General features: G+C 64.4%; 51 protein-coding genes and 1 pseudogene (2 of these 52 cut by a window edge). 23 read left to right on the top strand and 29 right to left on the bottom strand.

The window, feature by feature from the left end; genetic code table 11:
• The 4 genes from A3AS_RS0104655 to A3AS_RS0104640 form a co-directional block, all read right to left on the bottom strand.
• On the bottom strand, positions 1-556 hold the beginning of the coding sequence (locus A3AS_RS0104655) for an FAD-dependent monooxygenase (protein ID WP_018316433.1). 584 nt of this gene lie to the left of the window's left edge; only the first 556 of its 1,140 coding nucleotides appear in the window; the start codon lies at positions 554-556; the stop codon falls past the left edge of the window.
• A gap of 191 nt (positions 557-747) precedes the next feature.
• Positions 748-963 carry a hypothetical protein gene (locus A3AS_RS0104650; protein WP_018316432.1) on the bottom strand — a complete coding sequence of 72 codons (216 nt, stop codon included), beginning with the start codon at positions 961-963 and terminating at the stop codon, positions 748-750.
• 120 nt (positions 964-1,083) lie between these two features.
• Positions 1,084-1,929: a cysteine rich repeat-containing protein gene (locus A3AS_RS0104645; protein ID WP_026201671.1), complete on the bottom strand. Its 846-nt coding sequence runs from the start codon at positions 1,927-1,929 to the stop codon at positions 1,084-1,086.
• A 144-nt stretch (positions 1,930-2,073) separates the two neighbouring features.
• On the bottom strand, positions 2,074-3,075 hold the full coding sequence (locus A3AS_RS0104640) for an NADP-dependent oxidoreductase (RefSeq protein ID WP_018316430.1): 1,002 nt from the start codon (positions 3,073-3,075) through the stop codon (positions 2,074-2,076).
• Between the two features lie 212 nt (positions 3,076-3,287).
• Here A3AS_RS0104640 and A3AS_RS0104635 point away from each other — a divergent pair, with 212 nt between their 5' ends.
• Positions 3,288-4,586, top strand: a complete 1,299-nt coding sequence (locus A3AS_RS0104635; protein ID WP_018316429.1) for a dicarboxylate/amino acid:cation symporter — start codon at positions 3,288-3,290, stop codon at positions 4,584-4,586.
• A 9-nt stretch (positions 4,587-4,595) separates the two neighbouring features.
• A complete protein-coding gene (locus A3AS_RS0104630) occupies positions 4,596-5,537 on the top strand; it encodes an amino acid ABC transporter substrate-binding protein (protein ID WP_018316428.1) in 942 nt (313 codons plus the stop codon).
• Positions 5,538-5,739: 202 nt separating this feature from the next.
• Here A3AS_RS0104630 and A3AS_RS0104625 read toward each other — a convergent pair whose 3' ends face one another.
• On the bottom strand, positions 5,740-6,543 hold the full coding sequence (locus tag A3AS_RS0104625; protein WP_018316427.1) for a RimK family alpha-L-glutamate ligase: 804 nt from the start codon (positions 6,541-6,543) through the stop codon (positions 5,740-5,742).
• A 384-nt stretch (positions 6,544-6,927) separates the two neighbouring features.
• On the opposite strand from A3AS_RS0104625, the gene A3AS_RS0104620 reads away from it, so the two are divergent.
• The 3 genes from A3AS_RS0104620 to A3AS_RS0104610 all read left to right on the top strand — a co-directional run bounded on the left by A3AS_RS0104620 (position 6,928) and on the right by A3AS_RS0104610 (position 10,138).
• A complete protein-coding gene (locus tag A3AS_RS0104620; RefSeq protein WP_018316426.1) occupies positions 6,928-7,701 on the top strand; it encodes a ferredoxin--NADP reductase in 774 nt (257 codons plus the stop codon).
• Between the two features lie 381 nt (positions 7,702-8,082).
• On the top strand, positions 8,083-9,795 hold the full coding sequence (locus A3AS_RS0104615) for an FMN-binding glutamate synthase family protein (RefSeq protein WP_018316425.1): 1,713 nt from the start codon (positions 8,083-8,085) through the stop codon (positions 9,793-9,795).
• Positions 9,796-9,898: 103 nt separating this feature from the next.
• Positions 9,899-10,138 (top strand): PilZ domain-containing protein, encoded by a 240-nt coding sequence (locus A3AS_RS0104610; RefSeq protein ID WP_018316424.1) that lies wholly within the window; start codon positions 9,899-9,901, stop codon positions 10,136-10,138.
• Between the two features lie 30 nt (positions 10,139-10,168).
• On the opposite strand, the gene A3AS_RS0104605 is transcribed toward A3AS_RS0104610, so the two are convergent.
• The gene (locus tag A3AS_RS0104605; RefSeq protein ID WP_018316423.1) at positions 10,169-11,464 is read right to left on the bottom strand and encodes a hemolysin family protein; all 1,296 of its coding nucleotides are present in this window, start codon (positions 11,462-11,464) and stop codon (positions 10,169-10,171) included.
• A 242-nt stretch (positions 11,465-11,706) separates the two neighbouring features.
• On the opposite strand from A3AS_RS0104605, the gene A3AS_RS0104600 reads away from it, so the two are divergent.
• Positions 11,707-13,782, top strand: a complete 2,076-nt coding sequence (locus A3AS_RS0104600; RefSeq protein WP_018316422.1) for a methyl-accepting chemotaxis protein — start codon at positions 11,707-11,709, stop codon at positions 13,780-13,782.
• Positions 13,783-13,892: 110 nt separating this feature from the next.
• On the opposite strand, the gene A3AS_RS0104595 is transcribed toward A3AS_RS0104600, so the two are convergent.
• The 3 genes from A3AS_RS0104595 to A3AS_RS0104585 form a co-directional block, all read right to left on the bottom strand.
• Positions 13,893-15,863 carry a carbohydrate porin gene (locus tag A3AS_RS0104595; RefSeq protein WP_018316421.1) on the bottom strand — a complete coding sequence of 657 codons (1,971 nt, stop codon included), beginning with the start codon at positions 15,861-15,863 and terminating at the stop codon, positions 13,893-13,895.
• Between the two features lie 389 nt (positions 15,864-16,252).
• The gene (locus tag A3AS_RS0104590) at positions 16,253-16,516 is read right to left on the bottom strand and encodes a hypothetical protein (RefSeq protein WP_026201669.1); all 264 of its coding nucleotides are present in this window, start codon (positions 16,514-16,516) and stop codon (positions 16,253-16,255) included.
• Positions 16,517-16,657: 141 nt separating this feature from the next.
• The gene (locus A3AS_RS0104585) at positions 16,658-17,464 is read right to left on the bottom strand and encodes a creatininase family protein (RefSeq protein WP_018316419.1); all 807 of its coding nucleotides are present in this window, start codon (positions 17,462-17,464) and stop codon (positions 16,658-16,660) included.
• Positions 17,465-17,628: 164 nt separating this feature from the next.
• Between A3AS_RS0104585 and A3AS_RS0104580 the strand changes: the two genes are divergently transcribed.
• From A3AS_RS0104580 to A3AS_RS0104545, 8 genes are all read left to right on the top strand, one after another.
• Positions 17,629-18,651, top strand: coding sequence for an ABC transporter substrate-binding protein (locus tag A3AS_RS0104580; RefSeq protein ID WP_018316418.1), 1,023 nt, complete (start codon positions 17,629-17,631; stop codon positions 18,649-18,651).
• A 10-nt stretch (positions 18,652-18,661) separates the two neighbouring features.
• Positions 18,662-19,477 (top strand): ABC transporter ATP-binding protein, encoded by an 816-nt coding sequence (locus tag A3AS_RS0104575; protein ID WP_018316417.1) that lies wholly within the window; start codon positions 18,662-18,664, stop codon positions 19,475-19,477.
• The gene (locus A3AS_RS0104570) at positions 19,474-20,292 is read left to right on the top strand and encodes an ABC transporter permease (RefSeq protein WP_018316416.1); all 819 of its coding nucleotides are present in this window, start codon (positions 19,474-19,476) and stop codon (positions 20,290-20,292) included. The genes A3AS_RS0104575 and A3AS_RS0104570 overlap by 4 nt, the downstream gene beginning before the upstream one ends.
• Positions 20,292-21,281 (top strand): 2-hydroxyacid dehydrogenase, encoded by a 990-nt coding sequence (locus A3AS_RS0104565; RefSeq protein WP_018316415.1) that lies wholly within the window; start codon positions 20,292-20,294, stop codon positions 21,279-21,281. The genes A3AS_RS0104570 and A3AS_RS0104565 overlap by 1 nt, the downstream gene beginning before the upstream one ends.
• A complete protein-coding gene (locus A3AS_RS0104560; RefSeq protein ID WP_018316414.1) occupies positions 21,281-21,973 on the top strand; it encodes an AprI/Inh family metalloprotease inhibitor in 693 nt (230 codons plus the stop codon). The genes A3AS_RS0104565 and A3AS_RS0104560 overlap by 1 nt, the downstream gene beginning before the upstream one ends.
• Positions 21,974-22,075: 102 nt before the next feature.
• The gene (locus A3AS_RS0104555) at positions 22,076-22,450 is read left to right on the top strand and encodes a hypothetical protein (RefSeq protein WP_018316413.1); all 375 of its coding nucleotides are present in this window, start codon (positions 22,076-22,078) and stop codon (positions 22,448-22,450) included.
• Positions 22,451-22,468: 18 nt separating this feature from the next.
• A complete protein-coding gene (locus tag A3AS_RS0104550) occupies positions 22,469-22,900 on the top strand; it encodes a hypothetical protein (protein WP_245283143.1) in 432 nt (143 codons plus the stop codon).
• Between the two features lie 84 nt (positions 22,901-22,984).
• Positions 22,985-23,290, top strand: coding sequence for a hypothetical protein (locus tag A3AS_RS0104545; RefSeq protein ID WP_026201668.1), 306 nt, complete (start codon positions 22,985-22,987; stop codon positions 23,288-23,290).
• A 60-nt stretch (positions 23,291-23,350) separates the two neighbouring features.
• Here A3AS_RS0104545 and radC read toward each other — a convergent pair whose 3' ends face one another.
• Positions 23,351-24,064, bottom strand: a complete 714-nt coding sequence (gene radC / locus A3AS_RS0104540; RefSeq protein WP_018316410.1) for a DNA repair protein RadC — start codon at positions 24,062-24,064, stop codon at positions 23,351-23,353.
• 361 nt (positions 24,065-24,425) lie between these two features.
• On the opposite strand from radC, the gene A3AS_RS47025 reads away from it, so the two are divergent.
• Positions 24,426-25,613 (top strand): hypothetical protein, encoded by a 1,188-nt coding sequence (locus A3AS_RS47025; protein WP_157644203.1) that lies wholly within the window; start codon positions 24,426-24,428, stop codon positions 25,611-25,613.
• 618 nt (positions 25,614-26,231) lie between these two features.
• On the opposite strand, the gene map is transcribed toward A3AS_RS47025, so the two are convergent.
• On the bottom strand, positions 26,232-27,050 hold the full coding sequence (gene map / locus A3AS_RS0104525) for a type I methionyl aminopeptidase (protein WP_018316408.1): 819 nt from the start codon (positions 27,048-27,050) through the stop codon (positions 26,232-26,234).
• 185 nt (positions 27,051-27,235) lie between these two features.
• Positions 27,236-28,552, bottom strand: coding sequence for a mechanosensitive ion channel family protein (locus A3AS_RS0104520; RefSeq protein WP_026201667.1), 1,317 nt, complete (start codon positions 28,550-28,552; stop codon positions 27,236-27,238).
• 433 nt (positions 28,553-28,985) lie between these two features.
• Here A3AS_RS0104520 and A3AS_RS0104515 point away from each other — a divergent pair, with 433 nt between their 5' ends.
• A complete protein-coding gene (locus A3AS_RS0104515; protein ID WP_018316406.1) occupies positions 28,986-30,779 on the top strand; it encodes a potassium/proton antiporter in 1,794 nt (597 codons plus the stop codon).
• A gap of 124 nt (positions 30,780-30,903) precedes the next feature.
• On the opposite strand, the gene modC is transcribed toward A3AS_RS0104515, so the two are convergent.
• From modC to mepA, 5 genes are all read right to left on the bottom strand, one after another.
• A complete protein-coding gene (modC, locus tag A3AS_RS0104510; protein ID WP_018316405.1) occupies positions 30,904-31,566 on the bottom strand; it encodes a molybdenum ABC transporter ATP-binding protein in 663 nt (220 codons plus the stop codon).
• A gap of 2 nt (positions 31,567-31,568) precedes the next feature.
• Positions 31,569-32,264: a molybdate ABC transporter permease subunit gene (modB, locus tag A3AS_RS0104505; RefSeq protein WP_018316404.1), complete on the bottom strand. Its 696-nt coding sequence runs from the start codon at positions 32,262-32,264 to the stop codon at positions 31,569-31,571.
• Positions 32,265-32,277: 13 nt separating this feature from the next.
• Entirely contained in the window at positions 32,278-33,063 is a 786-nt protein-coding gene (modA, locus tag A3AS_RS0104500; protein ID WP_018316403.1) for a molybdate ABC transporter substrate-binding protein, read from the bottom strand.
• 195 nt (positions 33,064-33,258) lie between these two features.
• Positions 33,259-33,762, bottom strand: a complete 504-nt coding sequence (locus tag A3AS_RS0104495; RefSeq protein WP_018316402.1) for a hypothetical protein — start codon at positions 33,760-33,762, stop codon at positions 33,259-33,261.
• A 189-nt stretch (positions 33,763-33,951) separates the two neighbouring features.
• Positions 33,952-34,896: a penicillin-insensitive murein endopeptidase gene (gene mepA, locus A3AS_RS0104490; protein ID WP_018316401.1), complete on the bottom strand. Its 945-nt coding sequence runs from the start codon at positions 34,894-34,896 to the stop codon at positions 33,952-33,954.
• A 543-nt stretch (positions 34,897-35,439) separates the two neighbouring features.
• Here mepA and A3AS_RS0104485 point away from each other — a divergent pair.
• Complete coding sequence (locus A3AS_RS0104485; RefSeq protein WP_018316400.1) at positions 35,440-37,602, top strand: bifunctional diguanylate cyclase/phosphodiesterase; 2,163 nt, start codon at positions 35,440-35,442, stop codon at positions 37,600-37,602.
• A 36-nt stretch (positions 37,603-37,638) separates the two neighbouring features.
• Here A3AS_RS0104485 and A3AS_RS0104480 read toward each other — a convergent pair whose 3' ends face one another.
• Both A3AS_RS0104480 and A3AS_RS0104475 read right to left on the bottom strand, forming a co-directional pair.
• On the bottom strand, positions 37,639-38,070 hold the full coding sequence (locus A3AS_RS0104480; RefSeq protein WP_018316399.1) for a hypothetical protein: 432 nt from the start codon (positions 38,068-38,070) through the stop codon (positions 37,639-37,641).
• 172 nt (positions 38,071-38,242) lie between these two features.
• On the bottom strand, positions 38,243-39,400 hold the full coding sequence (locus A3AS_RS0104475) for an acyl-CoA dehydrogenase family protein (RefSeq protein WP_018316398.1): 1,158 nt from the start codon (positions 39,398-39,400) through the stop codon (positions 38,243-38,245).
• A gap of 184 nt (positions 39,401-39,584) precedes the next feature.
• Between A3AS_RS0104475 and A3AS_RS0104470 the strand changes: the two genes are divergently transcribed.
• Entirely contained in the window at positions 39,585-40,331 is a 747-nt protein-coding gene (locus A3AS_RS0104470) for a hypothetical protein (protein ID WP_018316397.1), read from the top strand.
• Here the strand turns inward: A3AS_RS0104470 and A3AS_RS0104465 are convergent.
• From A3AS_RS0104465 to A3AS_RS0104455, 3 genes and pseudogenes are all read right to left on the bottom strand, one after another.
• A complete protein-coding gene (locus A3AS_RS0104465; RefSeq protein WP_018316396.1) occupies positions 40,303-41,961 on the bottom strand; it encodes an amidase family protein in 1,659 nt (552 codons plus the stop codon). The genes A3AS_RS0104470 and A3AS_RS0104465 overlap by 29 nt on opposite strands.
• Before the next feature lie 365 nt (positions 41,962-42,326).
• Positions 42,327-42,503 (bottom strand): annotated as a pseudogene (locus A3AS_RS48860) (acyl-CoA dehydrogenase); the annotation flags it as partial.
• 128 nt (positions 42,504-42,631) lie between these two features.
• A complete protein-coding gene (locus A3AS_RS0104455; protein WP_018316394.1) occupies positions 42,632-43,525 on the bottom strand; it encodes a LysR family transcriptional regulator in 894 nt (297 codons plus the stop codon).
• Positions 43,526-43,628: 103 nt separating this feature from the next.
• Between A3AS_RS0104455 and A3AS_RS0104450 the strand changes: the two genes are divergently transcribed.
• Together A3AS_RS0104450 and A3AS_RS0104445 are read left to right on the top strand one after the other, a co-directional pair.
• A complete protein-coding gene (locus tag A3AS_RS0104450; protein ID WP_018316393.1) occupies positions 43,629-44,498 on the top strand; it encodes an SDR family oxidoreductase in 870 nt (289 codons plus the stop codon).
• A gap of 41 nt (positions 44,499-44,539) precedes the next feature.
• Positions 44,540-45,205, top strand: coding sequence for an NAD(P)-dependent oxidoreductase (locus A3AS_RS0104445; RefSeq protein ID WP_026201665.1), 666 nt, complete (start codon positions 44,540-44,542; stop codon positions 45,203-45,205).
• Between the two features lie 35 nt (positions 45,206-45,240).
• Here the strand turns inward: A3AS_RS0104445 and A3AS_RS0104440 are convergent, their stop codons facing one another.
• Both A3AS_RS0104440 and lepA read right to left on the bottom strand, forming a co-directional pair.
• Entirely contained in the window at positions 45,241-46,461 is a 1,221-nt protein-coding gene (locus A3AS_RS0104440) for an MFS transporter (protein WP_018316391.1), read from the bottom strand.
• Positions 46,462-46,857: 396 nt separating this feature from the next.
• The gene (gene lepA, locus A3AS_RS0104435; protein WP_026201664.1) at positions 46,858-48,669 is read right to left on the bottom strand and encodes a translation elongation factor 4; all 1,812 of its coding nucleotides are present in this window, start codon (positions 48,667-48,669) and stop codon (positions 46,858-46,860) included.
• 114 nt (positions 48,670-48,783) lie between these two features.
• Between lepA and A3AS_RS0104430 the strand changes: the two genes are divergently transcribed.
• The gene (locus A3AS_RS0104430; RefSeq protein ID WP_026201663.1) at positions 48,784-50,409 is read left to right on the top strand and encodes a glycosyltransferase family 39 protein; all 1,626 of its coding nucleotides are present in this window, start codon (positions 48,784-48,786) and stop codon (positions 50,407-50,409) included.
• 127 nt (positions 50,410-50,536) lie between these two features.
• Here A3AS_RS0104430 and A3AS_RS0104425 read toward each other — a convergent pair whose 3' ends face one another.
• The 5 genes from A3AS_RS0104425 to A3AS_RS0104405 form a co-directional block, all read right to left on the bottom strand.
• Positions 50,537-50,854 carry an HPr family phosphocarrier protein gene (locus tag A3AS_RS0104425; RefSeq protein ID WP_018316388.1) on the bottom strand — a complete coding sequence of 106 codons (318 nt, stop codon included), beginning with the start codon at positions 50,852-50,854 and terminating at the stop codon, positions 50,537-50,539.
• On the bottom strand, positions 50,851-51,252 hold the full coding sequence (locus A3AS_RS0104420; protein ID WP_007597752.1) for a PTS sugar transporter subunit IIA: 402 nt from the start codon (positions 51,250-51,252) through the stop codon (positions 50,851-50,853). The genes A3AS_RS0104425 and A3AS_RS0104420 overlap by 4 nt, the downstream gene beginning before the upstream one ends.
• Before the next feature lie 133 nt (positions 51,253-51,385).
• Entirely contained in the window at positions 51,386-51,955 is a 570-nt protein-coding gene (locus A3AS_RS0104415; RefSeq protein WP_018316387.1) for an HPr kinase/phosphorylase, read from the bottom strand.
• Entirely contained in the window at positions 51,952-53,748 is a 1,797-nt protein-coding gene (locus A3AS_RS0104410) for a sensor histidine kinase (protein ID WP_018316386.1), read from the bottom strand. The genes A3AS_RS0104415 and A3AS_RS0104410 overlap by 4 nt, the downstream gene beginning before the upstream one ends.
• A gap of 116 nt (positions 53,749-53,864) precedes the next feature.
• On the bottom strand, positions 53,865-54,566 hold the full coding sequence (locus A3AS_RS0104405; protein WP_008542552.1) for a response regulator transcription factor: 702 nt from the start codon (positions 54,564-54,566) through the stop codon (positions 53,865-53,867).
• Positions 54,567-54,807: 241 nt separating this feature from the next.
• Between A3AS_RS0104405 and A3AS_RS0104400 the strand changes: the two genes are divergently transcribed.
• Together A3AS_RS0104400 and A3AS_RS0104395 are read left to right on the top strand one after the other, a co-directional pair.
• Positions 54,808-55,542, top strand: a complete 735-nt coding sequence (locus tag A3AS_RS0104400; protein WP_026201661.1) for a HugZ family protein — start codon at positions 54,808-54,810, stop codon at positions 55,540-55,542.
• A gap of 76 nt (positions 55,543-55,618) precedes the next feature.
• A protein-coding gene (locus tag A3AS_RS0104395) for a CHAT domain-containing tetratricopeptide repeat protein (RefSeq protein ID WP_026201660.1) crosses the window boundary here: on the top strand, positions 55,619-56,000 show its beginning. It continues 2,213 nt past the right edge of the window; only the first 382 of its 2,595 coding nucleotides appear in the window; its start codon is at positions 55,619-55,621; the stop codon falls past the right edge of the window.

The raw sequence follows: 56,000 nt of genomic DNA, 5'->3' as shown, positions 1-56,000 counted from the left end.
TGAAGGCGCCGCGATCGGTCTTCACGAAGGTCTGCGACAGCGTGTCGAAGCGCTTCGAGGTGCCGTACCAGACGAACTTGTTGGAGGAGTAGGACAGCGAGGTGCCGAAATCTCCCTCGAAGGCGCGGCGCACCTGCGAGTTCAAGCCGTCGGCAGCGACGATCAAGTCATGGCCGTTGAGCTGGTCGATGGCATGAATCTGCGTGTCGAAGCGCGGGGTGACGCCGACGTCGAGCGCGCGCTGCTGCAGGAACCGCAGCAGCTCGAGCCGCCCGATCGAGGAGAAGCCGACCCCGTCGATGGCGACGCTGTCGCCGCCGAGGTTCAGCGTGATGTTCTCCCAGCTCTCCATGTGCGGCGCGATCGCGTCGACCGTCTCGGGGTCGTCGGCACGCAGGAACTCCAGCGCCTGGTCGGAGAACACGACGCCAAAGCCCCAGGTCGCGTCGGCCGGGTTCTGTTCGAACAGGTCGACTTGATCCTCGGGGTGACGCTTCTTCCAGAGATAGGCGAAGTAGAGCCCACCGGGCCCTCCGCCAATCACGGCGATCCGCAACGTCTGCCTCCCTAATTGACAGTATACTTACTATCTAGGGGTAGACTAATGTGCTCCGGCGTCCCGCGCCAGCGGAATTATCGGCCAGCGCAGGCGCGCCAAAGCGCATCTTCGGACACAATTTTTACGCGTGTCCGAAACCGTCAGGACCGAATCATAGCCAAACCGCGCCGGCTTGGCCATCCGCACCGTCAGACGCAGCGCTTCACGTAGACACCGTTCACCAGCACCCTGGTACAGCGCACGGCTGGAACCGGCTTGCGGACCACGACGGCCGCGTTCGGCCCGGCGCAGCCGGCGCGATAGACGCCGCGGGCGCAGACCACCGCATTGGCGTCGGTGGCCTCGAAGGTCATGGTCGCAGCGAAGGCAAGCAGTGCAGAAGCGACGAGCAGCAATGAACGCATGTGGTCCTCCCGGGCTTGTCGTGATCGAAATCGGATATCTGCAAAAGATTTGTCGTTGCAGGCGTGCGAAAATTCATGCGCACGCCGTTCGTCATTGTCGCGCTTGACGCGTGCGCCGCGTTATCTCGCCGCGAATGGGGCGAGCACGTCCTTGCACGCCGGCGACAGCGAGGCAGCCCTGTTGGAAATGCATTGAATGATGCGGCCGCCTCCGGGCGCGACGCCGGCGCAGAGCGTGCGGATGTCGGCGCCGCAGGCCGACCTCAGGATGAACAGCTCTTCGCGCGGCAGCAAGGGACGCAACACGATCACGGCTGGCGCTGCCGCCGGCGCGGCTCCCGCCGCGGGGGCTGCTGCTGCGGGAGCCGCACCCGCGGGCGCCGCCGTTGCGGCAGCGCCACCGCCGGCTGCGGCGCTCACGGCCTTTTCGCAGGCCGGTGAAACTCTGGCCTTGTTCTTTTCAAGGCATTCGAGTGCCGCCGCGCCGCCCGGCGGCACGCTGGCGCACACCTTGGGATAGTCGGCGCGGCACGCGCTCTTGACCGCCGCAACCTGCGCGCTGCTCGGCTGCTTGGCGGCAGCGGCCTTCTGCGCGGGTGCGGCAGCCGGCTTTGCCGCGGGGGCGGCATCTGCTTTCGGTGCGGCTGGCGCCGTTTCCGCCTTGGGCGCGGCCTCGGTCTTCGGCGCGGCGGGGGCAGCTTCGGTTTTCGCCGGTTCGACGGCGCGAACCGCGGTCTGGCATCCCGCCGACAGGCTGGACATGTTCTTCGCCAGGCATTGATACGCTTCGACGCCGCCGGGCGTCACGCTCGAGCAATGCGCCATGAAATCCGAACGGCATGCGGAGCGGATGGCGCTCTTCTGGGCCTCGGTCGGTGCTTGCGCGAACGCGCCTGTTGCAGTTGCGAAGAGCGCGGCCGCCAGCAACGCCTTGCGCGTCGATGCCTGTTTCAACGTGTTGAACATCTGGTGATTTCCTGCCCCGTCGGTCACGCCGACGACTTTCAAAATGTGATGTAATCGCAATCTTCGCGAGTGACGCCTCGCAAGCAGCATCATTCGCCGCTTTGACGTCACCCGCAAGTCAATTATGCCGGTGCAATTGCGCCGTCAGAGCCTGACCATGCGCTTGCCGCGGTTCTCGCCCGCGAGCAATCCGATCAGCGCCTTCGGCGTGTTCTTGAGGCCATCGATGATGTCCTCCTGCACCTTCAGCTTGCCGGATTTGACCCAGCCCTGGAGCTCGGCGAGCGCGCGCTGGCTCTCCTTCATGTAATCCATCACGATGAAGCCCTGCATGACCAGCCGCTTCACCACGATCAGCCCGGGCACGCCGCGCGGGCCGTGCGCGGAGGGCGCGCCGTCATATTGCGAGATCGCGCCGCAACAGGCGATGCGGCCGTAATTGTTCATCTGCGGCAGGCAGGCTTCGAGAATGTCGCCGCCGACATTGTCGAAATAGACGTCGATGCCCTTGGGTGCAGCTGCGCGCAGCGCCTTGAAGACCGCGCCGTCCTTGTAGTCGACGGCGGCATCGAAGCCGAGCTCGGAGGTCAGCCAGCTGCACTTGTCCGCGCCGCCGGCAATGCCGATCACGCGGCATCCTTTGATCTTGGCGATCTGCCCGACGATTGAGCCGACCGAGCCCGCGGCCGCGGAGACCACGACGGTCTCACCCTCTTTGGGCTTGCCGATCTCGAGCAGGCCGAAATAGGCGGTGAGGCCGGCGATGCCGAACACGCTGAGCAGGTGCGTCATGGGCTCGAGCTTCGGCATCTTGGTGAGATGCTTTGCCGGCACCGCGGCAAATTCCTGCCAGCCGGTGTCACCGAACACGATGTCGCCCGCCGCAAGCCCCTCGGCCTTCGAGCTGACGACCTCGGCAATGGCGCCGCCAGCCATCACGCTGTTGGCCTCGACCGCGGAGCGATAGGTCGCGCCGTGCATCCAGGCGCGGTTGGCGGCGTCGAGCGAAATGTATCGCACACGCAGCAAGGCTTCGCCGTCCTTCGGCTCCGGCACTGTGCTCTCCACCATCTTGAAATGTTCGGGGCCGAGCTTGCCGCTGGGTTTTTCGACCAGCAGAATCTGGTGATTGATGTTGCCGCTCATGGCGTTTCCCTCTTTGATTGTCTTGACGATTATTGATGCAGCCGCAGCAAACAAAACGTGCGGGCCGCATGCGTTGTGCGCTGCATGAAGGCTAGATCGCGGCGTTCCATTTCACAACGGGAACATCCTGAAAACGCGATCACACGCAAAGCGTGTTGCGTCGTTGTGATAACTGCGACATCATGAAGCGCCGGTGTACGTGGGGGTAAGCGATGTCGAACAGGTTCACGCAATACATTCTGGCCGCGATGGTGCTCGGCATCATCATGGGGTCGGCAATCTACAACTTCCTGCCCGACACGCGCGCCGACTGGGCGTCCTCGATCAACCTGATCGCCATGATGTTCCTGCGCCTGATCAAGATGATCATCGCGCCGCTGGTGTTCGCGACCCTGGTCGGCGGCATCGCGCATATGGGCTCGGGCTCCAAGCTCGGCCGCATCTTCGCCAAGACAATGGGCTGGTTCGTCAGCGCCTCCTTCGTCTCGCTGCTGCTGGGCCTGATCATGGTCAACCTGCTGCAGCCCGGCGCCAATTTCCCCGGCACGCTGCCTGCGGCGGGCCAATCGACCGGCCTGCCGGTCTCGGCCTTCTCGATCGAGAAATTCCTGACCCATCTGATCCCGACCTCGATCGCGGACGCGATGGCGCAGAACGAGATCCTGCAGATCGTGATCTTCGCGGTGTTCTTCTCGGTGGCGATGGGCGCAATGCCCGAGCGCTCCAAGCCGATCCTGGCGCTGATCGACGACATCGGCCACATCATGCTCAAGGTGACGAGCTACGTGATGCTGTTCGCGCCGCTCGCGGTGTGGGCCGCCATCACCGCGACGGTCGCCAAGAACGGCCTGCTGGTGCTCTGGAAGCTCGTCGTGTTCATGGGCGGCTTCTATCTCTCGCTGGCGATCCTGTGGACCATCCTGGTCATCGTCGGCTTCATCGTGATCGGCCCGCGCTACAGCCATCTCTTGAAGCTGGTCCGCGAGCCGCTGATGATCGCGTTCTCGACCGCGAGCTCGGAGGCGGCCTATCCGAAGACGCTCGAGGCGCTCAACCGCTTCGGCGCCTCGTCGCGGATCTCGAGCTTCGTGCTGCCGCTCGGCTATTCCTTCAATCTCGACGGCACGATGATGTACTGCACCTTCGCGGCCGTCTTCATCGCGCAGAGCTACCACATCGACATGCCGCTCGGCACCCAGCTTGCGATGCTGGCGACGCTGATGATCACCTCGAAAGGCGTCGCCGGCGTGCCGCGGGCCTCGCTCGTGGTGATCGCCTCGACGCTGGCGCAGTTCAACATTCCCGAGGCGGGCCTGTTGATGATCATGGGCATCGATACCTTCCTCGACATGGGCCGCAGCGCCACCAACGTGATCGGCAACACGCTCGCGACCTCGGTCGTAGCCAAATGGGAAGGCGAACTCGGGCCCGAGCACGAGCTCGGACCCGGCGACGTCGTGCCCGAGGATATGGTGCCGGGCGAAGTGCCCGCGATGGCCGGCCATGGGTAGGAGCGAACCATGCGCCAGACACTGGCGAGGTCACTGACCTCAGGCGGGTTGTTGCTCGCGGCATCGTTGCTCGCGACCTCCTTGTTCGCGACCTCGGCTCGCGCGCAGACCGGCGGCGAGGGGCTCAGCCCGACGCTGGCGGCCGTCAAGAAAGCGCACACGGTGCGGCTCGGCTATCGCGAGAGCTCGCCGCCGTTCTCCTTCCTCGACCAGTCGGGCCGTCCGATCGGCTACAGCCTCGAGCTCTGCGAGGCCATCGTCGAGGAGATTGGCATCGAGGTCGACGATCCCAATCTGAAGATCGATTACGTCAAGGTCACCTCGGACGACCGCATCGACGCCGTGCTGCAGAACAAGATCGACCTGGAATGCGGCTCGACCACCGCCAATGCCGAGCGCGGCAAGCGCGTCGCCTTCTCGCCCCTGATGTTCGTCGCCGGCACCAAGCTGATGGTGCCGAAGGGAGCGGCAATTTCCGGTGTTGCGGACCTGAAGGGCAGGACCGTCGTGGTGACCAAGGGTACGACGAACGAGCAGGCGATACACGCCGTCGACAAGAAGCTCTCGCTCGGCCTCAACATCGTGACCGCGCCGGATCACGAGCAGTCGTTTCAGATGGTGAACGACGGCAAGGCTGATGCATTCGCGACCGACGACATCCTGCTCTACGGCCTGATTGCGCGCCACAAGGCGCAGGAGTATTTTCGCGTGGTCGGGGACTATTTGTCCTATGACCCCTACGGCATCATGTTCAGGAAGGGCGAGCCGCAGCTCTCCGCCGTGGTCGAACGTGCCTTCCGCAAGCTCGGCTCCAACCGCGATCTCGTCCCGCTCTACAACAAATGGTTCACCGCAAGGCTTCCCACCGGCGAACGTCTGAACGTGCCGATCTCGCTGCAGCTGGAAGAGGCGTTCAGGGCGATGGACGATTCGGCGAGCGCAAATAATTAGCGTTCGTGTCGTGCCGCAGGCTCGATGCCTTCCCTTCTCCCCTTGTGGGAGAAGGTGGCGCGAAGCGCCGGATGAGGGGTTAGCTCCGCAAATTCAGACGCAGAAGTTTCACTCGGAGAGAGAGACCCCTCACCCGTCTCACCGCTACGCGGTGAGCCACCCTCTCCCACAAAGGGGAGAGGGTGCAGCGAGCTCGCGGCTGCTATCTCTGCCCAAACACCCGGTCCAGCGCCGCGTCATACGCCGCTTGCACGAGTTGCGGATGCAGCTTGGCCAGCGCTTCCATCATCACGCCGGAATTGATCTCGAGCACTTTCCACTCGCCATCCACGCGGACCACGTCGATCGACGCAAAGACGATACCGATGGCGCGCGCGGCATCGCTCGCCAGCTTCGCGCAGGCGGTGCGAATGTCGCCATCCTCCAGCAGCACCGGCTTTGCGCCGGCATCGAGATTGTGCCGCCAATCCGTGCCACGCTGCTTGCTGTAGACGATGAGGGGTTCATCTCCGAGCAGCACCACACGGACCTCGTCCTCGATCGCGGCATAGGGCGAGATCACGAGCCCGGCGCTCATTGAAAACACCTCGCCAGCCGCGTGGTCGAGTTCGGCCGCCGTCGTCACCTTGAACACCGCGCGCCCCGATGTCCCCTCGTTCGGCTTCACCACCACGCCTTGCGGATTCTGAGCCAGCAGCGCGAGCATCTGCTGGCGCCAATCGGCACCGGCGACGTGCACGCCCAGTTTTGGGTTGAGGAAGAGGTGATGGGAAATGCAGGGAACGCCCGCCAACGCCAGCGCCTCTGATGTCGCCGATTTGTCGTTGGCGAGGCGATGGGCGATGGCGCTGTTGAGGCCGATGTCGTAGCCGAAGGCAAAGCGCCGCTCACCGCCCCGGCGCATCGCGATCAGCCAGCCATCGGCGCGGACATCGACCGCGATGCCATGGCCCGCGCAATAGCGCCTGATCGCCTGGACGAAGATTCGCTCGTCGCTTGCCGCCATGTGTTTCTGTCGCGTTTCAGACGTTCCTGGCGCCAAAAGCCGCAAAAATGCGGGAAACGGCGCCGAACCGGGGTGAAAGTCAGAGCTATTCTTAATGAAATTCTCGCGAGCGCGATGGAAATTAAGTGCTGCATTCGAACGCTGCAGGGAAAAGAAATTGCCCGCGGCGCGCGCCCGGCAGCAGATTCATTAACAATATGGCCAATTCCGCCGCAAATGCCGGTTTGACCGGCATCAATTGCATCCGGAACGAGGTTGATTATTGGTCTCAATGGCGTAGATCACACACGCGAAATCCTCCGCCATGGCAATGGTGTCCGCCCCGTTTCAGGGCCGGGCAACGCTTTTGCCCTAAAACCGCAATTATTCGGAATATCGAAAATCATGAGCGCGTTTTACCGAGAGAAGGTTCTTTCCGTCCAGCACTGGACCGACACGTTGTTCAGCTTCCGCGCCACGCGCGATACCGGCTTCCGCTTCCAGAACGGCCAGTTCGCGATGATCGGCCTCGAGATCGACGGCCGTCCGCTGCTGCGCGCCTACAGCATGGCGAGCGCCAACCACGAGGAAGAGCTCGAGTTCTTCTCGATCAAGGTTCAGGACGGCCCGCTGACCTCGCGTCTGCAGAAGATCAAGGAAGGCGACACCATCCTGGTCGGCCGCAAGGCGACCGGCACGCTGATCACCGATAACCTCCTTCCCGGCAAGCGGCTGATGCTGCTCTCGACCGGAACGGGCCTCGCGCCGTTCGCGAGCCTGATCAAGGACCCCGAGGTCTATGAGCAGTTCGAGTCCATCGTGCTGGTGCACGGCTGCCGCCAGGTCTCCGAGCTCGCCTATGGCGAGAAGCTGGTCGCTTCCTTGCGCGAGGACGAGCTGTTCGGCGAGCTGCTCGCGGACAAGCTGATCTACTACCCGACCGTGACCCGCGAGCCGTTCAGGAATCGCGGCCGCATCACTGACCTCATCAACTCCGAGCAGATCTTCAACGATATCGGGCAATCGCCCCTCGACATCGCCACCGACCGCATCATGATGTGCGGCAGCCCGGGGATGCTCGAAGAGCTGAAGGTGATGTTCGAAGGCCGCGACTTCATCGAAGGCAGCGGCAACAAGCCCGGCCATTTCGTGATCGAGAAGGCGTTCGTCGAGCGGTAAGCTCTGGTCGCCGTGTTGCCGAACACTTAGCGATCCACTCCGGTGTCGTCCCGGACAAGCGCGCCTAAGCGCGCGCCGATCCGGGACCCATACCCAACAGCCGCGGTTATGCGAAGTCTCGGAGTGACGGCTTTTTCACCATGGACCCCTGTGGTTATGGATCCCGGGTCTGCGCTGACGCTTGCCCGGGACGACAGCTCAGTTGTGGTGGGGACTGTTGCCTCCACCAGTCCCCGTTTCCATCCCATTCTGCTGCACTGCAAAACCTATCCTCTCGGCTGAGTGATTTATCTCGGCCGAATTCGCTAGCCTGAAACAAGGGCCGCGTCATATCCGTATGACAGGCAAGGGCGTATCGTACGGCCTCATGCTGGCGAGAGGATGGGAATCGTGGCCGACGACACCAAGACGCAGGACTCCTCCCGACACTCATCCCCCAAACGCCTGCCGCTGGCGGAGGAGGGGATCATGGAGACCCTGCTGCTGCCATTCTCGCCGCGCTACATCGTGCTGACGATCTGCGCGGTCGTCACCGCGCTCCTGATCGGCATCGGCATCGCCGACCGCAAGATCTTCGACATCCTGCTGGTGCCGATCCTGATCTTCGGCGCGCTGACGCTGCTCGGCGTCCGCGATCTCCTGCAGAAGAGCCACGCGGTGCTGCGCAACTATCCGATTTCGGCGCATATCCGCTTCCTGCTCGAAGAGATCCGCCCGGAGATGCGGCAATATTTCTTCGAGAGCGAGAAGGACGGCATGCCGTTCTCGCGCGACACCCGCGCGGTGGTCTATCAGCGCGCCAAGATGGAGCTCGACAAGCGTCCGTTCGGCACCCAGGAGGACGTCTACCGCCAGGGCTACGAGTGGATGCATCACTCGGTTTCGCCGAAGGCGCATGCCGCGGAAAAATTCCGCATCAGCATCGGCGGTCCCGACTGCAAGAAGCCCTATTCGGCTTCGGTGTTCAACATTTCCGCGATGAGCTTTGGCGCGCTCAGCCCCAACGCAGTGCGTGCGCTCAATGCCGGCGCCAGGAAGGGCGGCTTTGCGCACGACACCGGCGAGGGTGGTGTCAGCCCTTATCATCGCGAGATGGGCGGCGACATCATCTGGGAGATCGGCTCCGGCTATTTCGGCTGCCGACACCCCGACGGCACCTTCGATCCCGAAGCGTTCGCGCGCGTTGCCGGTGACGACCAGATCAAGATGGTCGAGCTCAAGGTCAGCCAGGGCGCCAAGCCCGGCCACGGCGGCGTGCTGCCGGCGGCAAAGGTCTCGGAGGAGATCTCCAAGATCCGCGGCGTCGCGATGGGCGAGGACTGCATCTCGCCGGCCTCGCATCGCGCCTTCTCCACCCCGGCCGGCATGATGCAGTTCATCGCCGAGATGCGCCGCCTGTCCGGCGGCAAGCCGGCCGGCTTCAAGCTGTGCGTCGGCCATCCCTGGGAATTCCTGGCGATCTGCAAGGCGATGATTCAGACCGGCATCTATCCTGATTTCATCGTCGTCGACGGCAACGAAGGCGGCACCGGCGCGGCGCCGCTGGAATTCATGGATCATCTGGGCATGCCGATGCGCGAGGGCGTCAATTTCGTCCACAACGCGCTGATCGGCATCAATGCGCGCGACCGCATCAAGATCGGAGCGTCCGGCAAGATCGCGACCGCCTTCGACATGGCGCGCGCGATGGCGATCGGCGCCGACTATTGCAACTCGGCGCGCGGCTTCATGTTCTCGCTCGGCTGCATCCAGTCGCTGAGCTGCCACACCGACCGCTGCCCGACCGGAGTGGCGACGCAGGACCCGACGCGCGCGCGTGCGCTTTACGTGCCGCTCAAGATCGACCGCGTGCACAATTATCATCACGCCACCCTGCATTCGCTGACCGAGCTGATCGCCGCGGCGGGCCTCGAGCATCCGCAGCAGCTGCGCCCGATTCACTTCACCCAGCGCACCTCGACCACCGATGTGAGATCCTTTGCGCAGCTCTATCCGGCGCTGCGCCCTGGCGAGCTGCTCGAAGGCACCGAAGACCCACGTTTCCGCGACGCTTGGCGGATGGCACAGGCGGAAACGTTCCAGCCGGCGCTGTAAGGCATCGTTCGGCCCGTGGCGAGACCTGCCCGGCCCGCGCACATTCGCCGCGAGCGCAGCTGGCATCTAGGATTTTGTTCAACTTTGGGTGTATATTGTGCCCATGGACGAACGGCGCGACAAGGCAAGACATCGCGTGCTGAAGGCCGGAACGATCGAGTTCGGCGGCGGCGCGATCGACTGCACCGTCCGCAACCTCTCCGATACCGGTGCTGCGCTCGACGTCACCAGCCCGGTCGGCATCCCCGAGCATTTCACCCTGTTCGTCCAAGCCGACGGAACGCACCTGTCGTGCACCGTGATCTGGCGCAAGGAGAAGCGGATCGGCGTGAGGTTCGGGTGACCATGAGCGGGCGCGGGCTATCGCTCAATTTCAGCCCGTCTCGACCTCACTCAACCGGCTCGCCAGGATCTTGTCGATCCTTCGCCCGTCGAGATCGACCACCTCGATGTGCCAGCCGCCGAAATCGAAGGCATCGCCGGTATCAGGCAGCACGTTGAACTGTTGCAGCACCAGGCCCGCCACCGTGTTGTAGCGGTGCGGCGGCAATTCGACGCCGAGCAATTCGCCGAATTCGTCGACCGGCATCCAGCCGGAGATCAGCAGCGAATCGTCGGCGCGCCTGACAAAGGCGGGCTCCGGCGGTCCGGCCTCTGAATGGAAGGCGCCGACGATCGATTCGAGGATGTCGGCGGCCGTCACCATGCCTTCGAAGCCGCCATATTCGTCGTAGACGAAACCGACGTGGACTGGCGCGGCTTTCAGGATGGTCAGCACGTCGCGCGCGTCTGCCGACGCCGGGATGCCTGGCGCCTCGCGCACCAGCGCGCGCAGGTCCGGGTTGCGTTCGTTCATATAGGCGATCAGCAGGTCCTTGGCCTGGAGCACGCCGATCGGTTTGTCGCGGTCGCCGTCGGAGACGGGAAAGCGCGAATGCGGGCTCTTGGCGATGATCTCCCGAATGGCCGCCGGGTCGTCGTTGAGGTCGATCTCGTCGACCTCCGTGCGCGGCGTCATCACCGCGCCAACCGGCCGGTCGCCGAGCCGCATCACGCCGGCGATCATCTCCCTCTCACCGGGCTCGAGCACGCCCGCGCTCTCGGCCTCGCTGACGAGGTGGTGGATCTCGTCCTCCGAGACCTTCTCCTCGGCCTTGCCGCCGCGGCCGAGCAGCGTGAGGATCAGCCTGCCCGAGAGATCGAGCAGAAAGACCAGCGGCAGCGAGACCTTCGCAAGCACGTGCATGGTGGGCGCGACCCTGACCGCGATGCTTTCGGGGTCGCGCAGCGCCACCTGTTTCGGCACCAGCTCACCGACGATCAGGGTGGCGTAGGTGATCAGCGTCACGACGATGCCGACGCCGACGATGTCGGCAATTCCCGTGGACAGACCGAGCTCGAGCAGCCATTGCGTCAGCCGCTGTCCGAGCGTCGCGCCGGAGAACGCGCCGGAGAGCACGCCGACCAGCGTGATGCCGATCTGCACCGTCGAGAGGAACTTGCCGGGATCGGCTGCCAGTGTCAGCGCCCGCTCGGCGCCGCGCACGCCCTTGGCGGCGAGCAGCGACAGCCGGGCCGGTCGGGACGAGACCACGGCCAGCTCTGACATGGACAAGAGGCCGTTGATGACGATCAGGACGACGACGATGACGAGTTCGACCGAGAGCATTGACGTTCCGAGGTAAATGAGTGTGGCCGAATAGGTCGGCACACGGCTTGATATAGGTATGCGGCGAAGAAATGCCGGCAATTTTGCCGCGTTTGACGCCCCGAGGGAACCGCGCGGCCGCGGGCCTCGATATGCTTTGCGCGAGTTCCCGTGGAACTACGGGGCTGCCGTTGCTTAACGGGCTCTTAGTGGCCGGCCGGCTAGGTTTTCGACATTGCAGAAATGTATTCGGGGGACCCAGGATGCGGATCGGGAAGCTTTTCGCGCTGTCGATGCTGACGGTGACGGTGTTTGCAGTCATCCTCGGCGCCGAGGTGCTGATACCCCAGACGCGCATCTTCACGAACCGCTCCGACGCGATCAAGACCGTCGATGCCTTTGGTGCGACGCTGATGGCCAGCCAGCATGTCGCCAGCCTTCGCGCTCCCTATATCGGTCCGATCTTCCAGGAAGGCGCCGCAACACCGGCACAGCTCGAAGCTGCCACGAAGGCTGCGAAAGCCGCCGAGGCGGGCTTCGAGGCCGCAAGACGCGCCGTCATGGTGCTGGATGACGGCGGCGCGATTGCGGAGAATCTCGACCGTGCCGCGCGGCGGCTGAAGGAGGTCACCAACGCTGCCGATCGCGCGATGGGCGTTCCCCTGGCGGCGCGCGACAGTGCCGCGACAAAGGGCTTCCTCCCCGGTGTTGCCGACGTCATCGGCAACATCGAACCGGTCATGAACCGGCTCGAGGCGAAAGTCATCAACGCCGATTCCTCGCTCGCGGCGCTGTTGAGCCTGGCACGGACGGCCCAGGATCTGCGTGTTGCGGCCGGCAGCCGAGCCGCCACGCTGTCCCCGGCGCTGTCGGCGAGCCGCCCGCTCACGGCGAGCGAATTGTCGCTGATGGATCGCATGCAAGGCCGCGTGGAGGCCGACCGCGAGCGCATCGAGGCAGGCATCGACCAGCTCGGAAATCCCTCCCGCATCGCGACCGCGCTGAAGGCGGCAACGGAATCGTATTTTGGAAAAGCTGCGGCTGCCGTCGACAAGGAGATTCCCGCAGCCCGGAGTGACGGCAAGTACAGCAGCAACGCCGACGAACTGGCGAAGGTCATCGTGCCGGCCATCCAGATGTTCTACGGCGTGCGCGATGCCGCCTTGGCCGAAGCTTCCGAACGCGCCTCGGCGTCGCGCGATGGCGCGCTGGCGATGCTCGCGCTCGGCGGTGTCGCCGTGCTGGCGCTGCTGGGGACGCTCGGTGCCGTGACCATGATGCTGCGCAGACGCGTGGTGACGCCGCTCAGCCGGCTCGCGGACGTGATCGGAACGCTTGCTGCCGGACAGCACGAGGTCGAGATCCCCGCGACGGGCCGCAATGACGAGATCGGCCAGGTGGCGGGTTCGCTGCAGCATTTCAAGGATTCACTGCTCGCCAAGAAGGCCGCCGACGAGGCGGCCGCGGTCGAGGCCGACGCGAAGCTGCGGCGCAGCCAGCGCATGGACCAGATCGCGCGCGATTTCGAAGCCATGATCGGCGACGTGATCAACACGGTGTCGTCGGCTTCCTCGGAGCTGGAAGTGTCCGCGGGAACGCTGACGAGCACGGCCGATCAATCGGAAAAGGTCACCGCGACCGTCGCGGCCGCTTCCGAACAGGCCTCCACCAACGTGCAAACCGTTGCCGCGGCGGCCGAGGAGATGGCCTCGTCGGTCGACGAGATCAGCCGGCAGGTGCAGGATTCCGCGCGCATCGCCGGCGAGGCGGTGCAGCAGGCGGGGCGGACCAACGATTATGTCGGCGAGCTCGCCAAGGCCGCGGGGCGGATCGGCGACGTCGTCGAGCTCATCAGCCAGATCGCGGGCCAGACCAATCTTCTGGCTCTCAACGCCACCATCGAGGCGGCGCGCGCCGGCGAGGCCGGGCGCGGCTTTGCGGTGGTCGCCTCCGAGGTCAAGGCGCTGGCCGAGCAGACCGCCAAGGCCACCGGCGAAATCAGCCAGCAGATCACAGGAATCCAGACCGCGACGGAGGACTCCGTCGGCGCCATCAGGTCGATCAGTGACACCATCTCCCGCATGTCCGAGATTGCGTCCGCAATCGCCGCGGCGGTCGAGGAGCAGGGCGCAGCGACACGGGAGATTTCCCGCAACGTGCAGCAGGCCGCGCGCGGCACCCAGCAGGTTTCCGCCAGCATCGTCGACGTGCAGCGCGGCGCGAGCCAGACCGGATCAGCCTCCGCCAACGTGCTCACCTCTGCGCGATCCCTGTCCGGCGAGAGCACGCGCCTCAAGGTCGAGGTCGGAAAATTCCTGGACGCGATCCGGGCGGCTTAGACTGCGTGGTGGCATCAGGGCTAGTTGCCATAACGGAGGTCAGCTCTCTCTCCCGCAAGCGGGAGAGGTGAAACGGCCACCACCTGATTTCGCCGCACTCGCGCCGCCGCTCAGAATTCGCCGTGCAGCCTCCCCGAAAACACCGACACCGGTCCGCGGTCGGCATTGTAGGCGGGGTTGACGATGAGTTGGTAGTCGGCGGTGAGCGTCAGATTCTTGTTCAGCGCATAGGCGTAATAGGTTTCGAGGATGCGCTCCTTGCGGTAGTTAAGCGCGCCGTCGCCGATCAACACGCCGAGGCCGCCGGCGGCGAGGAAGTCGCGGTAGTCCTGCGAAATCGCGTTGATCGCGCCGCCGACGCCGACCACGTCGTCGGGCCGGCCCCACTTCGTGCCCTTGATCGAAAGGCCAGCCGACAGGCTGCGGTTGATGTCGGTGAAGGCGAGCGTTTCGCTCTTGCCGTCGTTCCAGCTCCAGCGGCTGAACAGTCCGACATCCTCGGTGATCGCCTGCTCGAGGTTGACGACATAGCCGACCTTGATGCGGCCGCGCCGGGTCTGCGCGATGTCGAGATTGAGCGCGGGATTGTTCAGCGTCTCGCGGAAGCTGCCCATATTGGCACTGTCGAGCCAGCCCATGGTCCTGAGCTTGCCGGGTTGGCCGAACAGCGAGAAGCGCGTCTCGAGCTCGATCACGTACTGGCCGCGCTCCCCGACCTTGGTGTCGAAATGATTTGCATTGGGCTCCGCGACCATCAGGAAATAGCCGCCGCGCAGCGCCCATAGCTTCTGATTGAGCTCGGCGGTGACGCCGTAGGTGAGGCCGACCTTGTCGGCGGAATAGTCGAAGGCGCCAGGCGCCCACAGCGACCAGTTCATGAAATCCTTGCGCGTGTCCTTGGCGTAGGCATTGCCGTCGAACACGTCGACCACCGCGAACTTGCCGGCCTGCACTGTGAGGCGGGACACGTCGACCTTTTGCCCGAGCTGCAACTGGCCGCTGGCGAGCTCTTCCTGCTCGCCGCCGAAACCGAAGGTCTGGCGCACGAACAGGCGCGAGGTGTTGTAGTGCGGATAGGGGAAGTTCGACTTCTGCGCCTCGCCGTTGGGAAAGCCGGCCGCGCCGACCGTGTCGCTCAATCCAAATCCCTGAAGCAGTTCGGGATTGTAATAGACCTCGCCGCCGTCCCACAGCCGCGCGTTCAGAAACAGGCTGTTGCTCCAGGTCGCCTTGGCTTGCCGCGACGGCGTGAGCGAGTTCGGTCCGGTGTAGAGCGCGGGGAATGAGGGATAACCTTGCGGCAGATAGGTGCTCTGGCCGTGGATCTCCCAGCGATCCGATTCGGTGTCGATCAGGGAGCTTTTCGGATTGTAGCTGGGCATGCCCGGCCAATCGACCTTGCGGTTGAGGCCGAGCCTGACCTGCTGGAAGTCCAGCGACGAGGAGCTGTATTGGGCCCCCGTGGAGAAGGCGACATTGGCGCCGTCGAAGCGGCTGTAGAGATATTCGAGCCGTGCGCTCCAATGCGGCGCGAAGCCGTATTCGACACCGGCACCGGCGATCCAGCCGGGCCGCGTGTTCAGGATTTTCGGGACTTCGGCGCCGGAGGCCGGCGCGTCGAAATAGCGCTCGCCCATCCAGGCAAAGCCGCCGGTGGCATAGACGAGCCACGGACCGCTGGTATAGCCGACGCGGCCGCGCAGGCTGGCGGCGTAGTCCCATTGCTGGGTGACGGTGTTGCCGGGCGTCGCCAGGAAGGAGACGATCGAATTCGACGTGATGTAGTTGGGAAACGTGAAATCGCCTTCGACGCCGACCAGCCAGCCGGAATTGAGCCGGTAATTGTAGCCGGCCTGCACGCCGCCGATCATGCCGCTGAAGACGCCGTTATCGTTGATCCCTGTGCCGTCGTTCAGCGCAAAGTGCGATGAGCCGCGGCCGTAGCCGGCATGCGCGCCGATATAGAGGCCGGTCCAGTCATAGACAGCTCTCAGCGCCGGCGCCTTCAGCGGCAGATCGGCCGCACGGCCCACGGCGGGAAAAGAAAGCACGCCCGAGGCAATCGCCGCGGCCGTCCGCAAGTACCTGTAACGGTGACCTCTCAACGTCAAAACGCACGCCCCCAAACGCGAATGGAATCCATCCGCCGCGACATCCCTGCCGATTCGCAGCGGTCCTGTCATCAGCCTTGGTTGCTCGCGTCATCGAGATGATCTCGATTCGACGCGATTTCGTCCCAAGTTCCTGAACTTGCGCGAACCTTATTGCGATTAATTCGCAATAGCAACTGATGAAGATTGCCGCACGCGATGGTTCGCACTGCTGTGTGACGGGACGGCAACAAACTCCCGGCAAAAAAAGAATGACCCGCCCGGGGGGACAACCGGGCGGGTCGGGGGCACGACACGGGGTGGATGAGGCGCCCGTGTCGGACGCAGGATCCACGTAAGATCGGCCTCAGGTACTCAGATCAGTAGCAGGTACGAACGCGGCCGACGTACTGGCCGAAGGCGTTGTACTGGGCGACCCAGCCGCAGCGGTGATAGCCGTAGTAATAGGGGTCGTTGTTGGCGGCGATCGCGGAGCCGACGACGGCGGCGGTCGCGATGCCGGCACCGACACCCCAGACCCAACCGGGCTGCTTGGCTTCGGCCGAGGAAGTGGTGGACACGATGCTGCCGGTGACGGCGAGGGTCGCGAGAGCGAGAGCGGCAATCTTGGTCTTGATCGACATGTGAAACTCCATCCGAGGTTGAGGCGGTCCCGTTGTGGCCCGCGTGCCCAGTTTGACGGAGGCTCCCCGTGTCCGGTTCGAACGCGGCAAATCCGTTCCCGGAGAAAGGAGTTTTTGTAAATGATTACAATAGGATGTCGGCTAGCCGAGCGGCCCCTTGGCGAGCCTGTTCACGTCGAAGTTATCGACCTCGCTGAGGAGCTCGCAAAAAGCACGAGCGCCTTGATCGATCAGCTGCTCGCCCTTCGCCGCCACGGCCAATGTCGCATTGCCGACGGCACCGCTGGCGTTGAGATCCTGTGCCTGCCAGGCGAAGGGCGCCGGCCGCTGCGTCGACAGCCAGCGATATTGCTTTTCCAGCGCCACGCTGCTCGCGGGAAAATCCGCGATCGCCTCCTTGCGCACCTGATCGGGAAAGCGCGCCAGCATGATCGAGGTTTCGACCGCGCCGCCATGAATGCCGTGGCGCACCTCGTCGGCCGGGAACAATGTGTCGGCGCCTGACAGCCGCGACCATGACGTCGTCACCACGAACAGTTTCTGATGCGCGCGCAGATCCTGCGCGATCAGCATCATGGCCGCGCTGTTGCCACCATGGCTTGTGATGATGACGAGCTTCTTCACGCCGCGACGCGCGACGTCCTCGCCGATCCCGGTCCATCGCTTCAGCGCGGTTTCAGTCGGCAGCGTTTGCGTGCCGGGATAGTCGATATGCTCGGTGGAAATCCCGACCGGTTCGACGGGAAGAAAACTGGCCGGAACGTTGTCGGGCAGAAGCTCGCGCACGCGCGCAAGATAGGCGTTCGCGATCAGCACGTCGGTCTCGAACGGCAGATGCGGGCCGTGCTGCTCGGTCGCCGCCAGCGGCAGCACCGCGATCCAGCGCGACAATTCCGTAGGGGTTGTCTCGGCCCAGCGGATTTCGGTCCAGTCGCGGGATGGCATCATTGAGTTTTCTTTGGAGGTTTCATTGCCCGAATTTGTCACGTAATTTGGGGTATCAGGGGATGCGGGCCCGGCCGGCTCGCGTCCCCTGACGTCATGCGGTTTTATCGCGTTGCGTTCACATGAGCCAGAAGCGATTGGCCAGAAGCGATCGACGGAGTGCCATTATGACCCCCTTTCATCTGCGCAGAGCGTTCATTGCGGGCTTGATGGCTGCTTTCGCCTGCAGTGTCGAGGCGCGTGCCGAGACGCTGGACAAGGTCACCTTCGGCACCAACTGGGTCGCCGAGGCCGAGCATGGCGGCTTCTTCCAGGCGGTCGCCGACGGCACCTACAAGAAATACGGCCTCGACGTCACCATCGTTCCCGGCGGTCCCAACGAGAACAACCGGATGCTGCTGATTGCCGGCAAGATCGATTTCTTCATGGCCGCGAACACGCTGATGTCGTTCGACGCGGTCGCCAACAACGTCCCCGTCGTGACCATCGCCGCGATCTTCCAGAAAGATCCGCAGGTGATGCTGACGCAGCCGGATGCCAAGGTCAGCAAGATCGAGGACCTCAAGCCGCTGACGCTGTTCGTCTCCAAGGAGGGCATGACCAGCTATTTCCAGTGGCTGAAGTCCGAATACGGCTTCAACGAGAAGAACGTGCGGCCCTATAATTTCAATCCGCAACCCTTCATCGCCAATCCCAAGAGCGCGATGCAGGGCTATGTCACCTCCGAGCCCTTCGCGGTCGAGAAGGCCGCCGGCTTCAAGCCGAACGTGCTGCTGCTCGCCGATTACGGCTTCAACACCTATTCGACCCTGATCGAGACGCGCCGCGACGTGGTCGAGAAGAAGCCCGATTTGGTGCAGCGTTTCGTCGATGCCTCCATGATCGGCTGGTACAATTACATCTACCGCGACAATTCCGCCGGCAATGCCATGATCAAGAAGCTCAATCCGGAGATGACCGACGACCTGCTCGCTTATTCCGTCGCCAAGATGAAGGAGCATGGCATCATCGATTCCGGCGACAGCCTGAAGAACGGCATCGGCGCGATGAGCGACGAGCGCTACACCTCCTTCTTCAACAAGATGGTCAAGGCCGGGGTCGTGAAGCCCGAACTCGACTTCCGCAAATCCTACACGCTGCGCTTCGTCAACAAGGGCGTCGGCGTCGAGCTGCGCCCGAGCAAGCCGTAGCGCAAGCTCGATGTCATCAGGCAAAACCTCGTCCGCGGCCGACGCCGGCCTGACGCATCTCGCCGTCAGCCTGCGCAGCGTGACGAAGACCTATGACAATGGCGTCATGGCGCTCGGCCCGTTCGACCTCACTGTCCGCAAGGGCGAGTTCATCTCGCTGCTGGGTCCGTCCGGCTGCGGCAAGTCGACGGTGCTGCGGCTGATCGCGGAGCTCAGCGCGCCGTCGTCAGGCATCGTGCGGGTGGCGCGTCACGAGGGTGAGGTGCTGCCGGGCCACGGCATCGGCTTCGTGTTTCAGGAGCCGACCCTGATGCCCTGGACCAGTGTGCGCGAGAATGTGCGGCTGCCGCTGAGGCTCGCCGGCGTGCCGAAGGCCGAGGCGCGCGGGCGTGCCGACGCGGCGCTGGCCAGCGTCGGGCTCGCCGATTTCGCCGATGCCTTTCCGCGCGAGCTCTCCGGCGGCATGAAGATGCGGGTGTCGCTGGCGCGCGCGCTGGTCACCGATCCGGATATCCTGCTGATGGACGAGCCGTTCGCCGCGCTCGACGAGATCACGCGCTTCCGCCTCAACAATGATCTGCTCGCGCTGTGGCGCAGCCTCGGCAAGACCGTCATCTTCGTCACCCATTCGGTGTTCGAATCCGTCTATCTGTCGCAACGCGTGGTGGTGATGACGGCGCGGCCCGGCCGCATCCAGGCCGATATCCGCATCGAGACGGTCGAGCCGCGCGGCGAGGCGTTTCGCACCTCCGCGGCCTATTCCGATTATTGCCGGAAGGTCTCGGCGGCGCTGGCGCCATCCTATTCGGGGCAGTCGACGCTATGAACGCGCAGGCCCCCGTCACCGCAAAACCGCGAGGCGCGCAACGCGCGATGCGCTTTGGGCTTCCCGTCATCGTGCTTACGGTCGGCATCCTCGCCTGGGAACTCATGGTCCGCATCAAGGACATCCCGCCTTACGTGCTGCCGGCGCCCTCCGTCATCGTCCTGACGCTCATCAAGGACTGGGCGGTGCTGTCACAATCGCTCGCCACCACGCTGCTGACCACGCTCGAAGGTTTTGCCGCGGCCAGCATCGGCGGCATCGCGCTGGCGCTGTTGTTCAACCAGTCGAAATGGGTGGAATACTCGCTATTTCCCTATGCGATCGTCCTCCAGGTCACCCCTGTCATCGCGATTGCGCCGCTGCTCCTGATCTACCTGGAGCAGCAAACCGCAGTCGTCGTCTGCGCCTTCATTGTCGCCTTCTTCCCGGTGCTGTCCAACACCACGCTCGGGCTGAATTCGGTCGATCGCAACCTTGCCGGCCTGTTCCAGCTCTATGGCGCCTCTAGGCCGCAGACGCTGCGCTTTCTCAAGCTGCCCGCGGCACTGCCCTACATTCTCGGCGGCCTGCGCATCGCAGGCGGCCTGTCGCTGATCGGCGCGGTCGTGGCCGAGATCGCGGCCGGAACAGCGGGCGCCGGCTCCGGGCTTGCCTACAGGATCGCGGAATCAGGCTATCGATTGAACATACCCCGCATGTTCGCAGCGCTGCTTTTGTTGTCGCTTGCCGGGATTGTCATCTATGGGGTGCTGGCGCTAGTTTCGCACCTCGTTTTACGGCGCTGGCATGAGAGCGCGCTTGGAAAGGAAAACTGATGGCTGCCGGTTCGATTTCGTCCGAAAAGATCGACCTTCTGATCTATGGGCCGGTGCGGCCGATCCTCGAGAACGGGTTTTCCGACCATTTCGTCGTGCACAAGGCCGAGACGCACGGCGACCTCGAACGGCTGACGCCGGCGATCCGCGAGAAAATCCGCGGCGTCGCCGTGACCTATCACACCGTCCGTGCCGACAAGGGTTCGCTGTCGCAGCTGCCCAAGATCGAGATGGTGGCAAGCTTCGGCGTCGGCTACGATCACGTCGACGCCAAATACGCGGCCGAGCACGGCATCATCGTCACCAACACGCCCGACGTGCTGACCGAGGAGGTCGCCGACGTCGCGATGGGCCTGCTGATCTCCACCTTGCGCGAATTCATCAAGGCCGACCGCTACGTGCGCTCCGGGCTCTGGCAGACGCAGAACTATCCGCTCAGCGTCGGCTCGCTGCGTGACCGCAAGGTCGGCATCGTCGGCATGGGCCGGATCGGGCAGGCCATCGCGCGCCGGCTCGATGCCTCGCTGGTGCCGGTGGTCTACCACTCGCGAAACCCGTCCAAGGACGTCTCCTACAAGCACTACCCTGATCTGATCGAGATGGCGAAGGCGGTGGACACCTTGATGGTGATCGTGCCCGGCGGCGCCTCGACCAACAAGATGATCAATGCCGAGGTGCTGAAGGCGCTCGGCCCGCGCGGTGTGCTGGTCAACGTCGCACGCGGCTCGGTGGTCGACGAGCCGGCGCTTGTGCAGGCGCTCAAGTCGGGCACCATCCTGGCCGCCGGCCTTGACGTGTTCGCGGCGGAGCCGACCGTGCCGGACGAGCTCACGACCATGCAGAACGTCGTGCTGCTGCCGCATATCGGCTCGGCCTCGGTGGTGACGCGCAACGCGATGGACCAGCTCGTGGTCGACAACCTCAAGTCATGGTTCTCGGGCAAGGCGCCGCTGACGCCGGTTGCCGAAACGCCGTTCAAGGGGCGCTGATGAAAATTCTTCGGGTCGTTGCATTCGCCGTCGCGGCCCACGTGGCCGCGATCGGCACTGCGCCTGCGCAGGATGCAACGAGCCTGAAGAAGGAGATGCTCGGGCAGTGGGAGCTCTCGACCACCGAGCGCAGCAAGACCTGCGTCGTCACGATGAAGGGCGACGTCGCAGGGCAGGGCTTCAAGCTCGAGCTGGAGCCGGCCTGCAAGGCGGCACTGCCCTTCACCAAGGACATCGTCGCCTGGAGCGTCAGGGGTCTCGACATCGTCCGTCTGCAGGATGCGAGCGGTGAAGCCGTGATCGACTTCACCGAGGTCGAGGCCGGCATCTTCGAGGGCCTGCGCCAGGGCGAGGGCGTCTACATCCTGCAGGATCTCGCCGCGGCCCGCTCGATGGCCAAGTCGATGGACCAGATGATCGGCGACTGGTCGATGGTGCGCGGCAACGGCCAGCCGGTCTGCGGGCTGACGCTGACCAACACCGAAGCCGGCCAGGACAATTTCCAGGTCTTCGTCAAGCCGAAATGCGACGCGGCCATCGCGCAGTTCAACCCGACGCAATGGCGGCTCGAGCGCGGCCAGATCATCCTGATGTCGAAATCGGGCAACGTCTGGCAGTTCGAAGCTGACGACAATGCGCAATGGCGGCGCGTCCCCGATACCGCCGATCCCCTGATCATGCTGCGTCAATAGGCGGCCCGACATTCGTTGCCGCCGAATGACGCCACGCGAAGGCGGAACCTGCAGACCGGGCATCTCGTTGACGGAAGAGGTGATTTCGTTGGGAGATCCGGCATGGCCAAGCGCGTCCTCGCGATCGGCATCGAACCCGGCAGTGCCGACTACAGCGCATTCCCGCAGCTCACGCCGGAGCTCGTGCGAACCTACATCGAGGCGCAGCTGTTGCGTCTGCGCGATCTCGGCTTCGAGGTCACGAGCTGCCTGATCGATCTCGACGCCACCGCGGAAGCCAGCGTCACGGCGGCACTGCGCGACGAGCGCTTCGACTGTGTCGTGATCGGCGCCGGCCTGCGCGAGCCGAAGGAGCGCCTCGTGCTGTTCGAGAAGGTGCTCAACCTCGTCCACCGCCTCGCGCCTGACGCTGCGATCTGCTTCAACACCACGCCCGCCGATACCGTCGAGGCCGTGCAGCGCTGGGTCGAACCGTAATCTTCGGCCTGGAGGCAAGTGCGCAGCCGGCTCGGCGGCCGCCACGTCTTTTCTGTGGCCTGCATGACATGGTGCATGATACGGTCGCTGCAATCCAGCGTAGAGCATGAACTCTGTTCGGGCCCTTCGATGTTCAGAGCCGTCGTCATCATTGTCCTCGCCTTTGCCCTGTCCGGCTGCGATGCCTTTGGCGCGCTGAAAGACGGAATGCAGCACGCACGGGCCGTGGAGGGCGATCTCGAGCAATCGACCGGCGTCAGGCCGCAGGTCGGTTTCAACTGGCGCAATGGCCGCCTCGCATTGGTGACGGTCATGTTTCCGGGCCTTTATCAGACCAAGCCGTTGGGCGACCTCGCCGGCCTCGTGCGCGAGACGGTGACCAGGGAATTCAAGCAGGCACCGGACGCGATCGTGCTCTCCTTTGCCCTGGGCAAGGGTCCTTCGGCCTGAGGCCCCGCGCTGGCTGCGACAATTGGTCTGGTCCGGCGTCGTCCCGAGCGCTATGACTGGCGGCATCAACCGGGAGGATTCGGGATGCTTCGAGCTGTTGGAATGGCGGTGTGTCTGACGGTTGCGATGGCGGTGCCGGTGCATGAGGCCGCCGCCCAGGATGCCATCGGCGGCGCGATCATCGGCGGCGTCGGCGGGGCGATCCTCGGTGGCGCGCTCGGCGGAGGCCGCGGTGCTGCCATCGGTGCCGTCGTCGGCGCCGGCACGGGCGCCGCGATCGCCTCCGAAGGCGAGCGCCGCCGCTCCGGCTACTACGCCTATCAGCGCGGCTGCTACATGCAGAGGCCGGACGGCTACTACGTCCGGGTCGATCACAGGTATTGCTACTGAGCGATCATCGCGTTCTTGGCGAGCGGCCGCAACGCGCATCGCGACGGACGGTATCTCGCCCTAAATCAACCGCATCCCGCGCAGGCTCGCATGCCCGCTCTTGCCGACGATGATGTGATCGTGCACGGCAATCCCGAGCGGTTTTGCGATGTCGATGATCGCCTTCGTCATCTGGATATCCGCCTGCGAGGGCGAGGGATCGCCTGAGGGATGGTTGTGCACCAGGATCAGCGCGGTCGCCGATAATTCCAGCGCGCGCTTGATCACTTCGCGCGGATAGACCGGGGTGTGGTCGACGGTGCCGGTCTGCTGCACCTCGTCGGCGATGAGCTGGTTGCGCTTGTCGAGGAACAGCAGGCGAAACTGCTCCTTGTCGGCAAAGGCCATGCTGGAGCGGCAATAATCGATCACCTCGTTCCAGGACGACAGCGCGTTGCGGCTGTTGACCTCGCCCTTGCTCACGCGGCTCGCGGCAGCCGCGATCAATTTGAGCTGGTTGATCGCGGCCTCGCCGATGCCGTCAACCTCGCGCAAGCGCGCCACCGGCGCGTGCACGACCTCGGCGAACGAGCCGAAGGTCTTGATCAGCGTCTTCGCGAGCGGCTTGGTGTCGCGCCGCGGCAGCGCCGGAAACAGCGCCATCTCCAGGAGCTCGTAATCGCTCAGCGCATCCGCGCCGGCATTGTAGAAGCGCTCGCGCAGCCGCTCGCGATGGCCGTGATAATGCGGCGCGTCCTCAGGTTTGCTCTTGTCGTGGTCCGGCTTGGCGGGCATCGGCCGCCAGCATCGCCGGGGACCTCTGTTTTTGCAACCGTCAATTAAGATGGCGCGTCAGTGTGTCGGCTGGCGTCTGGTCGGTGCGAGCGGGGGGCGCGCACCGTTAGCCGTGGTTGGCATATGACTGGGCGATGAGCGCCCAATCGCCGCCCCGATCGTAGGCGTTGTCCCGATCTGCGATGGACGACGAAATGGATTGATTAAGAGCGGAAGTTAAGTAGTATGACATCATTTCTACAACTAGCAATTTACGTTGCTGAACTCTGGATATTTGGTCTCTCGTTGAGGTAGCGATACTTCCTCACGGGCAAGCCGCGTCGATATCCTATTGGGCCTCTGGAATTGCTTGAGGGCAAACATGGACGATACCTCCAACGTTTCGCCAGAGTCTGCCGTTCCAACTTCGCTTATTGCAAAGACTCTGGATACGACAGCAGGCTCGGGTTTGCACGCCATCGCTGAGTGGCTTGATCGCCGTGGACTTGGTGCTTTCACTCCCGTCGCTCTGTATGCAGCGGCCGTTACTGTCACTTTTCTACCCTTGCTTATAGCCGCTTGCTTCGGCGTACCCATGGCGGCGCGATCGGCTACGCTGAACTTGCCTTTTTTCTACGACGCCAGCACGATTTTTATGTATCTGGTGTCGTTTCCTTGTCTACTGATACTAACAACAAGTGACCATGCGCTCCTTTGTCGTTCACTCAATCGCGTTCAGGTCGACGGCGTTCTGAATACTTCCGAAGGAAGCTCTATTATTCTTGTTGCGCGCTGGAATCGTATTTTCCGCAAGATTAATCTATGGGCGCAAGCTGTGGGTATGCTTGCTGGAATTATCGCGGTCTATTTCGTCTACCGATTGATCGCCGACGGTGCGTACACCAGCTGGGAGTCTGGCCATCCGCTCTCTGCGGCTGGCTTCATCCGCATTTACTGTGACTTTCTGTTCGCTGTTGTGGCGGCGGTCTACGTACTCCGCAGCTCCGCTCTACCAGTATTGTTATGGGAAATCGTTTCACACTCGGAGCTTCGCATGCTGCCCTTGCATCCGGATAATGCAGGCGGCTTGCGACCCATTGGCCGGTTAGGACTGCGCAATCAGTATGCAATCTCGCTTGTCGGTATCAATATCGGCTTAGGTTGGCTTGTCAGCCACTTTTTCACGCCGAACGAAGCGCTAGTAGGATTTCTAGTTGTGGCTGTGATTGCCTACTCAGTTATTGGCCCGTTTGTTTTCATTGGCCCTCTGCTCCCATTTCGTGATGCTATGATGAAGAGTAAGGTTCAACTCATGAGTGGTGTGGCATTGCGTATGCGTGCCCAACTCGATGACCTGCGCTCGCGCTTCCAGTCCGGCGTCATCACCGCAGACGATGAACAGATGATCGAGCGGTTGCGAAAGATTGGCGCTGTAATCAACGACATGCCTGTATGGCCGTTCGACGCACTTACGATGCGAAAATTTCTTACAGCTTACGTCATACCCCCCATCGTCAGCTTTGTCGTGCCACTCCTGAAAAAAATACTTGGTTACTTTCAAATCATATGACGCGCACAAGGTAGCGGAATTGGTTCGTCACCGACCAGCGTGAGACCCGATGCTATTGGTCACTCTTCCTATGCGCATGTTGAGTCCGAATTTCTAAATCGAGAACTCACTAAAGGAGGCCAGAATGTTGATGCGAGGGCTCGCTAGCATCATCTTAGTTCTCTGTGCATCGTCTGCAGCCTTCGGTAAACCGCTGTCTTACGAAGAGGTGCTAGACTTCCTTACGAGCGATCGTTGGGGATTTAGATGTCCTGGGTGGGTAAGTGGGGAGGGACAGGTCGGCTTAGAAAAGATGAAGGACGGTCTGGCCGCCAATGTTAAAATCAAGGTGCTAGAAGTCGAAGGATGGTTGCCAGTTCCGCTAGGTGACTACAAACGTTCTGTTCCGATCCGGCCGGCATCAAATTCGTTTCCGTCAGATTTAAAATCAAAGTCGGTATGCGGGAGTATCTTCGGCCTAGGCGGGTGTTTTCTTGTCGATCGAAGTGAACAAAGAACCAAACTCCACTACTTTGTGGGGGAAAGAACATTCCTTCCCTTTGATGGTCCTGAAAATTCCAAATATTGCGAACTTCGACGCCTTGTCGGCTCTTAGCGGAAATACAGTGAGGCCTGTGATCACCCGATCTGCTTCTCTCCGTGCCGCTCCGACAGCGTAAAAATCTCGACGCCATCAGCGGTGACGCCGACGGAGTGCTCGAACTGTGCCGACAGCGATCGGTCGCGGGTGACGGCAGTCCAGCCGTCGGAGAGAATCTTCACGTGCGGCTTGCCGAGATTGATCATCGGCTCGATGGTGAAGAACATGCCGGGCTTGAGCTGCACGCCTTCGCCGGGCCGGCCGATATGGATGATGTTCGGCTCGTCGTGGAACATGCGGCCCAGACCGTGGCCGCAGAAATCGCGCACCACGCTCATGCCCTGCGGCTCCACGAAGCTCTGGATGGCGTGACCGATGTCGCCGGTGGTGGCGCCGGGCTTCACCGCGGCGATGCCGCGCATCATCGCTTCATAGGTCACCTCGATCAGCCGCTCGGCCTTGCGGGCGATCGGGCCGACCGCATACATCCGGCTGGAATCGCCATACCAGCCGTCGACGATGAAGGTGACGTCGATGTTGACGATGTCGCCTTCCTTCAGCGGACGGTCACCGGGCATGCCGTGACAGACCACGTGGTTGAGCGAGGTGCAGGTCGAGTAGCGATAGCCGCGATACATCAGCGTCGCCGGATAGGCATTGTTGCTGAAGGCGAAGTCGCGGACGAATTCGTCGATGCGCTCGGTCGGCACGCCGGGCCCGACGATGTCGGTGAGCTCGTCGAGGCACTTGGCCACCAGCGCGCCCGCCTTGCGCATGCCGGCAAAGGCGCTCGGCCCATGCAGCTTGATCTGTCCGGTCTTGCGCAGGGAGGTATCGGAGGCTTCGACGTAGCTCATGCGGGCGCAATCTTCTGAGGTGGGCTCGATATCGGCGGAAAGTCTTGATTTCAGGCCCCAATTTAATGATTGCGGGCCTTCGCGCAAGCCAAGGCGGAGCGTTTTCGAGCGACGTGGCTACCGGTTCGTGTGAAGAAAACGCGTCAAAACAAGGATCTTGCCGCCTGTTGCGCCCAAAAGCGGGCCTAATTCGGGACTTCTACGGTGGTTTCCACCGGCAGCGCGCCGCCGCGGATGCGGATTTCGCGGACGGGGTAGGGAACCCGGATGCCCTCGCGCTTGAAGGCGTCCCACAGTGCCAGCATCACGTCGCTCTTGACGTTGTCCATGCCGTCGGGGTCCGCGATCCAGAAGGTCAGCGAGAACTTCATCCCGGCTTCCGCGAACTCGGTCAGGATGGAGTTCGGCGGCTTGCCCTTCGTCGCGCGCGGATGGGCCGCTGCGGTCTCGGCGGCGAGCTTGGTGACCAGGCGGGGGTCGGCGTCGTAATTGGTGCCGAAGGCGATCTTCACCAGCGTGTTCTTGTCGGTATAGGTCCAGTTGACGACCTTTTGCGTCACCAGATCCTCGTTGGGCACCAGGAACTCGCGGCCGTCGCCGGCGGCGACGGAAATGTAACGCGTCTTCATCGCGCTGATGCGGCCGGTATTGTCGCCGATGGTGACGAGGTCGCCGGGCTTCACCGATTTGTCGGCAAGCAGGATGATGCCCGAGATGAAGTTGGCGACGATCTTCTGCAGGCCGATACCGATGCCGACGCCGACCGCGCCGGAGAACACCGCAAGCGCCGACAGGTCGATGCCGACCGCGCCTAGCGCAATGACGATTGCGACGGCAAGAAGCCCGATGCGGATGATCTTGACCAGCAGCACCTGCACCGACGGCGTCAGATCGGTGGTTGCGTTGATCCGGCTCTCGGCGAAATTGCTCGCGATGTTGGTGAGCCACAGCGCGATCAGCAGGAGCGCGCCGGCCTTGAGGACCAGCAGCGGGGTCAGCCTAAGGCCTCCGAGCACGATCGCGTAGGAATCGAGCAGGTCGACCGTCGTATCGAGCTGGCCGAGGATCGAGAGCGCGGCGAGAAGCCACGCCGTGATCGACACCAGGCGGACGATGAAGGCATTGCGCAGCACCGAGGTCACCAGCCGGATCACGAGCCAGGCGAAGCCCAGCTTGGCGGCGACCATCAGCAGATAGGAACGGCTCGGCCAGGTCGCGTGGTACATCACCACGCGCGAGACGATCACGAGCAAAGTGAACACCGCCGTCGAGGCGCTGGAGACCATCACCCGGGCGAAGTGCCGAAGCGGCAGGGGCCAGCGCATCGTCAGCGCGGTCATGTCGACCCGGTTGCGCACGCCGGTCTCGGCGGCATAGGCGATGCCGGCCGCGGCCAGGATGAGGCCGAATTGCAGGTAGAACCAGGGCGAGGAGATTTCCGCCCCGACGCTGCGCGCGGTGGTCTGCACGAACTCCATGAAGTCCTTGAGGTCCATGTCCATCGGTCTCGTCGGCAAGCGGGGAGGAATTGATTCGAGGGAGCCGCAGAATCCCACAAAGAGCGCGGCCGGGCCATCGATACACCGTGAAGTGAAGTGCGTTAAGGCCGTAAAATGCGGGCAGATTGCCGCGAGCGGGAGAAATGGGTTGGCGTGCCGCTGCGGCGACGATAGAGATGCTGAAGCAGAATGATTGTTGGACGAATAGGGTACCGGCAAGCGCGCTCTTCGCCTCTCCCCGCTTGCGGGGAGAGGCCGGATCGCATCGTCAGATGCGATCCGGGTGAGGGGGACTCTCCGCGAGTCCATCTGTCGCCGCCCCCGCGGAGAGCCCCCCTCACCCCAACCCTCTCCCCGCAAGCGGGGCGAGGGGGCGCACTGCCGGTGCCTGCCTAGCCCTTTATTGCGTCCATTCCGGAGTAACCCGCAGCACCGCATGGCCTCTCTCGACTCCGTCAGCATCGCCATATTGCTCGGCTCCGTCCTCGTGATGGCCGGTATCCTGTCGAGCCTGCTTGCGCTGCGCTTCGGAGCGCCCTTGCTGCTCGTCTTCCTTGTGATCGGCATGCTCGCGGGCGATTCCGGCCCCGGCGGGCTCCAGTTCGACGATGTCCGCACCACCTATCTGGTCGGTTCGGTGGCGCTGGCCCTGATCCTGTTCGACGGTGGCCTGCGAACGCGCTTTGCCAGCATCCGCACCGTGCTCGCGCCGTCCGTTGTGCTCGCGACCGTCGGCGTGCTCTTGACCGCGCTGATCACGGCGCCGTTCGCCAAATACGCGCTCGACCTCAATTGGACGGAGTCGCTGCTGGTCGGCGCGGTGGTCGCCTCGACCGACGCCGCCGCCGTCTTCCTGCTGGTGCACACCCAGGGCCTGCGCCTGCGCCCGCGCGTCGGCGCGACGCTGGAGGCCGAATCCGGCACCAACGATCCTTTCGCGATCTTCCTCACTTTGATGCTGGTCGAATACATCTCGCTGGGATCGAGCTCCGCAAGCCATGTGGCGATGGAGTTCATCCAGGAGGCGGTGCTGGGCGCCGTCGTCGGCGTCTTCGGCGGACGGCTCGTCGTCATCGCGCTCAACAAGGTCGCGCTGCCGCAGGGTCTGCACGCGCCGTTCGTGACGACCGCGGCGCTCGTGATCTTCGGCGGCTCGCAGATCATGCACGCCTCCGGCTTCCTCGCGGTCTATCTGGCCGGCATCATCATCGGCAACCGGCCGACCCGCGCGCACAATTCGGTGGTGGCATTCCTCGATGCCGCAACCTGGCTGGCGCAGATCGTGATGTTCGTGCTGCTCGGCCTGCTGGTCTCGCCGAGCCGGTTAGGGGCCAGCGTGCTGCCGGCGGTCGGGGTTGCCTTCGTGCTGATGCTGGTGGCGCGGCCGATCGCGGTGTTCGTGTGCCTGGCGCCGTTCCGCTTCAACTGGCGCGAAAAGATCTTCATCGCGTGGACCGGCCTGCGCGGCGCCGTCGCGATCTTCCTGGCCTCGATCCCGATGCTGGTCGGCCTGTCCAAGGCCTATCTCTATTTCGACGTCGCCTTCGTCGTCGTCATCATCTCGCTGCTCTTGCAAGGCTGGACGCTGGCACCCGCCGCGCGCAAGCTGCATGTCGCTCTGCCGCGCGCCGAGCGCGGTCCGCGCCGTGTCGAGCTGGATCTGCCCGGCCAGCTCGAGCAACAGCTGGTCGGCTATCCGGTGCGGCCCAAGAGCCTGTATTTCCGCCGCGGCCTGATCCCATCCTGGTCGAAGCCGACGCTGGTGATCCGCAACGAGAACATTCTGACGCCGCTAGAGGCCGACCCCATCGCGCCGGGCGACTACATCTACCTGCTGGCGCCGCCGGAAAAGGCCGAATCGCTCGACCGCTTCTTCGTCGACATGCAGCCGAGCTCGGCGCCCGATCCGCATCTGCTCGGCGACTTCATGGTCTCCGGTGAGCACACGCTGGCCGAGCTCGCCGGGATCTACGGCGTCAAGGTCGGCGAGGACGAGAGCAAGCTGACGCTGGCCGATTATTTCGACGTCCATCTCGACCGCGCCCCGAAAGAGGGCGCCGAGCTCCCGCTCGACGAGCTCGTGCTGGTCGCGCGCAGCATCTCCGGCGGCCGCGTCAATGTCGTCGGCCTGCGCCTGCCGGAAGAAGACGAGACGCCACCGCCGCTGACGCGGGCGCAGGCGCTGCGGCGCAGGCTCGCGGATGTGTGGACGTCGGTGGCGGGGGTTTAGCGGGGCTCGACCTTCGCTTTTCGAATGACAGTTCGTAGCCCGGATGGAGCGCAGCGTAATCCGGGGCCGCTGTATCGGTACGGAAGAGTCCCGGATTGCGCTGCGCTCCATCCGGGCTACGCCCTCACATCAGCACCTTCACTCCGCCAAAACTCGTCACCCGCCCCTGTTTCAGCATCACGATCTGCGTCGCGAGCTGGCGCAGCTCGGCGGCGTCGTGGCTGACATAGACCATCGGCACGTTCGCCTCGTCGCGCAGCCGCACCAGATAAGGCAGGATCTCGAGCTTGCGGCCCTCGTCGAGCGCGCCGAGCGGCTCGTCGAGCAGCAGCAGGCGCGGTTTTGCCAGCAGCGCGCGTCCGAGCGCGACGCGCTGGCGCTCGCCGCCGGAGAGCTTTCCGGGACGGCGGCCCTGCAGGTTACCGATATCAAGCAGGTCGACGACGCGCTTGTGCTGCGCCGAATCCGGCGCCAGGCGGTTCATCTGCCGTCCATAGTCGAGATTCTGCGCGACGTTGAGATGCGGGAATAGCCGTGCGTCCTGGAACACATAGCCGATGCGGCGGCGCCAGGCCGGGACATGGATGCCGGCCGCGGTGTCGTCGACGGTTTCGCCGTCGAGCACGATGGTGCCGCGGTCCGGCCGCAGCAGCCCCGCGATCATGTTGACCAGCGACGTCTTGCCGGCGCCCGAGGCGCCGAACAGGCCGATGACGCGGCCCTCGCCGGTGAAGGATGCTTGAAGCGAGAATTCACCGAGTTGCTTCTCGACGTCGACGCGCAGCATGGTCAATTCCCGTGCAGACGCTGCGTAGCGCGGCGAGCGAACCATTCGGCGGCGATCAGTGCGCCCAGCGCCAGCACGATCGAGACGATCACGAGCCGGCCGGCCGCGGCGTCACCGTCCGGCGTCTGGATCAGCGAATAGATCGCCGAGGAAATCGTCTGGGTCTCGCCGGGAATGTTGGAGACGAAGGTGATGGTGGCGCCGAACTCGCCGATCGCCTTGGCAAAGCCCAGCACCATGCCGGCGAGCACGCCGGGCAGCGCCAAGGGCAGCGTCACCGTAAAGAACACTTTCCATGGCGCGGCTCCGAGCGTCTCGGCGGCCTGCTCGAGCCGGCGGTCGATCGCCTCGATCGACAGCCGCATCGGGCGCACCAGCAGCGGGAACGACATCAGGCCGCAGGCAAGCGCCGCTCCGGTCCAGCGGAAGGCGAAGACGATGCCGAAAGTGTCGGCCAGGAAGCCGCCGACGAGTCCCTTGCGGCCGAAGGTGAGGAGCAGGAGATAACCGGTGACGACAGGCGGCAGCACCAGGGGCAGATGCACGAATGCGTCGAGCATCGACTTGCCCCAAAAGTCCTTGCGGGCAAGCAGCCACGCCAGCGCAATGCCGAACGGCGTCGCCACCAGCGTTGCGATGATCGCGACCCTGAGCGAGAGCAGGATCGCGGTCCATTCGGCGGGAGAGATGTCTGACATCAAGTGGTGAATATCAGATTGTCGGGCTGACCAGGAACTTGAAGCCGTATTTTTCCAGAATGGTCTTGGCGGCGGAGGAGCGCAGGAAGGCGAGATAGTCGCTGGTCCCGTCCTTCGCCGTCGTGGTCGCGGCGACCGGATAGATGATCGCGGGATGCGACTCCGCCGGGAAGGTGCCGACGATCTTGACGCCGGGCTCGACCTTGGCGTCGGTGGCATAGACGATGCCGAGGTTGGCCTCGCCGCGCGCCACCAGCGTCAGCGCGGCGCGCACGCTCTCGGCCATCGCGAATTTCGGCTCTGCGGCCTGCCATGCGCCGAGCTTCTCAAGCGCGGCCTTGGCATATTTGCCTGCCGGCACCGACTTGACGTCGCCGGTTGCGATCCTGCCGTCACCGGCGAGCTTAGCGAGATCAAAACCTTGCGCGATCGTGACGTTGTCGATCTTGGAATCCTTCGGCGCGATCAGCACGATGCTGTTGCCGAGCAGATTGACTCTGGAAGGCTCGTTGATGGTCTTCCTGGCGATCGCGTAGTCCATCCAGTCGGTGTCGGCGGAGACGAACACGTCGGCCGGCGCACCCTGCTCGATCTGCCGCGCCAGCACCGAGCTCGCGGCATAGCTGACCGAGAATTTGACGCCGGTCCTGGCGGTGTAGGCGGCATCGATCTCGTCGAGCGCGTTCTTCATCGACGCCGCGGCGAACACGGTGATGGTCTTGTCCTCGGCGGCGGCCGGCGAAAGGCTCGCGCTTGCGAGGATCACGAGGGCGGTGAAAAGTCGACAAATGCGTAACATGGGGAGCGCTCCGTGCGAGTCCGCGCGCGCAAGATGCACGCACAGGTCTGGCGTTGGTGGGTCAGGTCGCGACGGGTGGAAGCGCTGCTCCACGGGGCCCGGCTGCGGCTTACGGCCGGCAGGGATATCGCAATTGCGAAGATAGCAGGCTGGCGCCCGAGGTCAAAGGGTGGCCGCCTGTCCGGCCGGGCGGGCCTATTGCGCCGGCAGGATCGCGATCCCGACCGAATTCTCCTTGGCGCCGCTGAGCTGAAGGACGAAAGGCTGCGCCGAGAGCTCGTATTTCACGGACTTGCGGATGCCGCCGCAATCGGTCGCACCGCTGAAGGCCACGGGCTTGAGAACATGCCCATCCTGGACCACGTCGATCCAGGCGCCGGCGGACAGGCTGATCGTGTAGAGCCCGGCCGTGGCGGACTTGACGCTGGTGAAGCCGGCGAAGCTGCCGTCCTTGGGCGCGCGCTCCGGCGGCGTCGGCAGTTTTGCCTCGCTTGGGGCAACCAGTCCCAGCGTGATGGCCGAGGAGGGCAAGCTCGCCTGCTCGCTGCCCGATGCGAGCGTTGTGCGGTCCGGCGCGGTGAGCGCGGCGCGCTCGCGCTCGATCGGCCATTTGAACTTGTCGCAGCCGCTCGGTTCTTCAGCGGCGAGAGCGGAGGTCGCGCCGAACGAGAGCGCAGCGAGGAAGGCAAAGACGCGCATGTGAAATCCCATCGTTGGCCGCGCGAGCGGTGCGAGGCTTGCGGTCAGGCTTGTTCGACGGGATGCGCGTCCCGGAGATGCCGCGGGCTTACGGCTGAGCGGCGAGGTCATCCTAGCGCATTATTATGACGCGAACCAACCAACGAGTTCGTCATTCCGGGACGACGGCGGCAGCGCGACCCACTCACACTACGGCTTTGCATCCGCCCCATGCAGCACCGCTTTGCATGCTGCCGGCATCTGCGCCAGCGTCATCGGCGGTTTCGGTTTTGGCGGCTCCGGCGGCGGCTTGGGGTGCAGCACCGCGTCGGAGAACCAATAGGCGAGATCGGCGGGCTTGCAGCCTTCGTCCTCGGCCTGCGACGGCTGGCCCTCGCATTCGCCGGCGCCCGCTGGGCAGCGCATGCGAATGTGGAAATGGTAATCGTGGCCCCACCAGGGGCGGATCTTCGAGAGCCAGGCGCGGTCGCCCTTGGCCTCGCGGCACAGCGCCTTCTTGATCGCGGCGTTGACGAAGATGCGCTGCACCGCCGGCTCCCGAGCCGCGTCGCGCAGCACCAGCACATGGCCTGACGTGAACACTTTTGGATCGATGTCGAGCCGGTCCTGGCGCACCATCATCACCGCCGACATGTCCTCGCGTTCCTCGCGCGAGAGGCGGCGGTCCGGCATCGGCGTCAGCCAGATGTCGGCATCGAGGCCGATCTGGTGGCTGGCGTGGCCCGACAGCGCCGGGCCGCCGCGCGGCTGAGCGATGTCGCCGACCAGGATGCCCGGCCATCCCGCGTCCTTGCGCGCTTTGGCCGCGAGCCGCTTGATCAGCGCGATCATCTCGGGGTGGCCGTAGCTGCGGTTGCGCGACAGCCGCATCACCTGCCAATTGTCGCCGTTGAGCGGCATCTGCTCGGCGCCGCCGATGCAGCCCTTGGTGTAGGAGCCGATGACATGGGCCGCCCCCTTCGACGGCAGCAGCTTGCGCGCGAACAGCTCCTTGGCGGCGAGATCGGGGTCGTTGGGATTGGCCAGCGGCGGCAGCGGCTTCGGGGTGACGCTGCCCTTGTCCTGGGCCAGCGCGCCGCCGGCGGTCAGGAACGTCGCTAAAACCAGGAGAGGGGTGAGGCGGCGGGGACTCATGCGCAGCCCTTATAACCCAACACGGCGTCGGGGTTAAGAATCGGGCTGTGCTGCGGCGGACGATCTCACAGCGTCTTGACGACCGTTGCCCCAGCGCGAAGGCGCGCCCGGCATGTCGATCCCACGTCCAACAAGGTCGTCCAAAAGTCGTAGTTTTTTCGTGGAGCCAGCCGGATTCTTAACAGTGCGATAACCGTATCCTGCATTGACCAAAATTCATGCGCGGAGCGAGGACCGTTTTCCGCCGGCATGCAAGCCGATGCATTTTCGGAATTGAATCATGAATAGCGCGCATATTTGCGTCGCGTTTTTCTGCGATAGCGGCGAGGCAACAGGTTTGCCGCGCCCTGTGACGCTGCTGCGCCTCTCAAACAGGCAAATCGATCCGGTCTACAGCCGCTGCAAGGCGCGGCCGCGTCCGGCCGGACCACCCAAGATTACTTTTTTTTCAGACACTTGCCCCAAAACTTGCGCCGTTGGGCGCGACTGGGACGAGTGAAGTTGGGTTTGGGGTCTCGAAAAACAAGAAAACGAAAGCAAAGCGTGCTTGCCCGGGCCGGCCAATCGCCGCGCAAGCCGCGCTTCGCGCGCGCGCCGCACGCCCTTTCGGAGCGCGATGAAGTCCTGCGCAGCCGCGCCGAGGCGGAAGCTGCGATCGCGGACGCGCGCAAATCCCACGAGCGCCTGCGCCAGGCCGTCGACATCCTGCCGCAAGGCATCGTGTTTCTCGACGCCGAAGGCCGCTACGTCCTCTGGAACAAGAAATACGCCGAGATCTACAGCAAGACCGCCGATCTGTTCGAAGAGGGCGCGCGTCTCGAAGACACGCTGCGCATCGGCGTTGCCCGCGGCGATTATCCTGAGGCGATCGGCCACGAGGACGAGTGGATCGCCGAGCGCCTGCAAAGGCTCTATCAGCCCGGCACGCGCCACGAGCAGAAGCTGTCGGACGGCCGCGTCATCCTGATCGACGAGCGCCTGACCGACGATGGCGGCGTCGTCGGCCTGCGCGTCGACATCACCGAGTTGAAGCAGCGCGAGGCCTCGTTCCGCCTGCTGTTCGACGGCAATCCCGTTCCCATGATCGTCTGCGCGCTGGACGACGAGCGCATCCTCGGCGTCAACGACGCCGCGGTCGCGCATTACGGTTACAGCCGCGCCGAGTTCGAGCGGTTGAAGATCCGCTCGCTGCAGGCTTTCGACAGCGAGCCGCCCTGGACCGCCAGCTCGACCGGCGAGGAGCAGGCCGGCCGCACCTGGAAGCACGTCAAGGCCGACGGCGCGCTGATCGACCTTGCGATCTATTCCCGCGAATTGACCTATGCCGAGCGGCCGGCTGTGCTGCTCGCGTTGATGGACATCACCGAGCGCAAGCGCGCCGAGGCTCGGCTCGCCTTCATGGCCCAGCACGACGGCCTGACCGGCCTGCCCAACCGCAGCCTGCTGCGCCAGCAGGTGGACGAGATGCTGCTGCACACGCGACGCAGCACCGACAAGGTCGCGCTGCTGATGCTGGGGCTCGACAGTTTCAAGTCGGTCAACGACACGCTAGGACACGCGGTCGGCGACAAGCTGCTGCGCGGCGTCGCCAAGCGGCTGCGCTCCACCTTGCGCGAGGAAGACGCGCTGGCGCGGCTCAACTCCGACGAGTTCGCGATCGTGCAGAGCGGCCTGACGCGTCCTGAGGACGCGGTGATGCTGGCAAAACGTCTGCTCGCGGCGATCGCCGATCCCTATCTGCTCGACGGCCATTCCGTGGTGATCGGCGCCTCGATCGGCATCGCGATGGCGCCGGGCGACGGCGATGATTCCGAAAAGCTGCTAAAGAGCGCCGACATGGCGCTGTCGCGCGCCAAGCTGGACGCGCGCGGCACCTTCGCCTTCTTCGAGGCCGCGCTCGATGCCAAGGCGCAGAGCCGCCGCAAGATCGAGGTCGAGCTGCGCGGCGCGATCCAGAACGACGTGCTGCGCCCTTACTATCAGCCATTGATCGACCTGCAGAGCGGCCGCATCACCGGCTTCGAGGCGCTGGTGCGCTGGCCGCATGCCGAGCGCGGCATGGTCTCGCCGGCCGAGTTCATTCCGGTCGCCGAGGATACCGGCCTGATCAATCCGCTCGGCGGGCTGATGCTGCGCAGGGCGTGCCTCGATGCCGCGACCTGGCCGGACGACGTCCGCGTCGCCGTCAACCTGTCGCCGCTGCAGTTCCGCAGCGGCAATCTGCTTTCGATCGTGACGGACGCCCTGAGGCATTCCGGCCTGCCGCCGCGGCGGCTCGAGCTCGAGATCACCGAGACGCTGCTGCTGGAGAAGAGCGCGCAGGTGCTGGCGACGCTGCATGCCTTGCGCGCGCTCGGGGTGCGCATCTCGATGGACGATTTCGGCACCGGCTATTCCAGCCTCAGCTATTTGCGCAGTTTTCCGTTCGACAAGATCAAGATCGACCAGTCGTTCGTGCGCGATTTAGGGGCCAACCGCGAGGCCCAGGCGATCATCCGCTCCATCGTCAGCCTCGGGAAGGGTCTTGGCGTCACCATCACCGCCGAAGGTGTCGAGACCGAAGCCGAGCTCAGCTGCCTGCGCACCGAGGGCTGCGACGAAGGCCAGGGCTTCCTGTTCAGCAAGGCCCGGCCCAACGCCGAGATCATCAGCCTGCTCGCCGCGCAGCGCGGCATCGACGGCGAGGACGCCGCGCTGGTGGCGTAGATCTTGGAGCGTCCGCTTCCAGGTTGAAGTTCGGGGCTACCGGCGACAGTGGCGGATGAACGTCACATTCCGGGCGTACAGGTACGTGTACGGGTCGACCTGTTCGAGCGCGTGGTGCTTCATCACCCAGTCCCGCACCGCGGGCGCATAGGACGACATCATCAACTGAGTCTCGCCGGGGTTGATGCTGCGGTCGCCGTGATGCGCGGCGTGAAACATGAAATAGCCGCTCGGGGCAATGCAGATCTTGTCGAGGGGAACGACCCCCAGGACCGTTGTGCAAGACGACTTGCAACGACCGTCGATCACCACGCGATCATATTCTGCGTTGACGTGTGTGTAGGTGTAGATATGCGCGGCGGTGTTTCCGCCGGGGTCGTGAAGATAATAGACCTTTTCCGCAGAAGCGGATGCCGCCATGACCAACGTGAAGAGGATCGTACCGATCAGGGTTGGAATCCGGCGCATATCACCTCCCTTTTGTCTGGGCGTGTCCTGCAGATTATGCTGTTGTGAGACGCTACCTTAGGCTGCCGAAGGGTGTGATCAAAATGCGTTGAGCAACCCTATGGATCTAGCCAACGTGTCCGCGATCGGCCGCCGTCGCTCGGCGCGCACCGAGCTTGAGCCGACAAGCGGATCACGGCTCGGGCGTTGACAGGATTGCCTTCCCCACATCCTCGTAATGGCTATCCCGCGCCTGGATCTGCTGCGCGATCGCGTGCATGTCGCGAAATCGGCGTTCGAACGGGTTGCTGCGAAACACCGCGGTCGCGCCGGCCATGTGATAGGCGGTGTCGACCACACGTGCCGATTGATGGATGGTCCAGGTCGCGGCCAGTCGCACCGCGCTGCGGTGCGCGGCGCTGAACTCGCCCGTCGCGGACAGCTCGCGCCACATCGCGGTCGCGGTCGCATAGAGATAGGCGCGCGCGGCGCGCAAATCGCCTTCGGTGCGGCCGATCAGCCCCTGCACCGCCGCGTTGCCGCGCATCGCGCCGGCCGCCAGTGACGGGCGCTTTTCGCGCGCAAGTGCAATCGCTGCATCCAGCGTCGCGCGTGCCACGCCGAGCGACACCGCGGCAAAGCCGAGGCTGAAGGCAGCGCCGGTGCCGATCCTGTAGAGCGGCCCCGTCTCGCGCAAGCCTGACGGCACGTCGCGAAACGCCGTGAAGCGTTCGGGGATGAAGAGGTCGTTCACCTCGTAGGAATCGGTGCCCGTGCCGGCGAGCCCGATCGCCTGCCAGACGTCGTGCAACGTCGCGCTCGCAACCGGAAACAGGATCGTGCGCACTTCCGGCGAGCCATCGGCGTTCCTGCGCGGCGTGCCGTCAGTCCCGAGAATGCGCACATGCGCGCCCAGCCAGCTCGCCTGCCGCGAGCCCGAGGCAAAATCCCAGCGCGCCGTGACGCGATAGCCGCCGCCGACCGCGCGCGCCTCATGCGCGATCGCGCCCCAGGCGAGGATGCCGGGCGCGGTGTTGAAGATCTCCTGCGCGGTATCGCGATCGAGCGAAGCCGCGATCATCGCGCAGACGCTGCATTGGCCGAGACACCAGGCCGTGGACGCATCGGCCTTCGCGATTGCCTCCAGCATCTGCATGAAGGCTTCGATGGAGACTTCCGCACCGCCAAGGCTCCGTGGGAGGAGGGCGCGATAGAATCCGTTCTCGATCAGCGCCGCGACCACGGAAGGCGTCAGCCGCCGCGTCCGCTCGATCTCATCTGCTTCGCCCGCGATCAGCGGCGCGATGGCGCGGGCACGTTCGACGAGATCATATCCGGGAAACTCCGACATTCGCGTGTCCTCGCCCCTTCTGTCGTGAGCGGTGAGGACAGGATGGTGGTCTATTTGACGGGGAGGATCAAGGTGCGGCCATCTCCGCACGCGCCGCAAGATGGCCGGGGCCGTGAACCTCGGCAACGCGGCTCGCGACGAACAACCATCATCGCCACGAACGTGTCGCCGCATGAGGTTGCCCATGCCGATCGTCAGAATCCTCATCGTCCTGCTCGCGCTCGCTTCGCCGGCGTTGGCGCAGGATGGACCCCGTGATGCCGCCGCCGCGGGCGAGGCCGCGCGGATGTTCCGGGCCTATGTCGAAGGCGTGGCGAAAAAGGGAGAGCGTCCCGACCTGACCCGGCCGGAGACCACCGCGCTGCTCGGCCGCGTGTTCGATGTCGAGGCCCTGGAGGCGTTGCCGCCGGCGAAGGCGAGCGACATGAGCTGGCTGATGGAGTGGATGGACGCCGCCAACGCGACCTCCAAGCTGTTCGCGCTCTATGGCGCGAAGCCGGGGGCGCAGCCCGATCTTGCGGCGCTCCAGCGCAACATGACCGAGTATGGCGACCAGTACGCGGCGGCGATGAACTTTGCCATCCGCGGCATGGCGCGCGAGGCGGTTGCGGGCGAGCTGTTCATGGCGAGCCTCGCGCCGGAGCAGCGCACCCGTATCCGCCAGGATGGATTTACGGGCTTCCGCCGGAGCGCCGCCGAATTCATCCTGGGCACCGTCTGCGCGGCGATCCAGGGCGCCGGCACGCCCGCCAACGCCCGCCTGGTCGCCGCAGCCATCCGCGACACCCGCGAGGTCTGGGCGAGCTTCCTGCTGCCGCAGGATCGGGCCCGCGTGATCGAGCAGCTTGCCGACCTTCCGAGGTGGGCACCGGACGAAACGGCGCGAACCGATCTTGCCGCCTTTACTGCCGCGCTGCGAGCGGTGAATTGAACCCCGGCGGCGGCTTGCGGGCGTGAGTCGCCTGCTCGAACGCATAGGCCAGCCGCAGCAGCTTGTGCTCACTCCAGGCTCTCCCTGCGAAGGCGACGCCGAGCGGATAATCGGGCGTGTCCTTGCCCTCCGTTGTCCCCGAGACGATGCCGCCCGGCACCATGACGCTGGGATAGCCTGCCTTGGCGGCAATCGCGGCGCCCGTGGCGCCGGCGAACAGCACGGCGTCGAGCTTGTGCTGGTTCATGTAAGCATCCATGCCGCGCGTCTTGGCCGAGAGCAGGTCCATGGCACGTGCCGACTTGTACTCACGCTCGCTCAAATCGCCCCTGGTCAAGTCAGCGGCCAGGAGATGGTCCTGACCGAAGCGCAACGCCTTCCCCGCATTCGCTTCGTTGAAGGCTATGACGTCGCTGATGGTCTTGATGTCCGTGCCGGTCGCCCAATCCCTCAAATAGAGGTTGAGATCGTGCTTCAGCTCGTAGAGGAAGACGACCGGCGGCCTCGCGATGGTGCCCTTGTGTGCGCTCAGTGGATTGCGGTTGAGCACGGCCATGGTCGTGCCCGGCCCGCCGATCCAGCCCAGCGTCGGCATGTTGGCGCGTACGATGACGGCGCCGAGATCCTCCAGCACCTTGATCGTCTCGGTCATCACCTTGATCCAGTCGGGCGGCAGCTTGCCGTAATAGCAATCGTTCAAGGGATCGGCGGGGTCGCTCGGCACGCCGATGCGCGCGCCCTTGATAGCGTCGGCGGCAAGGCCCGCGGTGAAGTCGACGGGCCGCCGCTGCTTCTGCGTCGCCGGATCGAGCGGGTCCCTGGCGGCCAGCACGTTCAGCAGCAGCGCCGCGTCGCGCACGGTGCGCGTCATTGGCCCCGCGGTGTCCTGGCTGTGCGCGAGCGGCAGGATGCCGGCGCGGCTGATCAGTCCGACGGTGGGCTTCACGGTGACGAGACCGTTTTGGCTGGCGGGGAACAGCAACGAGCCCGAGGTCTCGGTGCCGATCGACGCCGCACACAGGCCGGCCGCCACGGCGACCGCCGACCCCGAGCTCGATCCGCCTGGCTGCACGACCGGGATGCCGTGTTCGTCCGCCAGCGCCGGCGCGTAAGGGTTCTTCACCTGACCGCCTAGCGACGAATAGCCCGAGGGCATGTCGACCGCGAGCATGTTGGCGAACTCGGTCAGGTTCGCTTTGCCGAGGATCACCGCGCCGGCGTCGCGCAGCAGCTTGACGAGGGTTGCGTCGTCCCTGGCGCGCGCGCCTTCCAGCGCCAGCGAGCCTGCCGTGGTCCGCTGCTTGTCGCCGGTGGCGATGTTGTCCTTCAACAATATCGGCACGCCGGCCAGCGGCCGCCCGACCGATGGCTTGATGTCGTCCAGCTCGGCCGCGATCGCGCGCGCATCGGGATTGAGCGCGCGGACGGAATTGAGCGCGGGGCCGTTGCGGTCATAGGCCTCGATGCGCGCGAGATAAAGTTCGGCCAGCGCGGTGGCGGTGAGCTGCCCGCCGGACAAGGCGTCGACGATCTCGCTCAACGGCGCGTGCTCCGGCGCCAGCGCGGCCGGCCCCTCCGTGCCGGCGACAATCGGGGCGAGGCGAGCATCGCCGCGGATCGGCTGGTCCATCGTGTCCTCTCGGGCGGCTTGCGACCATTATGCTACCAATGGTAGCATTGAGTTTGGTTGCGCGACAAGCTGATTGCCGGTCGCGGCGCAGGCGTGAGATTTCGATCTTTCCAGCGGCTTCAGTTGAGCGATCCATGGAGTGCACGATCCGGCCCGCGCGCAAAGATGATGCCGATGGCATCAGCGAGGTCATTTTGCATGCGCTGCGCGAGACGAACGCAAAGGACTACACGGACGAGATTATCGAACGGGTCGGGCGCAGCTTCAGTCCGGATGCCGTCAGGCAACTGATAGGCAAACGTACAGTCTTCGTCGCCGCCATTGGCGGCCGCATCATTGGAACGGCAAGCCTTGATGGAAGCGTCGTCCGCACCGCCGAGGCTCTGCGGCAGCAGGGCACGATAAAGGCCGTTCTCGATCAGCGCGGCGACGACGGCCGGCTTCAGCCGCCGCGTCCGCTCGATCTCATCTGCTTCGCCCGCAATCAGCGGGGCGAGCGCCCGGGCACGTTCGACCAGACCAACTCCGGGAGTTGCGTTCATACGCGTTTCCTCGCCCATTCTGCCGTGAGCGGTGAGATGCGCGATGGTGGTCTATTTGGCGGGGAGGATCAAGTTCGGAACGGCGGTTCACTTCGCTTCAACGGCCGCATTCAGAGAACCTGCAAATCTCACCCATCGACATAGGCCGCCAGTTCGTCCGGCGTTCCCGTGGGAAAGGCATCTTTGAGATAATCGAGGAAGGCGGATACACGAGCGCTCAGCAGTCGTCGCGATGGGTAGAGTGCCCATAAGGCGATCTCCGGTCCATCGACGTCGCCCCAATGCACCAGCGTGCCGGCCGCGAGATCGTGACTCACGAGCGACACAGGCAATCGACCGGCTCCCACACCTGCCCGCACTGCATCGCGAACCATGACAAGCGACGACAAGTGAAGGACCGGATCAACTTTAATTCGCGGTGGTCCAGCCGGTGCCGTCATCTCCCAGATCGCGGTCTGGTCGCTCGCCCCGCGCACTACCACGGGAACAGCGATATCGCTCGCGGGTAGAGCAAGTTTCGGGCTTGCGACGACCGCCAGCCGATCGCGCAGGAAAACTCGTCCGACGAGGCTCTCATCCGGATTCGGATTGACCCGGATCACGAGGTCATAACCTTCCTCCACCATGTCGACGGCCCTGTCTTCCGTCGTGATCTCGAGCCGGACCTCCGGATATCTGAGCGCGAACCCGGCGGCGAGCTTGCCCATGGCGGTTTGCGAGATGAGCAATGGCGCGCTGATCCGCAAACTGCCTCGCGGCTTGTCTCCACCTGAAGCGATCGCGGTTGCCGTCTCGTCAAGCTCGGCGAGCAATGCCGCCGTCCGCTCGTACAGCGCCCGGCCTTCCTCGGTGAGCTTCAGCAAGCGTGCTCCGCGCTCGAAAAGGCGCAGATCGAGGCTGCTCTCCAGTTCCGCCACCCGGCGGGAAAGCGTTGCTTTTGGGCGCCCGGCAGCCCGTGCGGCCCGTCCGAACCCTCCGTGCCGGGCCACGAGGTTGAAATCGGCAAGTGCGAGCAGGTCCATTCGTTCCACCAGTAAGACAGTCCGTCCAGATATAGCATCTATTGGTTCGAATTTGGATCGCTAGTTTCCGGGTGTCTTCCAACCCCAAACCGGAGTGATCCCCATGACCATCCTCGTTACCGGCGCCACAGGCGCTGTCGGCCGCCAGGTCGTCGAACAGCTCGTCAAGCGCGGCGCCGACGTGCGCGCGCTCGTCCGCGATCCCGCGAAGGCCAGCTTCCCAGCAGGCGTCACGGTCGCGCAAGGCGATCTGCTCGACGTCGATGCGCTTCGCGACGCTCTCGCAGGTGTCTCCACCTTATTTCTGCTCAACGCAGTCGTGCCGGATGAATTCACGCAGGCGCTGATCACGCTTAACCTGGCTCGCGAGACCGGCGTTGAACGGGTCGTCTATCTCTCGGTGATCCACAGCGACCTCTACGTGAACGTGCCACACTTCGCGGGCAAGTTCGGCGTCGAGCGGATGATCGAGCAAATGGGCTTCAATGCCACCATCCTGCGCCCAGCCTACTTCATGCAGAACGAACTCACGATCAAGGACGTGGTGACCGGATACGGCGTCTACCCGATGCCGATCGGCAGCAAAGGCCTCGCCATGATCGACGTGCGCGACATCGGCGAGATCGCAGCCCTCGAGCTGGTTCACCGCGAGCAGGCAGCAGGACCGCTGCCGCTGGACCGCATCAATCTCGTCGGCCCCCACACGCTGACCGGCGCGGATGTCGCCGGCATCTGGTCGGACGTGCTGGGGCGCACGATCGCCTATGGCGGCGACGATACTGCCAGCTTCGAGAAGAATCTCAGGCAGTTCATGCCGGGCTGGATGGCGTTCGACATGCGGCTGATGAGCGAACGCTTCCTCACCGATGGAATGATCCCCGACGCGGGCGACGTCGAACGCTTGACGGCGCTTCTGGGCCGCCCCTTGCGCTCCTATCGCGACTTCGTGTCCGGGATCGTGGCCTCGGCCTGAGGCACGAGCGCGCTCCAACCACGACGACAAGGAATTCCATCATGATCAGTTCTGCGGATGATAATGCCAGGGCCCCATTGAAGGTGCTGGTTCTTGGAGCAACCGGCCCTACCGGGCGTCGGATCGTCAGCCAGGCTCTGGCGCGAGGACATCAAGTGACCGCGCTGGTGCGGTCACCCGGGAAGGCGGGCGAGCCGAGCGGCGCAAGAGTCGTCGTTGGAGACGCTCGCGACGAGAAAGCATTGCGTGAGGCCGTCTCTGGCCAGGACGTCGTCGTCAGCGCGCTCGGTACCCCAGCGAGCCTATTCCGCGAAGTGACGCTGCTCTCGACGGCGACGCGCGCGCTCGTGAACGCGATGAAGGCCGAGCAAGTCTTCCGGCTGGTCTGCATCACGGGGATCGGCGCGGGAGACAGTGCCGGCCATGGCGGCTTCGTCTTTGACCGCGTGATTTTCCCGCTGCTTCTGCGCAAGGTTTATGCCGACAAGAACCGGCAGGAAGCGATCGTCAGAAACAGCGGGCTCGACTGGATTCTCGTTCGCCCCGCCGTCCTGAACGACAAGTCCGGCCGCGGCGCGATCCGGGCGCTCACGGATCTCGGCGGCTTCAATGGCGGAGCCATCTCGCGAGAAGATGTTGCGGCATTCGTGCTGGACCAAATGCAGGTCGACACCTGGCTGCATCGTTCGCCGTTGATCACGTGGTGAGCGCGTGATCAACGGCTGGCTTGCACGTTGCCTCCTCACGCCGCAGCGCGGCCCAGCTCGAGCGATGGTCTGCGTTTCGTCGGGAAGCCCAGCGCCACTGCGACGGCGGCGAGCCCGATCGCGAAGGAGCCGGCGTGTAGCCATGTGTAGCGCTGGAAATTGTCGAACACGAGCCCGCCGGCCCACGGCCCGAGCGCCATTCCGAGGCTGGCGAAGGCCGACACTGCGCCGAACACGGTGCCCATGATGCGCGCGCCGAAGAATTCGCGGACCAGGACCGCATAGAGCGGCATCACCCCGCCATAGGCGAGGCCGAACACCACCGAGAGCGCGTAGAATTCGCCGAGCTGCGCCACCGCGAGATAGGTCGCGATGCACATCGCCTGCACGAGCAGGCCGCCGACCAGCACGGGCTTTGCGCCGATGCGATCGGCGAGGGCGCCCAGCAGCAGGCGGCCGCCGAGGCCTGAGACGCCGGCGACGCTGTAGACCGTCACCGCCGTGAGCGGAGCGATGCCGCAGACCATCGCATAGGACACCATGTGGAAGATCGGGCCGGAATGCGCTGCGCAGCAGGCGAAATGTGCCGCGGCGAGCGCGATGAATTGCGGCGTGCGCAGCGCCTGCGCCGCGGTCAGCTCGACCTCCGGCGCCGAGTCTGCACCGGCGGCGCCCGCCGCCACCGGCGCCGGGCGCACCAGGAAGCAGGCGGGGATCAGCAGCGCCCACGCAGCGATGCCGATCACCAGCATCGCGGTGCGCCAGTCATAGGTCGTGATCAGCCAGCTCGCGGTCGGCGCGATGGTCACCGGCGACACGCCCATGCCGGCGGAGACCAGCGCCACCGCAAGGCTGCGGTTGGTCTCGATCCACGCGCTCGCAAGCGCCATCATCGGTGCGTAGAAGCTGCCGGCCGCTATGCCGATCAGCACACCGAAGCAAAGCTGGAATTGCCACAGGCTTGTCGCCTGGCTTGCGGTGACGAGACCAAGCCCCAGCAGAACGCTTCCCGCGAGCACCACGATACGGGTGCCGAAACGGTCCGACAGCGTACCCCACAGGAACGCGGCAAATCCCATGCAGAGGAAATCCAGCGTCGCCGCCGCCGAGACGCCGGCGCGCGACCAGCCCATCGCTTCCGAGATCGGCTGCAGAAACACCGCCAGCGACAGCATCGTGCCGAACCCGACACACGTCATCAGCGCACCCGCGGCGACAACGACCCAGCCATAGTCGAAGCGTGACGGCTTGCTCATGCGTTTCCTCGGCGCTGTTGGCTTTGTTGGTGATGCGCGCGGGGATGGTGGCCTATCTGGCGGTGGAGGGCAAGGCTGGCGGCTGCGCGCTTTCGTAACCGTCGTCATTCCGGGGCGCGCCACTTGGTGCGAACCCGGAATCCATCTCTCCGTGTTGTCTGCTGTACGATGAATTCTCAGATGCGCAATTGCGCAATGCCATCATGCTACTGCTTTGCCCGATGGGTCAAATCTATTTTCTAAAAAATCGAAAACTCCAATCCGAACAAGCGCTCGTCTACTGTGCATGGGGTTGTTTTCGATATTTTTGTTTTGCCGGGTCCCGACCAAAACGCAAATGCCCGGGACGAGCCCGGGCATGACGGCGGCTGATGTGACTGTGAAAGCCAGCCCGCCTCAGCTATCCACCTTCAGCGCGGCAATGAAAGCTTCCTGCGGGATGTCGACCTTGCCGAACTGCCGCATCTTCTTCTTGCCTTCCTTCTGCTTCTCCAGAAGCTTGCGCTTACGCGTGATGTCGCCGCCGTAGCACTTTGCGGTGACGTCCTTGCGCAGCGCGCGGACCGTCTCGCGGGCGATCACCTTGCCGCCGATCGCCGCCTGGATCGGGATCTGGAACATGTGCGGCGGGATCAGCTCCTTCATCTTCTCGACCATGGCACGGCCGCGCCCCTCCGCGCGGGTGCGGTGGACCAGCATCGAGAGCGCGTCGACCGGCTCGTTGTTGACGAGGATCTGCATCTTGACGAGGTCGGCCGGCTTGTAGTCGGTGAGATGATAGTCGAACGAGGCGTAGCCCTTGGAGACCGATTTGAGCCGGTCGTAGAAGTCGAACACGACTTCGTTGAGCGGCAAATCGTATTTCACCATGGCGCGGGAGCCGACATAGGTCAGCTCCTTCTGCGAGCCGCGGCGGTCCTGGCACAGCTTCAGCACGCTGCCGAGATATTCGTCGGGCGTCATGATCGTGGCCTCGATCCAGGGCTCCTGGATCTCGGCGATCTTGACCACGTCAGGCATGTCGACGGGATTGTGGATCTCGATCTCGGTGCCGTCGGTCAGCTTCATCTTGTAGATGACGCTCGGCGCCGTCGCGATCAGATTGAGATCGAACTCGCGCGACAGCCGCTCCTGGATGATCTCGAGGTGCAGCAGGCCGAGGAAGCCGCAGCGGAAGCCGAAGCCGAGTGCGGCCGACGTTTCCATCTCGAACGAGAAGCTGGCGTCGTTGAGGCGCAGCTTGCCCATGGCGCCGCGCAGCGTTTCGAAATCGTCGGCGTCGACCGGGAACAGGCCGCAGAACACCACTGGGATGGCCGGCTTGAAGCCCGGCAGCATCTCCGTCACCGGCTTCCTGTCGTCGGTGATGGTGTCGCCGACGCGGGTGTCGGCGACTTCCTTGATCGCGGCGGTGATGAAGCCGATCTCGCCGGGGCCGAGCTCGTCGACCTGCTGCATCTTCGGCGTGAAGAAGCCGACGCGTTCGACGTCATAGGCCGCGCCCGTGCCCATCATGCGCACGCGGCTGCCCTTCTTCATGACACCGTCGACGACGCGGATGAGAACGACGACGCCGAGATAGACGTCGTACCAGCTGTCGACCAGCAGCGCCTTCAGAGTCGCATTGCGGTCGCCCTTCGGAGGCGGCAGGCGGGTGACGATGGCTTCCAGTACGTCCGGCACGCCAAGGCCGGTCTTGGCCGAGATCATCACCGCGTCGGAGGCATCGATGCCGATGACGTCCTCGATCTGCTGCTTGATCTTCTCGGGCTCGGCCGCGGGAAGATCGACCTTGTTCAGGACCGGGACGATCTCGTGATTGTTGTCGAGCGCCTGGTAGACGTTGGCAAGCGTCTGCGCCTCGACGCCCTGGCTGGCGTCGACCACCAGCAGGGAACCTTCGCAGGCCGCCAGCGACCGCGAGACTTCGTAGGCGAAGTCGACATGGCCGGGCGTGTCCATCAGGTTGAAGATGTAGTCCTTGCCGTCCTTGGCGCGATACTGCAGGCGCACGGTTTGCGCCTTGATGGTGATGCCGCGCTCGCGCTCGATGTCCATGGAATCGAGCACCTGCTCCTTGCCCGCCATCTCGCGGTCGGAGAGGCCGCCGGTCATCTGGATCAGGCGGTCGGCCAGCGTCGATTTGCCATGGTCGATATGGGCGACGATGGAGAAATTGCGGATGTTGGAAATGGGGACGGTCGTCATGGGCGCGGGATACCACTCACATCCCCGTGCGGCAACCATATTGCTGTAATTTCAGGGCCTTTCTTCACGCCAAGCTGATTCCACGATGGGCCAAAACGCGCTAGGCAAGCGCCCATGTCGACCACGTCTCTTCCCACCCCTGGAGTGCGCACGAAGGCCCGCCCGAGCTTTGCCCGCTTCCGGGCCTGGCTGGTTGCCTGCGCGGTCCGCCCCGAGGCGAGATTGTGGCTGGTGATCCAGCTCGCCATCCTGCATGCGGTGCTCTGGACCTTCATCCTGATCAATCTGAAGGCAGCGCAGGACGTTCACATGGACGTCGCAGAAGCCTATGGCTGGGGCCAGAAATTCCTGTGGGGCTATGGCAAGCACCCGCCGCTGTCGGGCTGGGTCGCCGGGCTCTGGTTCAAGCTGTTCCCGGCGGCGGACTGGGCGACCTATGCGCTGGCGATGGCGACGGTCAGCGCCGGCATGGTGATCTGCTGGCTGGTTGCCTTGCGCGTGGTGGATGCGCGGCGCGCGTTCCTGGTCGTGGTGATGGTCGCGCTCTACCCGATCTTCAATTTCAAGGGTTTCAAATACAACCCGGATCTGCTCCAGCTCGTCACCCTGCCGCTGCTGGTGCTCGCCTATCTCAATGCATTCGAGAAGCGGAGCTGGCAGTCCGGCGTCCTGCTCGGCCTTGCCGGCGCGCTGGCGCTGATGACCAAATATTGGGTGCTGACCATGATCGGCGCCATCGGCCTTGCCGCGCTGATCCATCCGGAGCGGATGAGATTTTTGGGTTCGCCGGCGCCGTGGGCCGCGATCGCGACGATGGTCGTGGCGATGATCCCGCACGTGGTCTGGCTGGCCGAGGCGCATTTCGTGCCGCTGACCTATGCCGGCGACACCTACAGCCTCGCGGACAGCGGCCAGGTGCATCAGCTCGTCACCGGCTACATGCTGCATAATCTCGGACTGCTGGCATTGCCGGTGGCGCTGGCCGGGCTCGCGATGGCGCTGGTGCCGCCGTGGATGACGTTGCTCGTGCGAGCACCTCTGCGCATCGTCACGCGCGCCTGGGCGCGCGGCGCCAATCCGGGCGTCAATGTCTCGCAGGCGCTGAACGTGTGGATGATCCAGATCATCGTCGCATTCGGCCCGCCGCTCGGCGCGCTGGTCTTTGGCGTCTACCTGAAGACCGATTGGGGCATCTCGCTGTTCTTCCTGGTGCCGCTCGCGCTGGTCGCGATTCCCACGCTGCGGGTGCAGAGCGCGAGCCTGTTCAACATCGCTGCGATCTGGCTCGTGCTCAGCGTTGCCACGCTCGCCGCCTCGCCCTGGATCGCCGCGCGCGAGATGACGGCCAATGCCGGCAACACGGCGACCTATGGCGCGCGCTCGGAGCTCGCGCGCGAGCTGACCCAGGCCTGGCACGCGCGCTTCGCCTCGCGCTGGGCGGTCGTTGCTGGAACGATGGAGACGATCCAGCCGATGGTGTTCTACAGCCCCGATCACCCCAGCCCGTTCACGCCGAACGAGGCGTGGGCGTCGGGGCTGACCTCGCTCGACGACGTCAAGAGATACGGCTTCATCGGCGTGGTCGATGCGACCGACGAACGCCTGCCCAAGTTCGAGAAGTGGGTTTCGGAGGTCGCGCCGAACGCCGAGCGCATCGTCATGACCACGCGCCGCTTCACCCACGGCAAGGCCGGCCCGGCGATGAGCTGGAACGTCTACATCGCGCCGCCGGCGAAGTGATTGCGGCGTTCTCGGTCTCGTAGGGTGGGCAAAGGCGCGAAGCGCCGTGCCCACCATCTCGCGCTGATCGCAGAAAAGTCGTGGGTACGCTTCGCTTTGCCCACCCTACGGCAACCGATCGCGCGGCTCAGATCCCTTCCTCGTTGAACTTGCTTTCAACGAGCTCGGTGATCGCCGCGAGCGCAGCTTCCGCGTCCGTGCCGGCGGCGGCGACGGTGATCGTCGTGCCGGGCCCTGCGGCAAGCATCATCAGGCCCATGATCGAGGTGCCGCCGACGGTCTCGCCGCCGCGCGTCACCCAGACCTGCGCATCGAAGCGCTCGACGGCCTGGACGAATTTCGCGGAGGCTCGCGCATGCAGGCCGCGCTTGTTGATGATCAGGAGGTCCTTGGAGATCGCGCCCGCGGGCACGCCTGTCCCCGCTTGTGGCGCCTCGTCGCTCATTTGCCGGCGAGCACGCGGCTGGCGATGGTGACGTATTTGCGGCCTGCTTCCTGGGCCATCGCGATCGCGTCGGGCAGCGGACGCTCCTCGCGCACCTTGGCGAGCTTGACCAGCATGGGCAGGTTGATGCCCGCGAGCACTTCGACCTTGGGCCGGCTCATGCAGGATATTGCAAGGTTCGACGGCGTACCGCCGAACATGTCGGTGAGGATCGCAACGCCGTCGCCGGAATCGACGCGGTTAACCGCCTCGATGATGTCACTTCGGCAGAGATCGGAATCATCTTCGGCGCCGATCGTGATCGCTTCGATTTGCTTTTGTGGGCCCATGACATGTTCAAGCGCTGCCTTGAATTCGTCGGCAAGGCGCCCGTGGGTCACAAGTACTAGACCAATCATCGGAAAACTCCTCGCGGGCGCTTTTGGTGCACCGCACGAACGCGCCACTTTGACCATCCAGAGCCCCTGCGCAAGAGGGGATGTTGCGTATCTCCCTGAATCTAGACGGATGGATGAGGGGAGCTGCGCCGGTCTATTCGGTCGCGATAGTGGGGTTCATATGGTTACCATTTCCCTTCAAACAATCGCCTGAGGGGTTAACGGAAGATGAACTCTTGGTAGTGGTCAAGGCCGCAACAACCAGTGGGAGGGGTGAATATCCGCGGCCAACCGGGATTCGCGGTATTTCGACACCGGAAATGAGGGTTTTCAGCGAATCCGTCGCAGGCAGGCGCTCGGCGTCCGCGGCATCCAGATCGACAACGAGACCGACGGTCGCATGCTCCACGAAGTCGCAGCGGCGGATCCCGAGGCCCCGGATCTCGATCAGGCCAGCCAATACCGGCGCGGGGCGGACTTCAATTTCATCGCCGACTGTCGCCAGATGGACACGGTCATCCCCGACCAGAACGGCCCTTTCGATCACGCCCGAGCGTCCGGCCATGATCAAATCAAAGGCAAGGCGCGACTTGCCGGAGCCCGAGGGACCGCGGATCAGCACCGCCCGTTGTCCGATCTTGACTGCGGAGGCGTGAACGCTCGGCCCGACTTCGTTTAAGCTGCCTTCGTTCAAGCTGCCTTCTTTCAAGCTGCCTTGGCTCATAGCGCCGGCAGCCTCACCACGAAGCGCGCGCCGGTGATCGTCGGCACGCCCTCGTCATCCGGCGGGCCTGCACGGTTCTCGGCCCAGATGCGCCCGCCATGGGCGTCGATGATCTGCTTGGAGATCGACAGGCCGAGGCCGGAGTTCTGGCCAAAACCCTGATGCGGACGGTCGGTGTAGAAGCGCTCGAAGATGCGTTCCAGCGCGTCGTCGCGAATGCCGGGGCCGTCGTCGTCGACCACGATCTCGATCTCCCCGCGTGCGCGGCGGCAGGTGAGGCGCACCTTGCTGCCAGGTTCGGAGAACGACTGCGCGTTGGAGAGCAGGTTGGAGACCACTTGCCCGAGCCGTGAATCGTGACCGCTCACGGCGAAGGTGTCGGTCGGGCTGCGGCCCTCGAAGCGCGTCTCGACCGCGACGTCGTGGCCGAGCTTGGTTTCGTTGGCGACGGACACCAGCGTCGTCAGCAGGCGACGCAAATCGACCGGGATCGCATCCTGGCGCTGCAATTCGGCATCGAGGCGGCTGGCGTCGGAGATGTCGGAGATCAGGCGGTCGAGCCGCTTGACGTCGTGCTCGATCACCTCGAGCAGGCGCGCACGGCTGTTCTCGTTGCGCGCCAGCGGCAGCGTCTCGACCGCCGAGCGCAGCGAGGTCAGCGGATTCTTCAATTCGTGGGCGACGTCGGCGGCGAACATCTCGATCGCCTCGATGCGGCTGTAGAGCGCGCTCGTCATGTCGCGCAGGGCGCCGGAGAGATGGCCGATCTCGTCGCGGCGGCGGGTGAAATCGGGGATCTCGATGCGGGCCTTGATGCGGCGGCGGACGCGCTCGGCGCTGTCGGCAAGCCGGCGCACGGGCCCGGCGATCGTGCTCGCAAGCAGCAGCGACAGCATGATCATGACGGCGGCCGCGACGCCGCCGACTTTCAGGATGGCGAGCCGTTCGGCGGTGACCATCTGGTCGATGTCGTCGCCTTGCGTCGACAGCATCAGCGCGCCATGGATCGCGCGCGAGCGCAGCACGGGGACCGCGACCGAGACGATCACCTCGCCGCGGGCATTGACCCGCACCATCGAGCGCTTCTGGCCTTGGAGCGCATCGCCCACCTCGGCATAGCCGTTGCCGTTCTCGGGGCCGAGCTCGCGATAAAGCGGCAGGTCGCCGCGGTTCAGCCAGGTGCGCACCGCGACCATGCCGCGCTCGACGAAGCCGGGCTTCTCGGCCGGCGGCGGCAGGTCGAGGCGCAGCACGTTTTCGAGGTTGCGGCTGTCGAGCAGCAGGCTGCCGTTCGGATCGTAGATGCGGGCGCGCGTCTTGGTCGGTGAGATCAGCGTGCGCAGCACCGGCGCGACGCGCTCCGGGTTGATCGGGAAGTCCAGCGGCGAATACTCGTCCGAGCCGCCATAGGTCTCGCCCGGCTTGAGATCGAGCAGCCGGTCAGGATCGATGGTGATGGCGTTGGTCTGCACCGTGGCGGAGGCCGCGATCGCGCCGGCGATGATCTCGGCCTGCACCAGCAGGCTCTGCGCCCGCGCGTCGATCAGTCCGGCGCGGAATTGCGACAGATACAGGATGCTCGCCACCAGCGCGACGAGGCCGGCGAGGTTGAGCGAGACGATGCGGCGGGTCAGGCTGGAGAAGGACAGCGCGAAGAAGAATTGCCCGGCGCGCTTGAGCCAGTTCAGCGGTCGGAAGCCCTGCGGCTTGTCTTCGACAAACTGCTCCTGAACGCCGTCGGATGCGACGTCGCCGGCGCTCTGGTTGGGATCAGGCTGCGTTCGGTCCAGCAATGCTTACGCCCGTGTTAGGACGGCGTTGAGAAGGTCCCCACACCTTAGAGCGATCCCGGTCCCGATGGAATCAGAACCGGCGATGCTCGTCGTCGTTCGTGAAGGCGCCTCGCGCCTCAGGCTTCCTTGAAGCGGTAGCCGACGCCGTAGAGCGTCTCGATCATCTCGAACTCGTTGTCGACCACCTTGAACTTCTTGCGCAGCCGCTTGATGTGGCTGTCGATGGTGCGGTCGTCGACATAGACCTGGTCGTCATAGGCGGCGTCCATCAGCGCGTTGCGGCTCTTCACCACCCCGGGCCGGGTCGCGAGCGCCTGCAGGATCAGGAATTCGGTGACGGTCAGCGTCACCGGCTCGTTCTTCCAGGTGCAGGTATGCCGTTCCGGATCCATGCGCAAAAGGCCGCGGTCGAGCGCCTTGGCGTCGTTCTCCTTCGGCGCGACGGTCGGATCCTTCGGCGCCGAGCGGCGCAGCACCGCCTTGACGCGCTCGACCAGCAGGCGCTGCGAGAACGGTTTGCGGATGAAATCGTCGGCGCCCATCTTGAGGCCGAACAGCTCGTCGATCTCCTCGTCCTTGGAGGTCAGGAAGATCACCGGCAGGTCGGACTTCTGCCTGAGCCGGCGCAGCGTCTCCATGCCGTCCATGCGCGGCATCTTGATGTCGAGGATCGCAAGATCGGGCTGGGTGGTGCGGAAACCGTCAAGCGCGGAAGCGCCGTCGGTGTAGGTCATGATGCGGTAGCCTTCGGCTTCCAGCGCGATCGAGACGGATGTGAGAATGTTGCGGTCGTCGTCGACCAAAGCGATTGTGGGCATGAGCCTCTGCTTTCTGCTTTCCGTTTGGGTCGTGGCTTGAAACGGCGAGCAATCCACTGATGCGCCGCATACATGGGTGCCGATGTCGGCGTTCGAACCTTGTCACCGAGCAATGCAAGCTGGGCTGAAGTGTGACCAAGTTCCCCGAAACACGGCAGATCCGCCGCATGTCGACCCATAACCGGGCCCCCGTTTACCCGAAAAAAGGCCCCCCTTGCAACCACCTGAGCCGAGAAAGCCGATGCAACCGACCCCTGATTTCGACCCCGCAAAGCTCGCCAAATCCCTGCTGCGGCGATCGCGGCAGGGGGCGCTGGCAACTCTCATGGCCGGCAGCGGCGACCCCTATTGTTCCCTGGTCAATCTGGCCAGCCATCCCGATGGCTCGCCCATCCTGCTGATCTCAGGCCTCGCCGTGCATACAAGGAACCTTCTCGCCGACAGCAGGGTCTCCCTGATGCTGGACGAGCGGGCGGCGGGCGATCCGCTGGAAGGCGCCCGGATCATGCTGTCCGGCCGGGCGGAGCAGGCCGGTGCCGAGAAGGATTTGCTCCAGCGACGGTATCTTAGTGCCCATCCGTCGGCGGAAGGCTTTGTTTCCTTTAAGGATTTCTCTTTCTTCCGGATCCGCCCCACGGGAACCCACCTGGTCGCCGGCTTCGGCCGGATCGTCGATCTCAAGCCCGCCCAGTTCCTCACAGACCTCACCGGCGCCGAGGATCTGCTGGCGGCGGAGGCGGGGGCTGTCGAACACATGAATGCCGATCATCGCGACGCCATGGGCCTCTATGCGACCAAACTCCTTGGCGCTGCCGCGGGGAACTGGCGCTGCACCGGCTGCGATCCGGAAGGCCTCGACATGCAGGACGGCCAGATCGCGCTGCGGCTGGACTTCCCGGAGCGGGTGACCGACGGCACATCGCTGCGCAAGATGCTGGTTCGCCTCGCTGGCGAAGCGCGCATGAAGATGGACTAGAACGCAACAATTTGAACGCTGCGCCCCATCGCTGCGACCCAAGACGATCAGGTCTTAAGGCTCGCAGCGAGGGTTCATGACGCGTCGTCGTTTGGCATTGGCTGCGGGTCTGGCGCTCGCGATCGCCACGTCGCTTGCCACGCCCGGCCTTGCCCAGAAGAGCGATCTGTCGGCGCAGAGCGGGCGCATCAATGCGCTCCGAAGCGCCGGCAAATATGTGGAGGCGCTACCGCTGGCGCAGGCCATGGTGGCCTCGCTCGAGAAGACCAGCAACAACCGCGACCTCGCCGCGGCGCTCAACAATCTCGGGCAGATTTACGCCGACCAGGGCCACGACGATCAGGCCGAGCCGCTTTACAAACGCGCCATCGCGCTGATGGAGAAAGGGACCGGTCAGGGCAGCGTCGAGATCGCGCCGCTCCTGAACAATCTTGCGGCGCTCTATCAGCGGCAGAGCC

It is taken from the genome of Bradyrhizobium sp. WSM2793, assembly GCF_000379585.1.
GTDB lineage: Bacteria > Pseudomonadota > Alphaproteobacteria > Rhizobiales > Xanthobacteraceae > Bradyrhizobium.
This window is presented reverse-complemented; position numbering and strand designations above follow the sequence as displayed.

What these genes read in the sequence shown, in the direction of transcription:
- A3AS_RS0104650 (WP_018316432.1), bottom strand. Translation starts at nt 963, where the DNA reads ATGCGTTCATTGCTGCTCGTCGCTTCTGCACTGCTTGCCTTCGCTGCG.
- A3AS_RS0104645 (WP_026201671.1), bottom strand. Translation starts at nt 1,929, where the DNA reads ATGTTCAACACGTTGAAACAGGCATCGACGCGCAAGGCGTTGCTGGCG.
- A3AS_RS0104640 (WP_018316430.1), bottom strand. Translation starts at nt 3,075, where the DNA reads ATGAGCGGCAACATCAATCACCAGATTCTGCTGGTCGAAAAACCCAGC.
- A3AS_RS0104635 (WP_018316429.1), top strand. Translation starts at nt 3,288, where the DNA reads ATGTCGAACAGGTTCACGCAATACATTCTGGCCGCGATGGTGCTCGGC.
- A3AS_RS0104630 (WP_018316428.1), top strand. Translation starts at nt 4,596, where the DNA reads ATGCGCCAGACACTGGCGAGGTCACTGACCTCAGGCGGGTTGTTGCTC.
- A3AS_RS0104625 (WP_018316427.1), bottom strand. Translation starts at nt 6,543, where the DNA reads ATGGCGGCAAGCGACGAGCGAATCTTCGTCCAGGCGATCAGGCGCTAT.
- A3AS_RS0104620 (WP_018316426.1), top strand. Translation starts at nt 6,928, where the DNA reads ATGAGCGCGTTTTACCGAGAGAAGGTTCTTTCCGTCCAGCACTGGACC.
- A3AS_RS0104615 (WP_018316425.1), top strand. Translation starts at nt 8,083, where the DNA reads ATGGGAATCGTGGCCGACGACACCAAGACGCAGGACTCCTCCCGACAC.
- A3AS_RS0104610 (WP_018316424.1), top strand. Translation starts at nt 9,899, where the DNA reads ATGGACGAACGGCGCGACAAGGCAAGACATCGCGTGCTGAAGGCCGGA.
- A3AS_RS0104605 (WP_018316423.1), bottom strand. Translation starts at nt 11,464, where the DNA reads ATGCTCTCGGTCGAACTCGTCATCGTCGTCGTCCTGATCGTCATCAAC.
- A3AS_RS0104600 (WP_018316422.1), top strand. Translation starts at nt 11,707, where the DNA reads ATGCGGATCGGGAAGCTTTTCGCGCTGTCGATGCTGACGGTGACGGTG.
- A3AS_RS0104590 (WP_026201669.1), bottom strand. Translation starts at nt 16,516, where the DNA reads ATGTCGATCAAGACCAAGATTGCCGCTCTCGCTCTCGCGACCCTCGCC.
- A3AS_RS0104585 (WP_018316419.1), bottom strand. Translation starts at nt 17,464, where the DNA reads ATGATGCCATCCCGCGACTGGACCGAAATCCGCTGGGCCGAGACAACC.
- A3AS_RS0104580 (WP_018316418.1), top strand. Translation starts at nt 17,629, where the DNA reads ATGACCCCCTTTCATCTGCGCAGAGCGTTCATTGCGGGCTTGATGGCT.
- A3AS_RS0104575 (WP_018316417.1), top strand. Translation starts at nt 18,662, where the DNA reads ATGTCATCAGGCAAAACCTCGTCCGCGGCCGACGCCGGCCTGACGCAT.
- A3AS_RS0104570 (WP_018316416.1), top strand. Translation starts at nt 19,474, where the DNA reads ATGAACGCGCAGGCCCCCGTCACCGCAAAACCGCGAGGCGCGCAACGC.
- A3AS_RS0104565 (WP_018316415.1), top strand. Translation starts at nt 20,292, where the DNA reads ATGGCTGCCGGTTCGATTTCGTCCGAAAAGATCGACCTTCTGATCTAT.
- A3AS_RS0104560 (WP_018316414.1), top strand. Translation starts at nt 21,281, where the DNA reads ATGAAAATTCTTCGGGTCGTTGCATTCGCCGTCGCGGCCCACGTGGCC.
- A3AS_RS0104555 (WP_018316413.1), top strand. Translation starts at nt 22,076, where the DNA reads ATGGCCAAGCGCGTCCTCGCGATCGGCATCGAACCCGGCAGTGCCGAC.
- A3AS_RS0104545 (WP_026201668.1), top strand. Translation starts at nt 22,985, where the DNA reads ATGCTTCGAGCTGTTGGAATGGCGGTGTGTCTGACGGTTGCGATGGCG.
- radC (WP_018316410.1), bottom strand. Translation starts at nt 24,064, where the DNA reads ATGCCCGCCAAGCCGGACCACGACAAGAGCAAACCTGAGGACGCGCCG.
- A3AS_RS47025 (WP_157644203.1), top strand. Translation starts at nt 24,426, where the DNA reads ATGGACGATACCTCCAACGTTTCGCCAGAGTCTGCCGTTCCAACTTCG.
- map (WP_018316408.1), bottom strand. Translation starts at nt 27,050, where the DNA reads ATGAGCTACGTCGAAGCCTCCGATACCTCCCTGCGCAAGACCGGACAG.
- A3AS_RS0104520 (WP_026201667.1), bottom strand. Translation starts at nt 28,552, where the DNA reads ATGGACATGGACCTCAAGGACTTCATGGAGTTCGTGCAGACCACCGCG.
- A3AS_RS0104515 (WP_018316406.1), top strand. Translation starts at nt 28,986, where the DNA reads ATGGCCTCTCTCGACTCCGTCAGCATCGCCATATTGCTCGGCTCCGTC.
- modC (WP_018316405.1), bottom strand. Translation starts at nt 31,566, where the DNA reads ATGCTGCGCGTCGACGTCGAGAAGCAACTCGGTGAATTCTCGCTTCAA.
- modB (WP_018316404.1), bottom strand. Translation starts at nt 32,264, where the DNA reads ATGTCAGACATCTCTCCCGCCGAATGGACCGCGATCCTGCTCTCGCTC.
- modA (WP_018316403.1), bottom strand. Translation starts at nt 33,063, where the DNA reads ATGTTACGCATTTGTCGACTTTTCACCGCCCTCGTGATCCTCGCAAGC.
- A3AS_RS0104495 (WP_018316402.1), bottom strand. Translation starts at nt 33,762, where the DNA reads ATGCGCGTCTTTGCCTTCCTCGCTGCGCTCTCGTTCGGCGCGACCTCC.
- mepA (WP_018316401.1), bottom strand. Translation starts at nt 34,896, where the DNA reads ATGAGTCCCCGCCGCCTCACCCCTCTCCTGGTTTTAGCGACGTTCCTG.
- A3AS_RS0104480 (WP_018316399.1), bottom strand. Translation starts at nt 38,070, where the DNA reads ATGCGCCGGATTCCAACCCTGATCGGTACGATCCTCTTCACGTTGGTC.
- A3AS_RS0104475 (WP_018316398.1), bottom strand. Translation starts at nt 39,400, where the DNA reads ATGTCGGAGTTTCCCGGATATGATCTCGTCGAACGTGCCCGCGCCATC.
- A3AS_RS0104470 (WP_018316397.1), top strand. Translation starts at nt 39,585, where the DNA reads ATGCCGATCGTCAGAATCCTCATCGTCCTGCTCGCGCTCGCTTCGCCG.
- A3AS_RS0104465 (WP_018316396.1), bottom strand. Translation starts at nt 41,961, where the DNA reads ATGGACCAGCCGATCCGCGGCGATGCTCGCCTCGCCCCGATTGTCGCC.
- A3AS_RS0104455 (WP_018316394.1), bottom strand. Translation starts at nt 43,525, where the DNA reads ATGGACCTGCTCGCACTTGCCGATTTCAACCTCGTGGCCCGGCACGGA.
- A3AS_RS0104450 (WP_018316393.1), top strand. Translation starts at nt 43,629, where the DNA reads ATGACCATCCTCGTTACCGGCGCCACAGGCGCTGTCGGCCGCCAGGTC.
- A3AS_RS0104445 (WP_026201665.1), top strand. Translation starts at nt 44,540, where the DNA reads ATGATCAGTTCTGCGGATGATAATGCCAGGGCCCCATTGAAGGTGCTG.
- A3AS_RS0104440 (WP_018316391.1), bottom strand. Translation starts at nt 46,461, where the DNA reads ATGAGCAAGCCGTCACGCTTCGACTATGGCTGGGTCGTTGTCGCCGCG.
- lepA (WP_026201664.1), bottom strand. Translation starts at nt 48,669, where the DNA reads ATGACGACCGTCCCCATTTCCAACATCCGCAATTTCTCCATCGTCGCC.
- A3AS_RS0104430 (WP_026201663.1), top strand. Translation starts at nt 48,784, where the DNA reads ATGTCGACCACGTCTCTTCCCACCCCTGGAGTGCGCACGAAGGCCCGC.
- A3AS_RS0104425 (WP_018316388.1), bottom strand. Translation starts at nt 50,854, where the DNA reads ATGAGCGACGAGGCGCCACAAGCGGGGACAGGCGTGCCCGCGGGCGCG.
- A3AS_RS0104420 (WP_007597752.1), bottom strand. Translation starts at nt 51,252, where the DNA reads ATGATTGGTCTAGTACTTGTGACCCACGGGCGCCTTGCCGACGAATTC.
- A3AS_RS0104415 (WP_018316387.1), bottom strand. Translation starts at nt 51,955, where the DNA reads ATGAGCCAAGGCAGCTTGAAAGAAGGCAGCTTGAACGAAGGCAGCTTA.
- A3AS_RS0104405 (WP_008542552.1), bottom strand. Translation starts at nt 54,566, where the DNA reads ATGCCCACAATCGCTTTGGTCGACGACGACCGCAACATTCTCACATCC.
- A3AS_RS0104400 (WP_026201661.1), top strand. Translation starts at nt 54,808, where the DNA reads ATGCAACCGACCCCTGATTTCGACCCCGCAAAGCTCGCCAAATCCCTG.